Raw genomic sequence first — 54113 nt, 5'->3', positions numbered from 1 at the left:
TAAAAGGCATGAGCCCGGTAGATTACCGGGTTCATGCCCTCAAGGCTGCCTAAGTAAATAAAGTGTCTAACTTTTTGGGTTCACTTCATTTTCCATGGCTCCTTTTTTATGGTTTCAAGCCCGTCGAACAATATTGTTTTTCTTTAAGATCTTGCTAGGTGTGATTGGCTTGCCCCTGATAAAAGTTGCACAACCAAACAAGGGAAAAAAATATATAACACTTCTTTTCACCGCCTGCACCCATTCATTCTATTTGATAATCCAGATATTATTATCTATAAACTCCCAATTCTGTGGGAATTCCAAACCAATCTGCCAATAAGTTGCTCCTATCAGTTCATATGCATCAATCATTCCATATTTTGCGCTTATCGATCGAATATCTTCAAACCAAACGACATGATTCGAATTCTCTATTCGATAAGAATAGGTAGGTGAAGCCGCTGAGGTGTCGAAAGTTATTTCAGTGCCAGTTGCAATGGCAAGATTTTGGGCATTTTGAGCTGATAAAGCTTTCGTCCCGTGGCTTGGTACTACCCAATCGTATCCATACATAGGAAATGCCGACTGCAATTTATATTCAGGAATATTCGTCAAAGCATAACGAAGAACCTCGCCCATCCACCAAAGTGGGGAAATGGGTTCAGGCGGGCCAGTAGGATATCCATAATCAATGGTCATCACGGCAACAAGGTCGGCTGCCTCTCCGATCCCCCGATAATCATGGCCGCCTACAATTCGATTTTCAGGATTATCCGCTGTTTTTGCGTGTACGTTCACATGAAGGATCAGTTCGTTCAACCCCTCCTTTAATTCTTTTAAAAAAAGCACATAATCGGAACGCCGAGCAGGTGGGATGAATTCGATGTCCATACTGACACCCCCATACCCTTTCTCCTTAACGAAATTCAGCATACTATTGATTAAATTCGCTCTGTATACTGTACTAGCAAGGACATCACCCGCCAAATCAGCATCAAAATCACCATCTTGAAAGTTCCGGATCATAAGTAAAGGCGTCACCCCTGTCTGCTCGCATTTAGCGATAAGGGGGAGATCATCACCATCAACATATGCATTTCCTTCCCTTGTAAACGAATAAGCTACAATGGCTAAATAGGATAATTTATCACCATTCTGCTCAAGTGTTTCAAATACTACTCCACCTGAAGTCGGGAAGGCAAAACCCAGCGTAATCAATTGATTTTTGTAAGGAGACGGAATCAAAATTTCCGTACCGACTTTTAGCGAGTTTGCAACGATTCCTGGATTTGCCTCCATGATTGCCGCTGCACTCGTTCCAAAACGACTGCCGATTCTAGTAAGGGTATCCTGACTTTTAATTATATACCTTCGATTCACCGTTTTTTCATCAGGTATATATAGTGCCAGGCCAGGAACCAAAGCTGTTGATTCCAAACCGTTGACTTCAATTAACCTCGATGGTTGAATTTTATTTTTTCTGGCAATTTCCCAAAGGCTGTCACCTTTTTTCACAATAATGATCGTCATTCATAACCCTCCAAACTCCCTCCAAAAAAGTTTATGTTATTCAGGTAATTGGATAGAACGAATTATCATATTTCCTAATGATAATATCCTGGTTTTTTGGAGGTTTTTTAAATGGAATAAAGGATCACTAAAAAAAGAGGCTGCCCAAAGGGACAACCCCACGCTATAAGTCATCAGTTGATTTTTTGTTTCACATACTCTCATACATTAAAGTAAATTCTTAATATCGTAGAACTTCCCATTCTCCAAATCTTCCGCTTCAAGAAGCTGCAAAAGTTTATCTGCCACAAATTCGGGGCTTCTTAACATGCCCTTCTCTTTATATTCATGAAATTTGTCTCTATCGGAAAAGTCCCGTTCGTCTGCTGACCGGATTGTGCCTTGCATCTCCGTATCCATTACACCTGGTGAAAAAGATATGAGAGACGTAGGGAAAGACGTTTTATCCTGTTCCAACCCCGCAACCCGAGTGAACATTTCTAGCCCCGCTTTAGTACTGCAATAGGCTGACCAGCCATGATATGGGTTTTTTGCTGCTCCTGAAGATATGTTGACCATTACCTTCTTTCTGTTCCAGTCCTTTGTCTGTTTAACGAACTCATCAGCCAATACGATGGGTGCCATGAAATTCACCCGCATGCTTGTTTCCAAATTTACCATACCAAGCTTTCCTACCGGCTTTATCGGTTCAATAACGCCTGCATTATTAATGAAGTAAATGTCACTTGTATCATCGACAGCAGCAAGAATCTCATTGACTAAGGAAGGTAACTTTTCAGTTTCATTCAAGTCCATCGAAATAAATGTAAGTTTCTTCCCTGATCGGTCAGCCAGCCGCTGCATTTCAGGATTGGCTGTACGGGAAACTAAAATGCAATGATCACTCGTCTGCAAACATCCTTTGGCGATGGCAGCACCTAAACCTTTTGAAGCTCCTGTGATTATAAACGTTTTCACGGCTTTTCCCCCTTTTATGGATATAAACTATTGTACCAAAAGGGCGTTCCGAATGGTCTCATCCCGAACCATGATATTAAAGCAAGACTAGTGATTCTTAATGTTTTTTCTGGTTTTATGAATGGATTGAAGAAATTACACTCCTCCTGAATAAATGGCTAGCCGAGACGCCACAGGCGCTTGCTTTGATGATGCTTGGCTGACAGTCGGCTGAAAGGGAGCGGATTTCTGAAATCAAGCTCCGTACTTGTTTTAAAATTGTAGACAGCCTCAATTTTTGAGTTTGTAGACTAAAGAAGTTCCAACTAAATTAAAGCAAAGTTGCTTGGAGCGGGTGTGCGAGACTCCTGCGGGAAAAGCGAGTCCAGGGGAGACCCCGCAGGCGCAAAGGCGCCGAGGAGGCTCCCGGACCGCCCGCGGAAAGCGAGTGCCTGGAGAGGAAATCAACGATTTTTGCAAACTCAATTAATAACAATTTTGTCTACAACTGAAAGGGAGCGGATTTCTGAACAACTGGAACATTTCATAAAGAAAAAAACTGCAGGCAAACTCCATTTCTCGAATTTGTCTACAGCCTGAGCAGACCATGTAGTAATGGTCCGTTTAGTTTAAAAATTATAATATCGGTGATACCAGCCTTGCAATGGACTCTTTAAAACGAATCCACTTTGAACGCTTTTCAAACTCTTCAATTGTAAGCTGCCTGCATACTTCGACATCCTTATAAAAAATCCTTGTCAGTGTTTCGGCCATTCCTTCATCATAAATGAAGGCATTGACTTCAAAGTTCAATTTAAAACTACGGACATCAATGTTAGCTGTCCCCACCGAGGAGACCTCTTCGTCCACCACGATCATCTTCGCATGAATAAAACCGTTATCATAGATGTATATCTTAGCTCCCGCTCTTAATAACTGCCCTGCATTGAAAGTTGTTGCCCAATAAACGAAAAGGTGATCAGGTTTATTCGGAATCATGATTTTCACATCTAACCCTGATAAGCTGGCAATCCTGAGTGCATCCAATAAACTTGCATCCGGTATGAAGTAAGGTGTTTGAATGAGAATCGATTTTTTTGCTGAAGAAATTAATTTAATATAGCCATTTTTAATTTGTTCCCATTCAGAATCCGGCCCACTTGTCACTATTTGCAAATCTATATTTCCTTGAGGCTTTACAATAGGGAAATAATGAGGCTGATACGTTATATCATGGTGCTTTGATGCCTGATTCCAATCCAGGATGAAACGGGTTTGAATGGCTTTGACAGCCGATCCCTTTATTCGAAGGTGTGTATCACGCCAAAAACCGAATTTTGGATTAAGCCCTAAATACTCATCTCCAACATTAAAGCCTCCAACATACCCAATTTTCCCATCTATGATGACGAGCTTTCGATGGTTACGGAAATTCAGGCGTAAATTTATAAATTTTAATTTGGATGGAAAGAATGCCTCCACTCGTCCTCCAGCCTGCCTAAATTCCCTGAAGAAACGTTTAGTCATCCCTCTGGAACCCAGCTCGTCATAAAGCAACCGAACTTTGACGCCCTCATTCGCTTTTTTAGTCAAAGCTTCAATGAATCGTTTACCCAGGCCGTCCCTTTGAATGATGTAATATTGTATATGTATATGGTTTTCGGCCGCTTCAATATCTTTAAAAAGCTGGTCAAACTTATTTTTCCCTTCCGTAAAAATATCGACTTGATTATCTTCAGTAAGCACGGCATCATTATTCCGGAGATGCATATAAATCAAATCACGATAATTACTTGAAGAAGCATTTCGAAAAGGGAAATGATCCGTTGAAAGCTCTTCCATCTGTTTATCAAGGATTTCTTCAATCCCGATCTTCTTCTTGTCCTCCCATTGGAATAAGTGTGCGTGCCTTAAACTTGTTCCAAAAAGGAGATATAAAATAAAACCGACTACAGGCAGAAAATATAACACCAATAACCAAGCCCAGGTCGTGCTCGCTTCCCTTCTTTCAAAAAATATGACAATCGTGGCAAATAAAATATTTAGAATAATGACGAGGCCGAGCAAAACCGATGTAACATGCGTAAATTCCATAGCATACCCTCACTCAATTTTTATCCCTTTAAGGATACCATGCAAATTCTTTATATCAAAGGATTTGCTTATCAGAAATGAAAACAGAGAATTCACAAAAATGGACCTCTTCCTGTAGAGGCCCATTTAAAAAAATACATCCACCCCGGACACTGAAATTTCTCAGATTGGTCAGGTTGTCTTATAATCATTGTCCTAAAAATTCCAATTAACAATAATATTATTGCTTACCGGCTTTTCACTAATAAATTCACAGCTTCTTTAACTAGCTCTTCGGGATTCTTTTCTCCGGATTCATTAGCCTCCCGGACGCATTCTACAAGATTGGAACTTACTATTACCCCAATTGTCCTATCGATTGCAGATCTAGTGGCAGATAACTGCGTTACTACATCTCTGCAATCTTTGTTTTCCTCCATCATCTTCAATATCCCACGAAGCTGTCCTTCAATTCGCTTCACTCTATTTTTAACCTGCTTATCATACTCCATGTGAGGCCTCCTACCCTGCCTATTACTTACGAATCGTATCCAGACATCCATTACAAAACCCATTCAGTTGAATAAAGGCATTATAAAGAATATTACAATTTATAATACATACCACTAAGGTATAATTGTCAAGTGCCAATATCCAATAATGACAGCTCCAATATGTAATTTCTATTTTTGTACAAGGAGACTTTGTGCAACTGCCTCAGAAAACTCGATCGTCATTTGGGGAACGTATGTTTTTAACAAAGCATTGACGATAGGGGCTTTGGCCCCTTTTGCCGTAATCGCAAGGCAGCCAGTCATTTTAGTCTGTCCAATTCCGCACTGTTCCGCTAAAAAATAGCCATGCCCATCAAATTTTTCATTTAATCCCTTAAGATTAAATGTTACCTTATCAGGTTCAATCCATTCCATTATATTCACTTCAAGTTTAATTTTCTTCTTCATTAATCCCAAATCGCTTTTAAACTCCCAAATAAGTGTCTCCTCATTTATCATCTCATGATTGATATATCCTGGGACAAGAGGTGCCCAACGATCTATGACACTGACAAATCCCCATACTGTTTTTATTGAAACAGGTAAAATGATACTATGCACACCTTCTGACAAAGCAAATCCCCCCTTAATCATTCTACTTACATCTTTTTAATGTATGGCTGAACAATATTGAATAGAACGGTAAGATTAGATTCTTAAACAAAATTCTCCCGGTGGTAGCAAAGAATCGCCCCTCTGCAATAAAGGGACGATCCTTTTTTGACTTATTAATCTGACGCAAATTCAACCGTATACATATTCAATCTTGGATCTGGGTTAATCCAGGCGCTTTCAAATACGAAGACCACTTTATAATTTGCGTAATCGGTATAAGTGACATAGTACATCCCTTCTTGCTCCACTTCACTTACAGGTTCACCGATCAATTCCTTCAGCATGGATAAATGGATGGTTTGCAATTCCGGATCAAAATCATCAATGGCGGTAATCGTCTTTCTGCCTGTTGAACCGTCATAGAGGAATCGGACATTATGGCTCCAATAATTGGCTGCAACGGTACTTAAATCTTCCGGTGCACCCCAGGCATTTTCCACTTTCTTCAACGAATCACCTACAGAAAATGGTCCACTGCTAATGGATTGTTGGGATTCGTAGGCTAAACCCATGATCTGCCTAATTAAAAGGTCTGGCGTGGATTGCGATGATATTGAATCTGATGAAGCAAATGCAGCCTGCCCACTAACCATGAAAAATGCGAGCATTAGAAATGTAACGCTTCGGATAAAACGATTCACTTGTTTCAAAGTTATCCTCCTTTTCCACCTGGAAATGACTTATTACATTATATTAAATATCTTGAAAAAACTGAAAAATTGCGTATGCCACTTCATTTGGTTTTACCTTTACCATTAATATTCAACGGAACTTTGGACACATACCATTCGTTCAAAAAAAATCTTTAAAAGAAATATTAATACGGAATAAGCTTCTTCTTCAATTATTTCTATATTTATCCTGATTTTAAAACTGGTCCTAAAAAAGACTTAGGCAGTTAACTTGATGGTGCCTTCTTTGTCCGAACGGGCACAAAAAAATGTTGACAGCGTTTTCTTATGAAGATAGTATAATTATTACAAGTTAACGATGGTGGAGATTTGGAGACTCATGCTTTAATAGGACCTTTTAAACATAAAGGGTTGCTATTTTGGTATGAGTTTTTTTTATGTTTCATCATCAATACTTTACTTAATTAGGTTCAAAAATATCATATTAAGGAGGAATTGGATGCTCAAATTTTTTAAGCCAGCTCTACCGGTTGAAAGATTACCTGAAGGAAAAATTGATTCTGAATATAAGAAACTAAGATTACAAGTTTTCATCGGTATCTTCATTGGTTATGCAGCGTATTATCTAATTCGTAAAAACTTTTCCATGGCAATGCCATATTTAAAGGAGGAAGGCTTTTCAACTGGAGAGCTGGGTCTTGCATTATCAGCCATTTCGATTTCATATGGGATAAGTAAGTTTGTAATGGGAACTGTGTCAGACCGAAGCAATGCAAGGTATTTCTTGCCAGTAGGTTTGATACTTGCCGGAATCGTCAGCTTACTTATGGGTCTTGTTCCATTTTTCACATCATCCGTTACGATTATGTTTATCATGTTATTCATTAATGGATGGTTTCAAGGGATGGGCTGGCCTCCATCAGGCAGAGTGCTCGTTCACTGGTTTAGTGTGAGTGAAAGAGGAGGGAAAACGGCAATATGGAATGTTGCCCACAACGTGGGTGGTGGCTTAATGGCACCATTGGCGATTGCAGGTGTTTCCATCTTTGCAACAATAATGGGTCCTTCATATGCAGGTTATGAAGGGATTTTTATACTACCTGCTCTAGTTGCCATTTTAATAGCAATCATTTCATTTATCTTAATACGTGATACACCACAATCAGTTGGATTACCACCGATTGAAGAGTATCGTAATGATTTTCCAAATAAAATGAAAAAAACGTTTGAAACAGAATTGACAACAAAAGAGATATTATTTAAATATGTATTGAATAACAAATGGGTCTGGGCGATTGCGATTGCAAACATCTTTGTTTATTTCGTCCGTTATGGGGTACTTGATTGGGCACCAACCTATTTAAGCGAAGAAAAAGGCTTTAACATGGACGAGTCCAGTACGGCTTATTTCTTATACGAATGGGCAGGCATTCCGGGAACTTTATTATGCGGTTATATCTCGGATAAGGTTTTTAAAGGACGTCGTGGACCGGCGGGGGTTGTCTTTATGCTAGGAGTATTAATCGCAGTCCTTGTATACTGGTTTAACCCTGCAGGCAACCCAATGATCGATATTATTTCCCTAATTGCGATTGGGTTCTTAATTTATGGACCTGTAATGTTAATAGGTCTGCAAGCACTGGATTTAGTTCCTAAAAAAGCTGCAGGCACTGCAGCAGGACTGACTGGCTTATTTGGATATTTAGGTGGATCTGTAGCGGCTAATGCTGTTATGGGATATATAGTTGACTTTGCAGGCTGGAATGCAGGTTTCACATTAATAACGATTTCTTGTGTTCTGGCAGTAGTGGTATTTGCATTTACATGGAATGTTCGTGGACAGGAAGTAGTAAAGGGCTAATACAGGCATATTATTGAGCTAAAACTTCCCCATCCCCCTTAGATATTCTAAGGGAGATGGGTTTTTATGAATAGTTAAACACCTATAAGATTAGATCGACGATCAAAAATAACCAAATATTCAGTTTTTAGATACCCACAAGCAGTTGACAAACTGTTGGGTAACATTTCATATGTATATAATTAATGACTATGCCTTAAAAACCAACGGTCCTAAAGGCATAGTCATTACATCAAAAATCAGATAGATTAATGCTTTCTACTAATATACTGGTTATTGCCGATCAAAAAGAGAAGCTCCCGCTATGCCGGGCTTTGTCATCTCATAAGGATTTAGAATCAGATCCAATTCTTCCTCTGTCAGTACATCATATTGTAAACAAAGTTCGCGAACTGATTTGCCTTTTAATATCGCTTCCCGCGCAATACGTGAAACCACTTCGTATCCAAGGTGCGGATTGACTGCTGTAATCACTCCAACACTTTGTTCGACATAATCTTTTAAATGTTGCTCATTTGCTTCAATGCCTTCTAAACAATAATCTGTAAAGACATTGAAAGCATTGTTCATAATGCTGATTGACTGTAATAAGTTGAATACAAGCACTGGCTCCATTACGTTCAATTCTAGTTGTCCTGCTTCTGATGCTAAGCAAATCGTATTATCGTTCCCGATCACTTGGAAAGCGACTTGGTTAATCAATTCTGGCATTACTGGATTTACTTTTCCTGGCATGATGGATGAACCTGGTTGACGAGCTGGAAGTGTGATTTCCCCTAATCCCGCTCTTGGTCCTGAAGCCATCAAACGTAAATCATTTGCAATTTTAGACATATTCATCATACATACTTTCAATGAAGCTGACACTTCAGTATAAGCATCCGTATTTTGAGTTGCATCTACTAAATGTTCTGCTCCTACAAGCGGCAAGTTACTGATTTCAGCTAAATATGTAACAACATTTTCAATGTAACGCGGATCTGCGTTCAATCCCGTTCCCACTGCTGTTGCTCCCATATTCACTTCATATAAATGTTGACGTGATTGACTGATTCGTTTTATATCGCGATCCAACACACGACTGTAAGCCTCAAATTCTTGACCGAGGCGAATTGGCACTGCGTCCTGAAGATGTGTACGTCCCATTTTGATAACATGATCAAATTGTTTTGCTTTATTCTTTAAGACCGTACTCATCTTGGTCATTGTTTGCAACAATTGCTCTAAAAGTCGTAGTGTTGATAAATGAATGGCAGTAGGGAATACGTCATTAGTTGATTGCGACATGTTAACATGGCTATTTGGACTAACATGTACATAATCACCTTTATTGTGTCCCATAAGTTCTAACGCACGGTTGGCAACGATTTCATTAATGTTCATATTCATCGATGTCCCCGCACCGCCTTGAATTGGGTCAACGATGAAATATTCATGCCACTTTCCATCAATCACTTCTTCAGAAGCTTTGACGATAGCGCTTCCAATACCATCATATAACCGTTTGGTATCCATATTTGCTAAAGCGGCCGCCTTTTTAATCATCGCTAGTGCACGAATCATTTCTTCATTGACTTTGTAACCGGTAATCGGAAAATTCTCTACAGCGCGTAGAGTTTGTATTCCATAATAAACATCTGCCGGAATTTCCTTTTCCCCAAGAAAGTCTTTCTCGATTCGGTATGTTCTCTCTTCTATCAACATTTCCTCTTGCCCCTTTGTTTGTTCTAGAATGTGATGTCCTCTGCAATCGGTGTTTCCATCATTTCCTTCACTTTTTTAGGATCCCGTGTCTTGGCTAAAATCCACATCAACTTAGGAATGATGGCTTCTGTATTCATATTTCTGGAACGAATGATGACATTCTTGTTCACTTTTCGTCCCACTTCGTAAATATCCATATCTTCCCCTTCTTCTAAACATTGGGTAGTAATGACTACGGATATTCCACATTGTACTAACTCATTCAATTTCTCTAAAATATTTCTTCCTTGAAAGGGAATACCACCGCTTCCATAACTTTCAATTACGATTCCCCGACATTGATTTTTCAGGAAATCAAAGAATTCAGGCTTAATACCGGGATACAGCTTGACCAAAGCAACATCAGTACATAGGGAAGCATCTAACTTAGCTTCCTTATTCTTTGGTGAATGAACTGGCTTAAGATACTCAATTTTATCTTTGAATATGGTAGCAATATAAGGATAGTTAATACTTTCAAACGAATCATAGCTTTTCGTTCGCAATTTAATGGCCCTCGTACCCTGGATGACTCTACCATCAAAAACAACATATACTCCTCCAATATCTTCACAAGCAAAACGAATCGCATCAGAGATATTTCTTTTGGCATCTGTCTTTTTAAAGGCAATTGGGATCTGAGAACCTGTAATGACGATTGGTTTCCCTAAATCTTGTAACATATATGAGAGCGCAGCTGAAGTGTAAGCCATTGTATCTGTTCCATGGGTAATCACAAAGCCATCGTAATCATGGTAGTGCTCATGGATGGATTGTGCCATTTCTGTCCAATCTTCCGGCTGCATATTTGTACTATCAATATTCATCAAAGGCTTACTATCAATCTTGCATAGTAAATCCAATCCCGGTAGGTGACCTAAAATTTCGTCAGCTTTCATCTCTGGAACCAGTCCATTTTTTCCTTCTAACGATGCAATTGTACCACCTGTAGTAATCAACATCAACTTCTTGATTTTTGACTTCAACTTCTCCATTATACTACCCCCTATATAGCCTCCCTGTGTCACAATCATTCTTATCATTTCAAAAAAGGATGTTTCGCTGCAAATGTACATGTTACGCGTACACCACATGTTATTATAGTCATGTTTCATAGTGAAATCAAGCTAAAATTATTCATTACGCGTACACTTATTTCAATTTGATGTTATAATGGATTTATATAAAAGGAGAGTAATAAGAATGATTTTAAATAGATTGACTACATTAAGGAAGGCCAAGAGATGGTCTTTGCAATATACCGCTGACAGACTTGGAATCGCCAAGAGTACCTATGCAGGTTATGAATCGGGCCACCGCCGCCCTTCATTAGAAACGATTAATTTATTGGCAGGCTTATATGATACATCCACTGATTACATTCTAGGTCGAGTAGATCATCCAGCTAAAGATATTACCACAGAGTCACCGCAAGTCATTGAATTAACGGATTTACCAAATATGGAGCTAGCCGTTGATGGAATCTCTCTTTCTGAAGAGGAGACGATTCAATTTATCGCTTTTATTAGAGCAAAACGAGAAGTGGAAATAAATCGCGATAAACAAAATGAAACATAGCAGAAATTGGGCTCAAGACTTGTATATGGGGAACAACCGTACTTCATCAGGTTCTTATACCTGGCATGATTTATTTCTAAAGCTGTAAAAATTCCAGGGTTATAACCAGTTAGGATAAGCCGGTTCTGATTAATTATGTTGCCCTTAATTATTTCTGGATGACAATGCAGATTATACTTACTAACCCGTCTTAGTGACTTAAGACTAATGATGCCCCGAGCTGAAAAATTTAAGTTTTATTATCTTTAATAGAAGAAAGTCGGCCTACTACAACAAGGTATGATAGATATCTGTTCCCCTCTTGATTTATTAGTAATGAAAGAAAAAACCATAGCAAAAGCTCATGGTTTTCCCCCCATATATACATGAAATATCAATATATTAAGGCATCTCGTCTTCTTTTTCCCGATTTTTAAAAGCTTCATGTGTGACAATATCCTCGATTTGTTCATACTGCCGGCTGTGTTCCTTCTCTTCGCTAATTCTATTATTAGGTAAATTTCCTGGATGGCCTTTTTCTTTGTGATTAAAATTTTTACCACGGCTCATACTCATTTCTCTCCTTTCTATTCATTGTTTGTTTAGTTTTCCCAAGCACACAAATATTATGATTTAATTTCCCCTATTACTGTTTTTGCACCGGTTTCTTTTTCAGCCTAAGAGATAAGATAACTCGAGTTTGAATAATGAGCTCAAAAAGAACAGGAACCGCCTGATTATGACGCTTCCTGTTCCTTTTAGTTAGGGTCTATATACTACCTACATACCTTATAACAGTACAAGGGCTAGGAGGATACCACCACGGAAGGTCGCCACTTTCTTGAAATGTCTTCAATATGATGTGGTGCCGTTCTGCAGCACCCTCCAATTAAACGCGCCCCTGCATGGTGCCATTCTTCAGATTTCAGGTCGAGCCTGTTACATGATTCTTGACCATGCCATGTTTTAGTTTCTGGATTATATGTTTCACCTGAATTCGGATAAACAATGATTGGTTTATCCGTGTTTGCACGCAACACCTGGATGGCTTCCGTGATACATGATACTGGCGCACAGTTGATGCCGATTGCTGCAATTTGCTCACTGTCCCCAAACAATCTTGTACACTCCTCGAGTAATGTACCGTCACTTATCGCTTTTTCATTTTTCAATGAAAAGGATAGCCAAGCATACACTTCTGGATAATCCTTCAATAATGAATATAATACTTTTGCTTCTTGCAGGGAAGGAATCGTTTCAAATGCTAAAAGGTCAGCTCCTGCTTCAATCAACGCTGATATTCGTGAGCGATGAAATGACGTTAAAGTTTCATCCGAAACACCATAGTTTCCTACATACTCTGAACCATCTGCAAGATAAGCCCCATAAGGGCCAACAGATGCAGCAACCAATGGCTTAGGCCTATGCGTTTGATTTTCTTCCTTCCAAAAATTATCTCTTGCTTTTCTTGCGAGTAAAACCGTTTTCCGGATTAGCTCCAAAGCCTCTTTTTCTTGTATTCCGCGGAGGGCGAAACCTTCAACAGTGGCTTGGTAGCTAGCCGTAATCGCACAGTCCGCTCCAGCACGAAAATAGTCAGAATGCACTTGATAAATCACTTCTGGATTTTCAAGTAATACACGTGCAGACCAGAGCGGGTCGTCCAAATCACATCCATGCCTCTCTAGCTCTGTAGCTAAAGCTCCGTCCAAAATCATGACTGAATGATCTCGTAAAATAGCGTCAATTGGGTTAGTTTTATTGTTCATGATCTACTCCTCTTTTCTTTATGGTTTTGTGTCATATAATAACTTCCATAGCAAAACAAAATAAATGGAATGCCACAATATAGTGCAATTCGTTGTGTAGGATCAAATGCAATTCCTATGCAAGAAGCCAGGCATAGCATAAAAGAAACGATTGGTACGAGTGGATATAATGGCGTTCGATAAGCCAAGTCATTTACTGAATTTCCTTCTTTTATATATCGTCTGCGAAATAGAAACTGTGACACGCTAATACTCATCCAAACTACAACCACGGCTAGTCCAGAAATGGATACAAGCACTATGTAAACAGTATCCGGTGCAATAATACTCGAGAACAGGGCTAAACAGCCGCCCAACATACTGAAAAGGACTGCATTTATCGGAACTCCCCGTTTTGTCAATTTTGCAAATATTGGTGATATAGTTTCCTTATCTGAAAGTGACCAAAGCATTCTGGATGATGCATACAATCCTGAGTTTGCAGCAGACAAAATGGCAGTTAATATAACAAAGTTCATAATATCCGCTGCATATGGCACACCAATCCGTTCAAGAACTGCCACAAAGGGGCTTTCTAATACGCTTGCATCCGAAATAGGCAATAATGCGGATAATACAACGATGGTTCCTACAAAAAAGATAATCAATCTCCATAATGTCATACGGATTGCCTTTGGTATCGTTTTTTCTGGATTCACAGTCTCTCCAGCTGCAATTCCGATTAATTCCGTTCCAGAGAATGCGAAATTCACCGCAAGCATCGTCATTATAATGGCAAAAGCACCATTCGGAAATAAACCTTCACTTGTAAAATTGGAGAATAACGGAGCGGATTGTGAATGAATTATTGGAATAAAACCTAGCATTGCCGCTGCTCCCAAAATAATAAAAATCACAATGGCAAATACCTTTATAGACGCAAACCAAAATTCGGATTCAGCGAAAAATTTAACGGTCCACGCATTTAATGCCAAGACCAATATGGCAAATAGTGCACTCCATATCCAGACATTGATTGATGGAAACCATCTCTGCATCAACAAACCTGCAGCCGTGAATTCCGAACCTAGTGCAACAGTCCAAGTTAGCCAATACAACCAAGCTACTGTATACCCTGTCCCAGGACCTATGTATTTAGCTGAGTAGCTATGAAACGCACCTGTCTCGGGCATATGTACTGCCAGTTCACCTAGACATAGCATGACTAGATAAACCACTAATGCCCCAATCAGATACGAAAGGATGGTGCCGAATGGGCCAGCCTGTTGAATCGTATAACCCGAACTTAAGAATAAACCTGTTCCAATCACCCCGCCAAGCGATAGCATTATTATATGCCTTGCCTGCATTTCCCTTTGAAAATCATGCTTCCTTTTGTTCTCCATTCTTACTCTCCTTTATCTTGCATCCAGAAAAAACGAAAACGCACTCTAAAAAAGAGTGCGTTACTGACAAATAAACACGTACGGTCTTATCTATCAAGGTTTCACCCCCTGGAATTAGCACAGTATCATTGCAGACCTGTTGCTGAGGTTTCATGGGGCCAGTCCCTCCACCTCTCTGGATAAGAAATTATTTTTTTATAACTTTATCAATCTATGAATAAATTGTCAAGTTTTGTTTCGGTTTGTAAAGACTTCCTTTAAAATCCAAACGATCATCGACCTTTAGCATAGATATGAACTTGTTTTTGGAAAGTCGCTTACAGTATTAGAATTGCAGATAATGCTAACCGGGAATAATTAAAAAAAATGACGACACCTTAAAAGATGACGCCATTTTTCTTTCTTATTCCTTAAGGTCGTTCTATTTCAAATAATTCCCCTAGTTTTGTATAAGTATGACCCGCTAATCTTGCTACAGGTTTTAGCCCATTCTGGTCAATTCGGCCATTATGGTAAATATCCTGCTCTATATGATAGCAGACTATTTTCCCTATCAATAAATCACAACCAGGTTTATTCTTGGAACCTGCCAATGGTATCGCATGCTCTAATGTACATTCAAAGCGTACCTTCGCTTCTTGCAATCCTGGTACCGATACATTATCACTAACCGCCTGAGTGAAATTGGTAAGACCCAATTCACTTTCGTCAGACGGAAGTTCCTTGGCCGTTCGATTTGCATCAGCAACATTATCTTCATCAGTGATATGAACAACGAATTCACCTGTTTGAATTGCATTTCGGGCCGTGTCCTTTGAAACTCCTTCTTTCCGTTGAACAGAAATGGAAATCATCGGAGGATTGGAACTGACTATGTTAAAAAAACTGAACGGCGCTATATTGATTGTACCGGTTTCGGATTGTGTCGTAACCAGGGCTATTGGTCTCGGTATAATGCTTCCAGTCAAAAACTTATAATTTTCCCTTTCAGTAAGACTTTCAGGATTAACTGAAATCATCTTCATCCCTCTCATTCTTATAAAAAGATCTTTTGAAACCATGAACTTGCTGCATCAACCTCTGAACGTGTTAACTGATGACCGTAATTTTCCCAGTGAACATCCACCGCAGCACCAGCTTGGAGTAAAAGTTGATTAAGTTCATCAGTTTCTGCTGCCGGGCAAATCGGATCGTTTTTACCTGCAGCAATGAATACAGGTATATCCGATAGGGCCGGCAAAGCAATCCCGCGTCTAGGCACCATTGGATGATGAAGAATCGCTCCTTTTAAAGCCCCTTCGAAATGGAACATCAAACTTGCTGCTATGTTTGCACCATTAGAATAACCTAATGCCACCACTCTGTCACGATCGAAGTCATATTGTCCGGATGCTGATTCCAAGAAGTCATAAAGCTCCTTCGTACGGAAAATCAAATCTTCTTCATCAAAAACTCCTTCAGCCAGCCGGCGGAAATAACGAGGCATTCCGTTTTCAAGTACATTTCCCCGTACGCTGAGTACGGATGATCCCGGTGAAACCATTTCCGATAATGGCAAAAGATCCGTTTCCGTTCCTCCAGTGCCATGTAAAAGCAAAAGCAACGGTGCATCTGGATTACTTCCTTTTTGAAAAATATGCTTCATCATTTATCCTCCTCTAGTACCCTCGGCACTGCCGGCAGTAACGTTTTCTCCATGATCTCCCTTTTTTCTTCAAGCCATGGCGGCAGCATTAATTTACTACCCATCGTTTCCTTCGTTTCATCATGAGCAAAGCCAGGTGGATCTGTGGCAACTTCAAAGAGTATGCCTCCATCTTCCCTGAAATAAATGGCATCGAAGTATTGGCGGTCTTTAAAGGGTGTCACGCCATAGCCATGGTTTGCGATATGCTCCCTCCATTCTTTATGATCTTCATTATCGCCTGCACGCCATGCAAGATGATGGACAGTTCCCACTCCGATTTTCCCATTTGGCAAAACCGTTTTTTTAACATCTATCAAATTTCCGATGTCCGATGTGGATTTAAAGCGGATGAAATCGCCCTCTTCCCCAATCTTTTGCAGGCCCATCACTTCCTCTAATAGCTCCATCGTTTTTATCGGTTTCGACGTCAATAATACAGCACCGCCGAATCCCTTGATCGCCTTGTCAGCTGGTACACCGCCGAATGACCACTCGCTATTTTTACCTTCTTTACGCTCAACCAGTTCAAGTTGCAATCCATGTGGGTCCTGAAATCCCAGATAATCCTCGCCGAAGCGTGAGATCTTTTCAAAGTCAATATTAAATTTACCCAAGCGCGTTTCCCAGAAGCCCATTGAACCTTCCGGAACGGCATATGTTGTAATCCCCACTTGTCCGGAGCCAATTGTCCCTCGGTATGCCCCAGGCCAAGGAAAGAAAGTAATGATAGTGCCCGGTGAACCTGAATCATCTCCGAAATATAAATGATAGGTGCCTGGATCATCAAAATTAACGGTTTTCTTCACCATACGCATCCCCAGCACTCCAGCATAAAAATCCACATTCTCTTGAGGATTGCCTACAATTGCGGTTATATGATGTATTCCTGCATTTTGCTTTTGCATGCCGATTACTTCCTTTCCCGTTGATTAATTTGTTGATTTTGTATTCAGTGGTTTTAAATTCGATTCAATATCCTTTCTTTTTGATTCTAAAAATGGCGGCAGGGCAAGGTTCTCACCTAGGTGCTGCTCTGCTTCATCCACTGCAAAACCAGGTCCATCAGTAGCTAGTTCAAATAATATGCCATTCGGCTCCCTAAAATAAAGTGAACGAAAATAAAAGCGGTCCACATATCCAGAGTTCACGAATTTTGATTCACTAATTTTTTCTATCCATTTTCTCAGTTCTTCTTCATTATCCACCCGAAAGGCAACATGGTGTACACCACCCCTCCCCAACCTTTCCCGAGGAATGTCATTCCTTTCTTCAATATGAAGTTCCGCTCCTGTTCCTCCCTCACCTGTCTCGTAAACGACAATTGGATTTTGCCCCCTAATTAAAGATGGACATGTGCCTGATTTCCTGAACCCCAATACCTCGGAAAGAACACTTTCTGTTTGTTCACTATTGGGTACAGTAAGTTTTACCGGTCCTAATCCAAGGATGGAAAACTCTTGCGGTACCGGGCTTCCATCCCATGGTGATCCTCCTTGAACACCGTTATTATCCTGATCGGAAACCAGAAGTAGCCTCTGCCCTTCAGGATCTTTAAAAGAAAGCACCTTCCTTTCAAAACGGCTCGATATTTCATCATGCTCAACATTGAATTCCACAAACCGTTTTTTCCAATATCCTAGAGCTTCATCATCTCTCACCCTTAAAGAAATTTCTGAAATGCTATTGTTTCCCTCATGAGTGCGGGCAGCATTGGGAATTTCAAAAAAAGTCAATTCCGTACCCGGAGAACCGATTTGATCTCCATAAAATAAGTGATACACACGAACATCATCTTGATTCACCGTTTTTTTGATTAATCGCATCCCTAAGACTTTTGTGTAGAAATCAAAGTTATTTCCCGCTTTAGCTGTAATCGCCGAAACATGATGTAATCCTTTTAATTCCATCCTTACCACTCCTATCTTTATAAATCTCCCCTTACGGAGATGAATTAATCCGTAAATAATATCTCGAATTCGAGGTATTTAACCAAACATATAATACTTTTAATACAAATATCTTGATTTAAAGATAAATGACAGCGATAAATTTGTCAACCATTTTCATTCAAATAATTTCACCCGTATACACTTTTCATAAAATAATAAAATCAGGTCAAAATAAGTCGGTATAATGAATGGAGGTATGATATATGGCTAAAGATTTTTTTAGCGCAATTGAAGATAGACGCTCTTATTATTCCCTTAGCAAGGAACGTGTTGTCCCTAATAAAAGGATTAAAGAAGTTATCGATCATGCCGTTCAATATTCCCCTTCCGCTTTCAATTCCCAAAGTGCAAGAGTGATTGTTTTAACTGGTCAAAGCCACGACCAATTATGGGATATCACGAAGAACACATTAAGAAAAGCTGTCGGTGACAAAGATTTTGAAAAGACGGAAGAAAAAATGAAGTCATTTATAAATGGTTATGGTACGGTTTTATTCTTTGAAGACCAGGCCATTATAACAAGGCTTCAAGAACAATTCAAAACGTATGCCGAAAACTTTCCGATTTGGTCGAACCAATCGTCTGCCATTTTACAATTTGTCGTATGGACTTCCTTGGAAATTGAGGGGTTTGGTGCAAGCCTTCAGCATTATAATCCTTTAATCGATGACGAAGTGAGAAAGACATGGGATATATCACGCGATTGGAAACTCATCGCACAGATGCCCTTTGGAAAACCCACTGCAGAGCCTGGCGATAAAGACTTCTCACCACTTGAAGAACGAGTGAAATATTATCAATGATACAATAGGGGCTGGCTCTACATACCGAGCCAGCCCTTTCATTTATTTCGCTTTTAGTAATCTGGAAATGTTGCAAAAAATTTTGAAAATATCAATGACGCAAAGCCTATATATTCTACAACCGGCATGATTTTGATATCCACACTGGCGTTCAACACGTACATTTCACATCCCCCTAGTAACCTTTATTGAATTGGTGAAGAACGCCCTGGTAGCCATTCCTTCAAATAATATGGGAGTTCACCGGAATATTGTTTAGCAGCATGTCCACTTTTCAGTAGGCTATATGTCTTATCCTTACATGTTAGATGCTTCATTACCGGATAAATCATTTCCTGTGGGACCAATCGATCATACTTACCCGCTATTACCAAAACACTAGCATCAATTTTCGATAGCTTCGCTTTTTTTCCCCTTACCTTAAAACCACCATTAACCAAGCTATTTTTTATCAATAAATCCTTGGTTATTTGTTTTGCGGCTGCTCCGGATAATGGTACATGCCCATTAGTCCAAGCATTGAAGCGGCGCCAATTTTGAACGTATTCCTCATCATCCGCTTGATTCAATAAAGATAAATAGGGTGATATATAGATGGGAGATGTCATTAACCGGATTCCATATTTAACTGCACTGGCTGGAATCGTTTGATAAATATCTATTGTCTCGTCAAAATCCGCTGTCCCTTCTTTTAACGCTACCTGCCATTGATCAAAAAATTCTGAGGCACTGAAATCCACCGGGGTAGCGGAAAGAATCAAATTCTTGATCGGCTCGTCTGCAATGGCAGCATATATTGCGGCTATTGTACCGCCGAGGCAAAACCCCATAACTGTAATTTCTGATGCTCCAGAGTGGCGTAATGCACGCTGCACTCCTTTTTGAATATAATCGACGATATAATCTTCGATCGATATTTCACCATCTTCAAAGCCCGGGCTTCCAAAATCAAGCAAATATACATCAAAACCTTCATTTACAAAAGATTCTATTAAACTATTCCCTGGGGACAAATCAAGAATCAAAGGAGTATTGATTAGTGAATATATAAGAAAAACCGGTACATCATATTTTTTTTGTGTTGACGGATAATACCAAAGCGTTGATTTGTTTTTTTTCCACACCGCTATTTTCGGCGTCAGTCCCATTTCAGGCATTGGCTGATTGTGAATATCCATTAAATGTTTCCATTTAGTTTTGGATTCGGATTGATTTTTCGGCACTTTCCTCTTAGACATTTGACTTCCCCTGTCCAAGTGAATCGAACTCAGGCAACTGTGAGCTTAACAATAAGGAGTTATTTATAAAATCCGATATCCTTTTTTTACTCCCTTCCATTTCATTGGATTCCAATCTTGATTTTTTTTTCATACTGCGGGATGATTTGGCATTACGAATTGAAGAATTACCTCTGACATTCCCGCCCCTATCCTCGACAAGTATAGAGACCAGCTCTTCTAACCTATCAATTTTTTCTTCGAGCTGGATGACTAATTTCGCTAAACTCGCCACATCTCTTTTTGTTGGGTAATTCATGATGATGGACATTCTTTCTGAGGCTTCCTGCAGACTATTTATTCTTGGAACCTGCATTTGTGCATTATCGCTTACTGTTTCTATTAATTCGCGATTATTCAGCAGATTTTGAATTTTACTATTGAGCTGCTGCTCTTTTTGTGTGCCTAGTAATTTAAGCCCTTTATAAAAATTTGATTTTTCCGTCATATATTTCTTCCTTCCTTTCTCCTCCGTTTACACTAATGCCGATATTCCACCGTCAATGATCAAAACATGTCCAACCATATAGTCAGAAGCCTGTGAGGCTAAAAATACGGCGGCACCCTTTAAATCATCTTCATCGCCAAACCTCCCGGCCGGAGTTTTACCTAATATGTCATAATTAGACTTTTCAAGAATTTTCTTAGTGATTTTAGTCGGGAAAAATCCAGGTGCAATTGCATTGACTTGGATGCCGTATCTAGCAAGTTTAACTCCCAAATCCTTGGTCATTGTAATGATGGCACCCTTACTGGTGTTATAAGCTATCGTATCCAATAGCTCAGGAAACGTCCCGCCAAGACCTGTCACCGATGCAATATTTATGATTTTTCCGGAATTTTGCTGCTTCATGACCTTCGCTACAGCCTGTGAAAACAGGAATGTACCTGTAACGTTAACGCTCAATACTTTTTCCCATTTATCCTTGGGAAGATCCAAAAGCGGACCTGACCAGGACGTACCGCTATTATTGACAAGAATATCAATCGTGCCGAATTGAGCAACTGTTTCCTGGACGACATGGTCAATGGCATTCTCATCCGTGATATCACATTCAAAGGCAACGGCATTTACACCCATCGATTGCAATTCTTCACATACCTCCATACATAGAGGTAGATTTCGTGAAGCAATGACTATATTTGCACCTGCCTCCCCCAACGCCATGGCGATCTGTTTGCCCAGTCCTCTGCCTCCGCCGGTAATGATAGCCGTTTTATTAGTCAAATCGAACATATTACTCAATGTAGTCAACTTTTCAGCCCTTCCTTAATGAAGTATCATTTATATAAAACCGTCTATATCATTATAGAAAAGCCTATCCAATATTGTGCTTAAAATAGCCTGATGCCTCTGCCTTTGTTTCATCAACAGTATCCTTTATATCAATATTGCCTATCCGTTCGACCGCTAAGGTCGGCTTTGAATTGGCATACTGAAAACTTAATTTGACCCACTGCTGTATGATTACTCCCCGAGTGAGCAAAATCGGATACTTAACCGGTTTAATCGTTTACACTATAGAAAAGTAAGGAGGTTAAAAAAATGACGATACATCACTTTCATTTAACCGCGGAATGGCCCGGCGGCAGAAATGATATCGGCACGATTCATTCAGGGAATCTTCAAACACAGATAAGTATTCCTACTGGAATGGAAGGACCAGGGATCGGGACTAATCCCGATGAAATGCTTCTTGGGGCGGCATCGACCTGCTATATCATTACCTTTGCTGCCATGTTAGAGCGAGCCCATTTAGAAAAGGTGAGCTTGACCATGCAATCGGAAGCGTTAGTGGATGTTACGAATGGTGTATTCACCTACAAGAAAATCATTCATCGACCTGCACTTATATTAGTACCGGGTACTTCTGAAAAAGTGGTTGAAAAAGCGAGGAAACTTGCTGAAAAAGCTGAAACTTCATGTATGATTTCTAGAGCGCTCAAAGGTAATGTAGCGGTGGAATTGATTGCGACAATTTCCATTGCACAGTAACCTAAAACAGAAAAAGTGCCTAATCCTATATCGGTTTAGGCACTTTTCGAACTATTGAATGGTGTTCACTTTATTTTCAACTTCGCGGCACACTTCATCAGCCGTTAAACCATTTGCCTCAATGATAGACGCTTTTATTGAAGTATCGCTTATACCCATCATATTACTTTCCAAACCTGTTACCACACAACAATCCACGTTTTTTGCGTCAGCTTCTTGTTTAATTTCCACAACATCAAAACCTTTTTCACGAAGTGCTTCCTGAATATTCGTTAATGATTCTTCAACACCGATTTTTGACATCAACACACACCTCCTCTACCTTCTAACCTGTCCTTTTCACCCTCAATATATGTATAGGATGCAAAGGAATTAGGGAAAGTAATATCGAGGTGATAAACATGAATGGAAAAAACAAGAAAGATGCTTCACAAACTCGTTTAGGTTCTTCTCAGGTAGAGGGGCAAGGTACAACTACGAAAGAAACCGGGTCCTTCACTCAACCCTCTTCACTCAAAAAGCAAAAGCGTTCCTGATAAAAGAGTCTATATCAACCATGGAATTCCGTCTTCATGATACGCAAAAAAAAAACGCTTGGTTTATCCGCCAAGCGTTTTCCACTGCATGATCCTGTGTTGCTTTACTTTGACGTTCAGGGACTTCTCTTACATATTTTGCTTTCTGATTTCCTCTTGGATCTTTAGATCATTCAATTGATCTCCATCTATTGTTTTTGAATCCATTTTACCTTTATCGCCTCCATCTGGATTTAAATCACTTGCCCTTAAATTATTATTGGTAGCTGCTTGCTCGTTCCATTTTGCCATCATGATCTCCTCCTCAGTCCTTTATCCTTCCCAAACCTAAGAATATTCATGAATACACCCCATCCTTTATTGCAAAGATAAAAATGGAGGTGGTTTTATTGGAACCAAACAAACCCGGCAATAAGAATGTACCGGACTTTAAAGAGTTGAACGATCGTATCATCAGAGAAGCATCACAGAGTCCCCGTTTAGTGATTAAAACAAATTTGGATGCAAAGAATGTAAAAGATGAGAACCCTTATTCCGATCGAATTAACAGTGAAGGATTTGCTGATTTTTTTGAGGAATAAAACAAAACCTGCTTGGCAGCCTCAACCAAATGGTTCGCTGCACCAGTTGATCCTATAGTAATCATTTCAAGTTGAACACGCTTAATAGATGTTTAGAAAGCATCCTTATCACCTCAAGTTTTATTAATTCTATTTTAAAACAATAAAGACTTTAGGCAAAAGGGTTCTATCTAAAAGTTAAAACAAAGTTGATTGGAATGGAAGGTGCGAGACTCCTGCGGGAAATGCGAGTCCAGGGGAGACCCCGCAGGCGCAAAGGCGCCGAGGAGGCTCCCGGACCGCCCGCGGAAAGCGAGTGCCTGGAGTGGAAATCAATGTTCAAATTACACAAACCCCTGTTTCAGACTGTAGACAAACTCGATTTACATCGAGTTTGTCTACAGTCTGAAACAGGCTTAATAAGCCGGTAAATTTTAAAAATATTTTTTCTTCCAAAAAATGAATGCCGTCGTCCCCGCCAATGTTATGGCAATTAATAATGTAAATATGAATGCAAACCGATTATGTTCAAATGGCAGTTCCACATTCATTCCGTAAAAACTTGCCACCATCGTCGGCAGTGTCAAAATAATAGTCACGGAGGTTAGAAACTTCATGGCATTATTGACATTATTGGAAATGATCGAAGCGAACGCATCCATCATACCGCTAAGAATGGATAGATACACTTCTGCCATTTCAATTGCCTGAGCATTTTCGATGATTACATCCTCAAGCAATTCTTTATCTTCTTCATACATTTTCAAATAATTAAAACGAAGGATCTTATCAAGTACTACACGATTAGATTTCAATGATGTCGTAAAATAAACCAGGCTTTTTTCCAAAGCAAGGAAAGTGTATAATTCTTTATTTTTCATGGACTGATGCAATTCACGTTCGGCTTCATTAGTCATCTTGTTAATCTGTTTCAGGTAACGTAAATAATAGGATGAAATTTCAAATAATAATTGTAAAGCAAACCTTGTTTTCTTATTGGTGAAAAATCCTTTGATCTTATTGTTTTTGAAATTCGCCAATATCGGTGTTTCTTTCAAAGATACCGTAATGAAACAGTCTTTGGTAAAGATCATACCTATAGGAATCGTTTCAAAGATCGGTAAGTCTGCTTCGTCCCTGGTCAAATATGGAAAGTCGACAATAATTAAAACATTATCATCCTCTTTTTCGATACGGGGCCTTTCCTCATCATCAAGTGGATCTTTCATGAAATTGATCGGTAACTTCAAAGTCGTGCATATATAATCTATTTCAGCTTCTGTGGGCGCGACAATGTTCACCCAGGAACCTTTTGTCATTTCCTCGATATTGTTTAGGTGACGGTTTTCATCCGTCTTGTAGATTTCAATCATTTCTTGACCTCCTCTTCTATAGAGAAAGCCTTATTTTACCTTCTTCGAGCAGATACTCAGAGAGAATAACAGTCTCGACTTCTAGCATCATATTGGCTTCCTCTTGCTTTCTGGGTTCAGGATCATAAGAACTGCTGCTCACTCGTATCCACTTCCTTTCGATTCTTTAATCTTAATCCTTATTCATTTAAAGCACAATAAAGAATTTAATACCTTGGTTCCCTGTTTAGAATTCGCAATTATCAGTTTTTAACGCTTGAGAAATATAATAAAAACTACCACAAAAAAACACTTGGGTTTCCCCAAGCGTCTGATAACTTTATCCATGCTTAGCATTATTATAATAGTGAACACCATACATGGCGCCTTCATCTACCATTTTATTGTCGTCATGATCATATGGATCAGGGTGACCTGCCTTTTCAATTACAGGATCCAGCTCTGATGCCGTCCTATTCCAAAAGCCTACTGTTTTTGCTTTTGCATTGGACCATATATCCTTCACTTTTCCTCTGTTCGTTTTATTCGATAAAAATGAGACTCCGGCAACTCCGACTCCTAGTAATACCACGTTTCTTCCTAATGCCATCATTACCTTCCCCCTTATTTATTGGCTTGCTATATATATACCCAACGCCAATTAATGTAAACCTTTATTTATATGGAGGAATTTGATAAAAGAAATTAGGTTTCATTATTTCATTATTATATGGCTGATGAAAAACGTGGGTCGTGGCTGGAGAAACCGGCGGAATTAACCAGGTCCAGTCCCCAGTAACTTTCCGGTTACAAGTGGATTCTTTTTCTTCGAATTTCTTGAATTGTTTAGCTGCTGTATGGTGATCAACAATGCTGACTCCGTGTTTTTTATACGAATGAAGGACTGCTTCATTGAGTTCGATAAGGGCTCGATCTTTCCATAAACTTGAATCACGTTTAATATCCAAGCCCATCCTCTCCCCGATTGCCGGCAGCATATTGTAGCGTTCTTCATCAGCAAGGTTCCTGGCACCGATTTCCGTTCCCATGTACCACCCATTAAATGGTGCAGCTGAATACGTAATACCGCCAATTTCCAGCCTCATGCCAGATATGATTGGAACTGCATACCATTTGATTTGAAGATCTTTGAACCATGTCAGTTCAGGGTGGGTGATTTGAACTTCTTTAACGAGGCTTTCAGGTATATCATATAAACTAGGGGTTTTCCCGTCCAATTGGACTACAAGGGGTAAAATATCGAAACGTCCGAATTTCCCTTCCCATCCCAATGCCATACATTGCTTGGTGAATGCTATTGAACTTGAATCGCCGATTACGCCATGTTCCGTCTCATACCCTGCATATCGAATAAGCTGATGATTCCATATATCCACTTTTCGATCATGATCTTTTTGTTTGAAAATTGTAATCACAGGTCTGATGCTCCCATTATTCGTTGCATATTCGATATGCTCGAAGAGAGCCGATACAATTTCTTCTTCGCTTTGAATCATCCTTTTATCAATCACCCTCAGCGACTCCCAAAAAAAGCGTCCTATGCAACGATTGCTATTACGCCAAGCTAATTTAGCACCATAAGACAATTCTTCATATGTATGTTCATATCTGCCTGTTTCATCTATTTCCTTTTTGATTTGTTCAATCCTGCCATCCATGTCCTCTTCCGTTTTCGATAATTCCGGATAACTTGTCCTGATAAAGGATACGGCCTCTTGCAGTAAATCACTCATCTTTCCCACGAACCCTTCCATTTATAAAACTTTGACTTCAATATTAAAATAACATATTTTTCACGGTATCCCTAAAGAACACATTTTTTAAAAGCTTTTTTTTAAAAATGTGGCAATTACGGGGCGAATTTCTTTTCATGATACTTAAAGTAAGCTCATAAATTTCTTATACTTTAACATCTCTAGTAACTAAATTATTATCGGTAAAGTTGTTACATATGAGGTAAATGCATTATAATATATTAATAATGAGGTGATAAGATGAATAATACGACACTTTGTCCACGATTTGAAAAAGGAATGCAAATCTTGAGTAAACGCTGGACTGGATTGATTGTCAATCAATTACTTAATGGCCCTCAACGGTTTTGTAATATTGAATCTGCATTCCCGATAAGCGGCAGGATTCTTTCCGAACGTTTAAAGGACTTGGAAATTGAAGGTATTGTTAAAAGGGACGTATATCCAGAGACACCGGTCAGGATTGAATATTCTTTAACTGAAAAAGGCAAGGCTCTTGCACCGGTAATGAACGAAATTCAAAATTGGGCACAAGAATGGCTCGAACCAATACAAGAACAATGATACAGGCATTAACAAAAAAGGAGGAAGGTCCGCCAGCTGGCGGACTTCCTCCTTTTTTGTTTAAGAGCCAGCGACTAGTGGTATATTTTTTACAGATAGAATAACACTAGGTTTATTCCAAATTTATGGGCGGTGAATTCATGAAACAAGCAGATTGCATTATTATTGGTGGAGGTATAGCCGGTATTCAGGCAGCTATACAGCTCGGAAGATATAAACATAATATTATCGTCATTGACTCTGCTCAAGGCCGCTCTTCCATTGCCAAGGCTTACCATAACATTCTTGGATGGCCGGATGGGGTAAGCGGTAAACAATTAAGGACGCTTGGCAAACAGCACGCTGAAAAATTCGGTGTCGAATTCTTGGATGATACAGTGACATCTCTTGAAAAAAAACAGGACAAGTTTTTTATCCAAACAAAGAATGACAGGGAATATCAAGCAAAAATGATTTTTCTCGGTACCGGCATTACCGATAACATTCCTCCAATCAAAAACATCTATCCAACTCTTGGGACATCCACATATATATGCCCTGACTGTGATGGGTATGAGATCATGGACAAGCAAACCGTTGTTCTTGGAGGCGGAAATACGGGTGCGGGCATGGCCCTTACACTTTTATATTGGTCAAAAGATATCATTTACGTAAATCATTTGAAATCAAAAATTGATGATGATTATAGGGAAAAATTAAAGGAAAATCAGATTCCCGTAATCGAAGAAGAAGTTTGTGAGGTTCATGTCGACGACAAACAGCAGCTAACGGGCATACAATTAGTCTCCGGTAAAATAATCGAGGCTGAAAAAGCATTCACGGCGTTTAAAGGGAACAAACTAAATAATGACCTAGCCCTAAAATTAGGTGTGGAAGTCAATGAAAACAAACATGTCGTGATTCATCCCCGGACTAAAGAAACGAATATTAAAGGAGTCTGGGCAGGCGGTGACCTCGTTGCCCATTCAGAACAAGTCACTATTTCAATGGGGGATGGCACCCAAGCAGCGATATGGATTCATAAGAGGCTGTTAGGCCAGCCACTTCCTTACGATTGACAGCATAACGGAAAATTAAAAGGCGGCCTGTTCACCAGGCCGCCTTTTACATTGGTATTTATAAGCTTTTCCACGTCAGACATTCGATACACATCTACATTCGATTCCTTCCCTTAAAAACTTTAACCAAAATGAGAATGACCGCGATGATAAGCAAGATATGTATAAAGCCTGCAGCCACTTTAAAGACTAAACCAAGAACCCATAATAATATTATTACACCAATAATCGTCCAAATCATGATACTCCCCCATTCTTCCCATTCTTTAAGGATTTTTATTAATAAGAAGTTACATCAAAATATTTGCTTACATTTAAATTACCCATATCTTCCTTTAACAAACCCTTACCTATTTTTTTACATAAAACTGTAAATGCTGTAAATGATAATAAAGAAATAAGGAATCTTCCATAAAGAAAAACATTTACACGGAAGAGACTTTCAGGTTTTAAATGTTCTACAGTTCTTCATGAGGCAAAAAAACAAAAGAAGGAGTCGTTCATTCATGAAAAAGTTTTTAGTCATCTGTTTAACAGCCTGTTCCCTATTCATAGTCAACCTGAATCACCCAGCTGCAGAGGAAAATAAAGCACAAACGGAACGTGTACAATTCACTGATGCTCAAAAATCTGAAATCGCCAAGATCCAAAAGCAAATACTCGCTGACAAAAAGATATTGATCGAAAAATATGTCGAATATGGCGCGCTTTCGAAAGAAGAAGCCGATAAAATGGTTTCACATTTTGAAAAACATTATAAAATGATGGAAGAACATAATTTCCAAATACCGCCGCACCGCCCACATACACGACACATGCATAAGTAATTGTAAGTTTTTTGCCTTTATATCCTGATGATCCGACCTGATGAAAAGGCCGGATTTTTTTCATTTCTTTCGTCCTTGATAAATAAACCTTACGCGTTTACCATTTACTAAAGGATTTATATTTCTCTTTAGCGAAATACATACCTATGAGAAATGAAAGGGTGAAAAGGATGAACAAAATAGGTATAACAGCAAGAGACTTATTTCACTTGAAATCAGTGACCGATCCAAAGCTATCACCGGATGGCAGTATGGCGGTTTATGTCCAAACCAGAATCGATGAAAAAACGGAAAAATACATTTCCAATCTGTTTATGTACAGCCTGATTACGAATGAAACAAAGCAATGGACGTTTGGGGATAATCGTGATACATCACCAGCCTGGTCCCCCGACGGCAAGCATATCGCCTTTATATCAGACAGATCAGGGAAAAAACAAGTCCACATTATTGGGAGCATTGGTGGGGAAGCTCGCCAGTTGACCCATTTCGTTAACGGCGCATCAAAACCTATTTGGTCTCCTTGTTCCACCAAGTTGCTGCTTTCTACCGGGTTAAAGGAAGACGAAAACCTTAATACGGTTAAGGGAAATGATTTGACCAAAGAAGTTAATAGGTATGAACGGATTAAGTATAAATGGGATGGAAGAGGCTATTTTGATCAATTATATCAGCAGCTGGTTATAGTGGACATTTTTAAGGGAGAATCAACATTGCTAACGGAAAACAATGTTGATCATCAACCGAATGCATGGTCCCCAGACGGACAGCGTATTGCATTCATAAGCGGGGATGCAGAAAGAAGTGATGATGAACTTTTTTCCGATATTTTCATCATGGACCTTGAAACGAAATCTTTAGAGAAGATAACGGATAGTACAGGTTTCTTTAGAGATCCGAAATGGTCTCCAAATGGCGAATATCTATCTTTCATTGGCCATAATAAAGAATTTGCCGGTGCCACCTTTTCAAATATCTGGTTATATTCCATTTTCGATCAAACGACTCAGTGTTTGACCGATGGATGGGACGTCCAAATAGGCGATTCCGCAATTGGGGATTTCCAAATCGGAGCCGGAGACCCAGGTATTTTGTGGACAAACGATAGCCAAGGTTTTTACTTTTTAATAAGTGATTACGGAAATACTGGAGTATATTATGGTTCGATTGAAGGAGCCATGTATCCATCAATCCTTGACCCGCAGCATATATACGGCCTGACTATAGATCCCGAAAGCCACCGTGCTGTCGTGGCCATCAGTACACCTGTTCATCCCGGCGATCTTTTTGCTTATAACCTTACCAATGGCGATAAGGAACAAATCAGTTTTGTTAATGAGGATTTTTTGAAGGATAAACATTTGTCCACGGCTGAACCAATTACATTCCGATCCGTTGATGGACTTACCATCCACGGCTGGATCATGAGACCGACCGATTTTGATGGTAATCAAAAATATCCGCTCATTTTAGAAATCCACGGCGGTCCGCATATGATGTATGCCAATACCTATGTTCATGAATTCCAGACCTTGGCTAATGAAGGGTATACTGTATTGTTCACTAACCCGCGCGGGAGTGTAGGATATGGCCAAGACTTCGTAAATGCCTGCCGGGGCGATTATGGTGGCATGGATTATAAAGACTTAATGGCTGGAGTTGATCACGTTTTAGCTTCGTATGATTTTATAGACCATGAAGATTTAGGGGTATCCGGAGGAAGTTATGGAGGGTTCATGACAAATTGGATCATCGGACATACCAACCGCTTCAAGGCCGCTGTTACTCAGCGTTGCATTAGTAACTGGCTAAGTTTTTATGGGGTCAGCGACATCGGCTATTATTTTACAGAGTGGGAAGTTGGCGGCGATATCGTTAACTCTGCTGAGAAATTATGGCAGCACTCTCCATTAAAATATGTTTCCGATGTGAATACCCCTTTACTTTTACTTCACGGTGATAAGGACTTCCGCTGTCCCATTGAACAGAGCGAACAATTTTTTGTCGCCTTAAAACGTCAAAATAAAGAAGCGGTACTTGTTTCTTTCCCAGATGAAACTCATGAAGTATCCCGAAGCGGATCTCCAAAAATGCGCTTGCAACATGTTGAGGAAATCAAAGGATGGTTCAATAAATATCTTTAAAAATAAAAACTCTGTTAGCAAAAGCTAACAGAGTTTTTGTTTTTAGTGTTGAATTTGGTCTCTGTCTTCGGAAATTGAACTTAAAGCATTTCCCGCCATTGAATTTGTCTGTTGGTGTACAGCAAGATCACCTAATGCCACGACTCCGACCAACTTGTCATTCTCAAGGATAGGGAGCCTTCTGATTTGTTCGGTAGCCATTAACTCCTCAGCTGCCTCCACTGACATATCAGGCGTACCTGTTACAAGATTGGTGGAAATGACATCGGTAATTCTAGTCGAATTCGGCTTTTTCTCGGCAACACAGCGAATGACGATATCCCTGTCTGTAATAACACCAATTAAATGGTTATTCTCCAATACAGGAATGACACCAACATCATCATTCTTCATTTTGACTGCTGCTTCATATATGTTATCTTCCGCAGTGCAACAGTCCACGTCTGTTGTCATGATATCTCTTAAATTAGTCACGGAAATCCCTCCATTTTTCATAAGTTGCTTGTTTATTTTTGACTTCTGAAGAGAAATTATTCATGAAAATCGTTCATGCTTCATTCCACATATTTCCCGTGATCCGGTTTAGCTAATGAATCGAATTCCTTTGCAAGCTTCGCTAAACCCATTTCAAGTTCTTTCCCTTCAACAGGATAACCATGTCCCGTTATGGCAACAGTCGGCTTCAGACTTTCCAATAACCTTACCGATTCTTTGGCAGCCACCCAATCGGTTGTCAAATACCGCGGTGGGCCTGCTATTTCTTTCTCCTGAGTGATAACCTTGTATAGGGAATCTTGCCTGACATTCACAAAAGCATCTCCAGCAATCAAACTTCGGTCACTTTCACGGAAGAGTGATATATGTCCTTTCGAATGGCCAGGGGTGTGAACCCATTTCCAATCGTGAAGCCCGGGAACACTATGATCATCAGGCAATGGCTGAACTTTTTCATCAAGGTTTATTCCCTCATTCGGAAATACCCATGAAATTTTAGCGACCATTCCCCCTTCAACAGTAGGATCGGGTTCGGGGTAATTTTCCTGTCCCGTTAAATAAGGCATTTCTTTAATGTGGGCATAGACAGGAGCATCCCAATACTCCATTAACTCAATCAGCGCACCAACATGATCGAAATGTCCATGTGTCAAAATAATCGCGGCAGGTGGATTTTGCGGTCCGTATATTTCTTCAGCAGTTTTCTTTATTACCTCTGCTGAACGCGGCATCCCTGCATCTATCAATACCCATTTATCATCTTTGGGTGACCCTATAAAAATTACATTAACGATTTGGACAGACAGACAATATATATCCTCATTAATGATCTGTACATCTCCACTAGAAACTGAAGTCATTGGCATGAATTTTTTATTCAAATGATTATCATCCATTTATAATCCTCCTAATTTGAACATACTGTTTTTTAAAGGATACCCTGTACGAGAAAATAAAAAACAACCTATAATTTATATAGGCTGTTTCAGACAGTAAGAAAGATTCGAAAGCGAGTTTGCCTACAGTTCTTTAAAAAAGTTGCAGATGATTTCAAATCCACTCCCTTTCCGCCCCACCTTTTGTAGGCGTTGATTTCCACTCCAGGCACTCGCTTTCCGCGGGCGGTCCGGAAGCCTCCTCGGCGTCTTTACGCCTGTGGGGTCTCCCTTGGACGCGCTTTTCCCGCAGGAGTCTCGCACCTTCCGTTCCAATCAACTTAGCTTTAAAATCCCTTTCCGCCGACTGTCTGCCAAACCTCCTCTCCGCATGCATATTGCGGGTCTCGACTAGCCAGTTATTCGGCAGGAATGTCGCAAATTTCTTCAATCCAATGAGTTTTCAGTTCATATAAACAGTAAAAATACTTGAGGATAACCAGGTCTTGTTTTAAATTCATGGTAATCTTCCTTTGATTAAATCGTGAAAAGGATTCGAAATGAGACCATTCCGAACACCATTAGATCGACAAACTCGAAGAAGAGCAAGTTTGCCTACAGTTTTTTTATTTAAAAAAAGTTGCAGTTGATTCCAGCCGGACTTTTTTCGTCAGTCACGGCACCTTTTTTCGGCCTTCACTTCATTATTCGGACTCCGGAGCTGTTATTTTGCGGTCCCCGCTTTAAACCCGCTCCCTTTCCGCCGACTGTCTGCCAAGCATCTATCGGGGTCTCGGCTAGCCAGTTAAACCGAGTCTTCTTTTAAAATTATGGTTCAGGGTGTGACACTCCCGAACCATCTATGTCAACAAACTGAAACAACCTATAATTCATTAGGCTGTTTCTCAGTATACATCCCGCCGGGTAAATACTGTAAAAGATACGATTAAAGCAAGCGCCCACCAAACAAGCAGAGTGATGACGGAGGATAATAAAGTCATCCCTTCAATCGGTGGAGCCGTCCCGCTAATGTAAGCGGTCAATTTCAAATTCACCATAAAGAAATATTTCGCTGATTCCCATGATGAAACCATATTGTTCAATATAGCCCCGGAAATCAATGCAGCCAGCATGATGCCCATGCCTGCTGGGGTGCTTCTCACTAAAACCGAAAGCATGAAAGAAAGGGTACCTACAACAACCGCCACCAGCCAGACAAGTCCCAAATCCATCAATAGGAATTTCCATTGTTCCACTAACCTTACTTGACTGACATCCACGTCAGCCCCATTCAATTCGAATCCGGTTATTACAGGGGCCCCCCATCCTTGATATCCGAAAACGATACCTGATAATAGGTAAGATAATAAGGCTGTCATCGCCACGATAATCGAAACCGATAATATTAATGTTACATATTTGCTCAATAAGATTTTCCAGCGCTCCACTGGCCTGGTCAACAAAAGCTTGATTGTCCCTTGACTGCTTTCGGAGGAAACTATATCACTAGCCACAATCATGATCAACAGCGGAATGAACAGATCGATTGCATTTTCCAAAAACATGCGTGTAAAGGTGGCTGCGCCTGGTTCTGAGGGGTTGATATCATGATCTAGATAATATTGCTGCTGCTTCAGACTTACTTGCAGCTGTTCACGCCACTCATCGAGCATCCTATTCGAGCCCAATCGATTTTGAGTATCAATGATTTGCTGCTGAAGAGCTGCACGCCAATCATCGGTTCCCAACTTCTCCCGCTGCTCTTCCACTTGTTTGTATTGGGCATATGTAAACATCAGCACTAAAATCCCCACGATGATACCGATTATGATTAACCGTTTCTTTGCCAACAACTTCATCATTTCATTTTGGATCAAGTTATTCAATGCCTGCACCTCCGACACCGGTAACTTGCAAAAACAATTCTTCCAATCCCGGGAGCTTACGATTCATTTCATGCACCCTCACCCCTGCTTGGTTAAGTGCAGCATTCCATTCGGGTGTTTTGAGTTCATCATAGGCTGTAATGATATATTTTTGATCTATGGTAATTTCGGTGAAGCCGCTAAGAATTTCTGCTCCCTTTTGTATAGGTTCCACCCGCCAAAATATCCGCTCCTGCGTGGATAATAAGCTTTCCACCGTATCCGTTTTGATAATTTCCCCCCCTTTAATAATTGCGACCCGGTCACAAAGTTGCTGTATTTCACCTAATAAGTGTGAAGAAACCAGAACGCTCATACCTTCTTCTTCAGCCAACTTTCTGATGAATTGCCGCATTTCACGGATTCCGGCAGGATCTAGACCGTTGGTCGGTTCATCCAAAATCAACAGCTTAGGGCTGTTCAGCATTGCCTGCGCGATTCCTAAGCGTTGCCTCATACCTAACGAATAAGTCTTCACTTTATCGTGAATTCTCGCTTGCAGACCGACGAGTTCAACAACCTCGATCATTCTTGTTTCATCAACTTCAGGTAACATTCTTGCAAAGTGGAGCAAATTATTCCACCCGCTCAAAAAAGGATACAACTCTGGATTTTCAACGATGCAGCCCATTTGCTTCATAGCCTTCGTAAATTCCTGACGAACATCATACCCGCATATATGGATGGAACCTGAGGATGGCTTAATCAAACCGACCAACATGCGGATCGTCGTCGTCTTGCCTGCTCCATTCGGTCCTAAAAAGCCGAAAACCTCACCTTCATTCAGCTCAAAATCTATTCCTTTAATAATTTCCCTTGTGCCAATCCTTTTTCTCAAGTCCCTGACAGACAATGTCACCTGTTTCATCGTTCCACATCCTCCCATTTTATTAAAGGAGCAACTCTATCAGCAATTAAACGGTACCCCTTCTTATTAGGGTGAAATTTATCCGAATACAAATACTCATTTACCGACAATTGAAATAAATCAAATGTTGGAACGAAAATTGCATTTTGATAAAGAGCCACGACTTCTGCCGTTTCATTATTCCAGTCACGAACAATGCGGTTCGTATCAAAGTCTTCATCCAAATCTATAAACGGATTATACAGCCCAAGCAATAAAATGGTAGCTGTATCATTGACTTTATTGATATCTTTAAAAATTTCATGTAAATTTCCCAAGAAATTCTTTTGTGATACAGATATAGCTTCACGATCATATTCAAGCAGGGTCTGGCCTTTTTGAAATAAATCGTTACCCCCGATTGTAACTAAAATAACATCAGCTGCCTGGATTTGGCGCTTCACTTCCGGTTGTTTCACTTGCTGCACCAATTCTTTAGACACTTGTCCATTAATTCCGAGGTTATGAATGATTGGTTTTCTATTGTACTCACTCTTCAAATCTTCAACAACAAGTCCAACGTAGCCTTTTCCTGTTTCATCACCTGTGCCACGTGTCAATGAATCGCCTAATGCCACTACCGTAAAATCATCAGGAAGATCATTTTTAATGGGGGTTTCTTCAATTACTTCTCTATCGGAAGTTCCTTTTCCGTAATGGTCAGTAATCGCCCATCCAAGGCAAAATAAAAAAAACATGCCGATAAGAGCTGATACGATGGTAGCAGCCAACACTTTTGGTTTGCTCAAAACACTCACCCTTCCATTCATTCTCTACCTTCCATTAAATCATATTATTTCCAAAAACAAAAAACTGATTGTTCTGGTTAAAAATTCCAATTAATAAAAGCATTTCCTTTTTAAAATTACCAATAAAAAAAGGCGGAAAGGGATTACAAAAGGGGTTCTATCTAATTTTTTATAACAAAGTTGATTGGAGCAAGTGCCCTACGTTCCAATCAACGTTTAAATTGTACAAACCCTTAAAAATCTTTTAATCGAGTTTATCTACAGTCTGAGGGATTAAATGAATCCCATCGTCTTTTCTGCTTGATCATTTAGCAGGCCTTCTCTAAAACTTGTATAGAGACAAGTAAAAAAGACCTCTTCACCATGAAAGGTTAAGAGGTCTCTCGCTATATTTTCCATCATTTTTCTATTGTACCTATGGGTTTTCCCAATACTTTTAATTTTATATCTAACCTCATGAGCCATATTGTAAGCAGCATCCCGATCAGCGTGAGTAAACCATAAAATAAATAGACAGCATATATTCCTGATTTCTCCAAGATTATCCCGCCGCTGAAGGTACTGAACCAGTTACCCAATCCATTGCCAATGGCGGAATAAAGCGTTATTGCTGTTACTGTTATTCGTGCAGGGACAACTTCCCTGATATATTGTAAAGCTGCAGGAATGAATAAGCCAAGTGAAAACCCTTGAATGATCGAAGTCACATATACGGTAGCCAAACTGGGTTCGGTGAAGTACAAAACCCAGCGGACCAATGAGGCCGTTCCAGCCAATAAGGTAATTGGCAGCAGGCCTATTTTATGGATCCAGGTACCTGCGATTCTCATAAAGGGGATTTCCGATAATACAGCTAAAAGGAACGCAATGCCAATTCCTGTATATGTCCCTCCCCTTGCCTCTACAAACAAACCATAGTATACATTATTTGCAAGATTAGGACCAAATAGCAGGAACGTTATGGCAAGAAAGATAAGAAATCGTTTCATGGTCATCAATTCTTTCATTCCACCGAAAAGCTTCACCTTTTCACCAGGTGGCTCTTCAGGCAAACGAAGAGCCAGACTAGCCGCAATCAAAAGACCGAAGAAAAAGGCATAAAATATCACTGAAGGACCCATGAAGGATTCAGATAACCTTCCCATTACAAAAACGGCCACACCGTAACCAAGTGATCCGAATAAACGGATTTTCCCATAATTTGATTTGATTTTTGTTGTATATTGAAGGGTGATGCTATCTGAAACCGGTATTATCGCACTTTGAAAGATAGCCAAAGCGATTGCGACGGATACTATAAGTAAATAGTGCTCGAACAGTAGGTAGCCTAAACCGAATACACCAGCAAGCAACGATGTCATTGCCAGTATTTTTGCTGGTCTCCCGCTCCAATCACAGACAATTCCCCAAAAAGGTTGAAAAACGATCATCACTATCGGTCCAACAGACATGATCGTACCTATTTCAATACCGGACAAACCAGCCTCATTGGCCAAGTAAACGCTTAATAGCGGTGTTAAACTTCCTACTGCAAAAAAAGAAAATAGGTAAAATACCTTCAAGCTAATAATATTGACATGCTTTTGTTTATCCAAATCCAGTTCCCCCACGCAGACAGCTTCTATAAAGTTGTTGATTTAATTCATTGCTTCCTAGTATGGATATTAAATAGGGAGCACGATATTAAAGACTGTGCCTTTATTGACCTCGCTCTCGACAAAGACATTTCCGAAATGGCTTTCTATGATTTTAAAGCTGATCATGAGACCTAACCCATTACCAGTTTTTTTCGTTGTGAAAAATGGTTCTCCCAGTCTCTTAAGCTGCTCTGGAGGCATCCCAATTCCTGTGTCGGTAATGGATATATGCACTTTATCCTCTCTAAGTTCAGTCATGACTTTTATGAACCCACCGTCAGGCATAGCTTCCATACCATTTTTAATGAAGTTCAAAATGACTTGTTTTAATCGATTCTCATCACAACGAACGAGGATCTCTTCTTCATTGAAATCCGAAATCAGCGTGATGTTCTTCTTCCTGGCTTCAAAATCCGTCAAAGATACGACGTTTTGAATGATCGGCACAAGATTCTTCGATTCCAATATCAAGGCCTGTGGTTTGGCCAATTGCAAGAACTCTTCAACTATCTCATTCACACGATTGATTTCGTCCATGATTATTTCCAGATATTCTTGTTTATTTTCGTCCGTTTCATCTAATTGCAAAAATTCCGTATACCCTTTCATGGAGGTCAGCGGATTCCGTATTTCATGTGCCACTCCAGCAGCAAGCTGACCGACAGCGGCTAATTTATCCTGCCGATGGAGCATCTCTTCCGATTGTTTACGCTCAGTTATATCATATCTAAGTGCCAGAAACTGAAATGGCTTTCCTACTTCGCTGAAAAATGGAACAATCGTTGTATCGACCCAATAAAAACTGCCGTCTTTCGCCTTGTTTCTAATTTCACCCTTCCAAACTTTCCGTTCATGGACGGTCTTCCACATATGTTCAAAGAATTCCTTTGAGTGGTACCCAGAATTAACTATCTTATGTGTATGGCCTATCAATTCACCTCTCCCATAACCAGAAACCTCGGAGAACTTATCATTCACCTCGATAATGACTCCTTTATCATCGGTAATCGCCACAATCAAGGATTGGTTGATTGCATATTGCATATCCTCCAGTTCCTTGATTGACCCCTTTAGTGCATTTTCTGCTTTTTTACGACTGGAAATATCTGAACGGATGGAAATATATTGATATGGCTTACCTTTTTTCATAAATGGAACGATAGTTGTATCCACCCAATAAACATTACCATCTTTAGCCCGGTTGCATATTTCACCATGCCATGTTTTCCCTTGGCTGATCGTTAGCCATAGGTCAGCGAAAAATTCTTTTGTATGATAACCAGAATTGATGATGGAATGATTTTTCCCTATTAGTTCATGTTTTTCATATTGTGATATTTCCAGGAATTTTTCGTTAACATATGTAATGATTCCTTTTGCATCCGTGATGGCGACGATCGCCGATTGATCTAAAGCATAACGGATATCGCTCACAGTATTGTCGCTTTTTGCCAACCGCCGGCCTACGATCGTACTTGAAGCGATCAAGCTGGCAAGGATGAATAATGAAACGAAGCATGTAAGATAAAGCATAAATGGGGTGAGTGGAACAAATTCACCCGTTTCATTTTTCGCGTTCATCGGTAACACTCTTAAAAAAAGATAATAGCCTTCAATGATTGCCCCGCTCATCATGAGAGTACTGATTGGCTTTAGCGAGGATTGACTTAATTTATTAAAATAAAATAATATTGCAAGTGCTGCTACAAATAAACTAAAGATACTGAAAAGCGTACTGAAGACCGACAATGGGCTAAAGTGCAAAGAATGGTTTAAAGAAGATGTTCCCATTATATAATTGGATAAAATGGCCATCGTAAACATGAAGCCGCAAAAAACGATTTGCAACACTTGTGTTTTATACGATATGGCCAATAACCCAACTCCTGCGAGAGCTATCGCCAATGCTAACGAAAAAATTATTGTAGCAATGTTGTATGCTGCCATTCCTGAATTATCAAGGGTGAATATGACCACAAAATTAAGCGTCCAAATAGCCACTCCCATAGAGCAGCTGCTCCCAATATACACCAGGCGTTTATATTTCTCTATCGTCAGTAATGTTGTCAGTAAATCCAAGGCCGTATAACACGCCATTATTATCAAAAGTACTGCAATCATAAAGAGGATAGGATTTGATGCCACAATTGATTGTTCCATTTTTTTACTTGACCACCTCAAACGTTCTATTCTCCTATATTGTAATGGAAATCCATAGTACCTCAAAGGTTTTTTATTTCCTTACACTATATATTTACACACTGATTCTTTCGGTGCACCCCATATCTCAAGAAAATGCTGGATTCCTTCATAAAATCATAAAAATTAGAAATACTATTGTTTTGTAAGGAGTAGAATAGGAATACATGGTATTGACAAGCATTATCAACCCTGCTTCTTCATTGCAGGACATTATCAATAACAAAAATAATTATTCCTGAATATATTAATCAAGAATCTTAATTTCTTTATTTAATTATACCTATAGGTTTATAATTAAATAGAACCTATATAGAGAGAAGGAGTGGGGGGCATGATTATGTCAGACCTGGCAGGTGCAAGTACAACAGAAATTATGCAAAAGAAGACCCAGCATAAAAAATTAACACTGAGACAAATTTTACAGAGAGGTCTACTAATTACAATCGGTGCGGTTTTGATGGCTGTCGGCCTCGAGATTTTTTTAGTGCCGAATAACGTAATCGACGGGGGCATAACGGGTATATCGATTATGTTATCTTACATTACTGGATGGAAGCTCGGAATCTTTCTATTCATTTTGAATCTTCCTTTCTTTTTTATCGGTTATAAACAAATCGGCAAAACCTTCGCATTATCTACCCTTTATGGAATTTTAGTCCTTTCCATTACCACTACATTGCTTCATCATGTACCAGCTTTCACTCAAGATATCCTCCTAGCGTCCGCTTTCGGCGGAATGATTCTTGGCATTGGTGTTGGAATGGTCATTCGATATGGCGGCTCATTGGATGGGACAGAAATACTTGCCATACTCGCTAGCAAGAAGATCCCTTTTTCCGTTGGGGAGATCGTCATGTTTTTTAATTTATTCATCCTTGGCAGCGCGGGCTTCGTATTCTCGTGGGATCGTGCCATGTATTCGATCATAGCTTACTTCGTGGCATATAAAACGATGGATATCGTCATAGCAGGTTTGGACGAATCCAAGTTTGTTTGGATTATCAGTGATGAATTTAATGATATCGGTGATGCCATCATGAATCGCCTTGGACGGGGCGTAACCTTTTTAGCTGGTGAAGGTGCTTATTCTGGTGATGATAAAAAAGTCATCTTCTGTGTAATAAACAGGCTTGAGGAAGCTAAACTTAAAGAGATAGTCAAAAGTTTCGATCCATCTGCATTTCTTGCCGTTGGGGATATCGCGGAAGTTCGAGGCGGTCGATTCAAGAAAAAAGATATCCACTAATCATTCACCTGCTTTTTGCTTGATCCAATTGGTAAAAAGATAAAAAAAGCTGAAGGGAGAATCCCCTTCAGCTTTTTTTATGACCTTAATAGTTTCTTGGATTGTTGATTGCTTGAAGCATTCTGGTGCCGGGTTTCATCTCGCTGCTACATAACGGACAAACATGTTCATCATTACTTGTAAAGTTATCGCGAATCCAACCTTTGCAATCTTCTGATGTACATTCCCACACCTTTGTTTCTTCAGGAATGATTTCTTCCGTATTATTTCTTCTATACATGTATCTCACTCCTTAGAATTGAATTGACTCCGTGCTGCATAACAGATCACAAGCCATAAAGATAAAAGAAGAATAGATGGCGTTTAATCTAAATAGTGAGTAAATACCCATTCGCAAATCTAAGTATGATCATTGTTCTTTCAACCAAACTTTTTGAATGGTAAGAACTTGAGATTACGACATGAATTTTTCATATCTCAGTAACCATTATATCATATATATGCTTTATATATTTGAGGAAAGATTCTAAAAAAGAAAGTAGTCCCCAAAATGAAACACAGTCCCTGACTTACCCTTCAAGATAATCGAGACTGCGCTGTTTAAGAATCCATTCCATATGGTTCTTCCTGCTCGTTCGATGGAACATCGAGCATGAGAGTAATTTTTAATGCCAAAACCTAAAACAATGAAAGCCCTGCCTCTCTCCCATCCATACGGTTCCTAGACCGTGCCTGCGAGAATCAGATAAAAGCTTGTAAGTACATGTTTATTAATTAAAACCGTCCGTAATTCCAATTGGGTAGATTAAATTCCAAAAGACAAATGGTACATAGAAGTAAGTTAATGAAGAACAGAAATGGATCGAGGAAAATACTTGGTGATTACATGTATTTCTTTTTTCTAGATATGTTTAACTTGATTCTACTTCATCATGAAAATGATGAAAAATTATTTTATTAATAAAAATGTTACTTTAAATTACCCTCCAGTGCTTTCTTTTCATAACACTGAAATTTAATGATACCACACATATTTTTATATGTAAAGCATTAATCCAGAATAAAACCACTCCGCCCTACTTCATTTTAAAATAAAAAATAAAGAGGCTAAGATTCACCTCTTTTATTTAAACGCATTATACTCATTTTCAATTTTAGGAAGTTCCCTGACTTCCTCAACTAATTGACTTCCACACATTGGGCAATCATAGTTTTCCGAGGCAAAATCTTTTCTCATCCAACCATTACAATCTGCTGATCCGCACGCATATACTATCGTATCTTCCATAACGATTTCTGGTTCCTCTGAATTCTTTTTACCAAAATACATGAGCAACCTCCTCTTTTTTATATAAAGACTCTGATTAAAGGCGCGAAATTCCACCTTTTTATCATTCCTAGTATACGCATTAAACCATATTCTTATTTATTCAATGAAGAAATTATCCAAAAAACCTTAACACCTTTCGTTTTCCAGTCCTGCTTTAACCAAGATCGCTTTAATCATAAAGTAGGAAATATGCTCAGGCAGGGCTTCTTTTAGTGGTTTCAATTTTTCAGAATCCAATTGTTTCGCAGTTTCCAAAACAAGATCAAATTCTTTCTCCAAGAAAATCTCATGCCATTTGATATCCAAGTGTTCTTCTGCACACTTTAATAAATGATTTTCAATTGAAATGGCAGACAGTCCTCTCAATGTCCCTATTTCCTTTATTGATTTGCCTTCCTGATATAAGCGATAGCTTTCTAAGTGAGATGGTTTAGTAGCTCGCTTTACCGTTCCCTTTGTAACCATAGTATTCGTTTCTAATTCAGGATGTGCCTGTACATACTGGGAAATCCCTTGTAAAAACACGGCTCCGAAGCGTTCGAATTTCTGCATCCCCACCCCTTTAACTTCCAGGAATTCCTCTTCCGTCCTCGGCAGTTTGACGGCCATATCTTTCAAGGATGCATCGGAAAAAATAATGAATGGAGGTACATTTTCCTTACTTGCCAATTCTTTTCTTAACTGTCTCAACTCTTCAAACAACCCATGATCCGCACTGATGCTGCTTACTTTTTTTATTTCCTTACGCAGTACTTTTTTCTGTCCCAATAGCACTTCCCTGCCAGCATTGGTAACTTTAAGTACCGGAAACTGGCCGCCCGTCATTTCGATATACTGTTTTGCTGTCAGGAAATCAATGAAATCACCTACATCCTTCGCTGATTGATCATTGATGATTCCATAGGTTGAGAGCTTCTGGAATCCGAACTCTTCAATTTTCTTATTGCGTGATCCCGTAAGCACTTGGGAAATCATCGTTTTACCGAATCGCTCACCCATTCTCAACATGCATGAAAGGACCATCTGTGCCTGTGTAGTTACATCAACAGAGTCACGTTTATCTGTACAATTTTCGCAATGACCGCAATCTTCAGGGTTTTCTTCTCCAAAGTATTGCAGAATGAAGGCTTGCAAGCACCCTTCGGTAAAACAATAATCCTTCATTCTGTTCAATTTCTTCAATTCCTGGGCTTGCCACTCCTGCGAGGGATTTGATTGATCAATCAAGAAACGCTGTATCTGCATATCCTGAGGGGAATATAAAAGGATACATTCACTATCCAAACCATCCCTCCCTGCACGTCCCGCTTCCTGGTAATAACTCTCCATGTTCTTTGGAGTTTGGTAATGGATGACGTATCTAACATTCGATTTATCGATTCCCATACCAAAGGCAGATGTCGCTACCATCAAGGGTATGTCATCACGAATGAATTGATCTTGCTGTTCCGAACGGTCTTGTTCATTCATGCCAGCATGGTATCGACCTGTTTTGAATCCCGCTTTTATAAGCTTCGCATACAAGGAATCGACTTCTTTCCTAGTGGCTGCATAGATGATACCCGATTCATTTTTGTTTTTCTCTAAATAACGCATTAAAAACCGGCCGCGATTTTCTTCTTTCACTACGGAAAAGAACAGGTTATCTCTGGAAAATCCCGTTGATATTGTATGCTGCTCTGATATTCCGAGCGACTGACATATATCGTCCGTCACATGCGGTGTGGCTGTTGCGGTTAATGCCAGTACTGTCGGGGCTGATGGAATGTTTTTCAATAAGGTTTTGATTTTTAAATAGCTTGGTCTGAAGTCATGACCCCATTGAGATATACAGTGGGCCTCATCGATGGCTACCAATGAAATATCCACATTAAATAGATCCTGTTGAAATGCAGGGTTTTCCAATCGTTCTGGCGCCAAATAAACCAACTTATATCTTCCGTGTTTAATATCGTTCATTCTATTGGATGATTCCAACCCAGAAATGGAGCTATTAAGAAATGTGGCATCAATCCCAGTTTGTTCGAGGGCATCTACTTGGTCCTTCATCAAGGAAATTAGTGGGGATATAACGAGTGTTACACCTGGTAACAGAAGGGCTGGAATTTGGTAACATATTGATTTACCTCCGCCGGTAGGCATGATTCCCGCCGTGTTTATTCCTCCCAACACCTGTTCGATAATCTGTTCCTGACCTTTTCGGAATGACTCATAACCAAAGTATTCTTGTAAATATCCACGTGCTTTTTCCATCAATTTACTATTCCTCCTATTTACCTTCTAAGGATTTATAAGGATCTATTTCTTCCATTGTACCTGCTTTTCACGACAACCTAAAGGACAAAAAAAGCAGACACATCATGTCTGTGTCTGCTTTTTCAATATATAAACATGTTTTGCATGGTTAAATTAATTCAGGATTTGCACTTTAACGTTTTTAACGCCCCAATTCACGGCATCCTGTTCGTTTGGAACAAATATGTCCACTCTATTCCCTTTGATGGCACTGCCTGTATCGGCTGCCGTTGCGTAGCCATAACCTTCAACATAAACCTTTGATCCTAGTGGAATGACTGAAGGGTCCACGGCAATCACCTTTGCATCAGGATTAGCTTTCAAGTCCACTCCTGTGGCTGTTGTTCCGCTGCAGCCTTGACAATCAGCCGTATAGGCTGTTGCACTAACAGTAATCTCTTTTCCAGATTCTGCTTGATCTTGGGATTCATTGTTTGTGTCTGCTGGTTCCGATTGTTCAACCGGCTTTGTTTGTTCTGCTGGCTTGGATTGTCCTGCTGGTTCGGATTGCTCTGCTTGTGCAGCTTGCTCTGATTTCTGTGCAGGCTCTACACTTGCAGCTTCGACTTTGTTAGCTGCCGGTTTAATGACCAGTTCTTGACCAGGATGGATTGTATCTGAATTTAAACCGTTCCAAGATTTAATATCATTTACCGCTACATCATATTTGTGTGCAATTCCCGATAATGTGTCCCCTGACTTTACTTTATAATGCTCTTCTTGAGAAATATGTATGGTTTCTCCGGCATAAATCGTGTCTGAAGACAAATCGTTCCAAGACTTAATATCTTCTATTGATACTTTATATGTTTGAGATATCCCCCATAATGTGTCTCCATCTTTCACTTTGACATCCTCTGCTTGTACCGGAATTGTAAATGCACCGGATATTGCAGCGGCTGCCGCTAACGATAAGATTGATTTTTTCATATGTTGTTACCTCCTTGTGAGCTGCTTTATAAGCTACGAGTTAAATCTTAACATAGTTTTTTTCTATACAAAGAACAAACAGATAAAGAATAGATGACAAACATCACAGTAAGATAACGGGACCATAACAAGATTTTATAATATTCTGAAAAAACATCATTTTCCAGATAATTTCCTTTCCAGACCAAAGGAGTCATATTATGCATTACCCAGGCATAAAAATTAAAGGCTATATCTTTACAAAGGAGGTATTTTTTTGACTCGCGAAAAGACTTTTACCTTAGTTAAGTCATATAAACCTTTCCATAGTAAATTCGATCCGTGCCCGCCTATTGGGAGAAAGTACTACAGAACACCTCCTAATTTGTATATTAATTTTCAACCGCCGAATTTGGAGCAGTTCACACCGGAGGAAGCTTTGAAATACGGTACACTTTGGAAATTCTTTTATGATTTTTATGATAATCCATATCGGGAAAGGGAGACATAAATGAATAAGAAACTGGATGATGAATATTATCAGTTGCTTGAACAAATACAGGCTGCCGATTTCGTACTTGTCGAGTTGACTCTTTATTTGGATACACATCCTAACGATCAGCAAGCATTACAGCAATTCAATCAATTTCATGAATACTCCAAACAATTGAAATCGGTTTTTGAGCCTAAATATGGTCCATTATTGGGTTTTGGAAACAGTCCAGGCGGTGAAAATAAATGGGAATGGGGCCAAGGCCCTTGGCCATGGCAGGTATAAGGAGAGATATCTATGTGGGTTTATGAAAAGAAGCTGCAATATCCAGTTAAAGTAAGAGACTGTAATCCTCGATTGGCAAAATATTTAATAGAACAATACGGAGGTGCTGATGGCGAGTTGGCTGCAGCACTCCGATACTTAAATCAACGATATACAATACCTGATAAAGTGATTGGCCTGCTGACGGATATCGGAACTGAGGAATTTGCCCATCTGGAAATGATCGCCACGATGATTTATAAGCTAACAAAAGATGCCACACCTCAGCAGATGGTTGAAGCTGGCCTAGGTGACCATTATGCCAATCATGATAGTGCCCTTTTTTATCATGACGCAGCAGGAAATCCATTTACGGCCACATATATCCAAGCAAAAGGCGATCCCATTGCAGATTTATATGAAGACATCGCAGCTGAAGAGAAGGCCAGAGCAACCTATCAGTGGTTGATCGACATCTCGGATGATCCTGATATCAATGATTCACTCAGGTTTTTGCGTGAGAGGGAAATTATTCATTCGATGAGGTTCAGGGAAGCTGTGGAGATTTTAAAAGAAGAAAAAGGTAAAAAGAAGTTTTTTTAATGAAATTCACAAGAAAAAAGACAGCGGAGAAAATTTAAAGATATATTAGATACAGGAGTAAGGATAGTAAGGAATGATATTCCTACTGTCCTTTTTTTATGTATACATAAAGATTAGTTATACATAGTAATTTAAGTTAATATACGATATTATTAGAACGTTAGTTCTATATTGAATGTTATTTCTTTTGGAGGAGAGTGTAGCCTCGTTCCGAGGTAGGACTCCACAAAACGATAGTTCGAGGGCATTACCTAAAAATGAATGCTTAGCTTAATAAAAGGGCGTAGATTTTTGAAACAGTCTTAGTACTAGCCTTTTAGTGGTAATTGTTTTATTTAGATTATCATATATCATAAGAAACCCTCCCTAATTTTGGATAATTATTCTTGCATATATTTACTATAATTATCCAAAAGTTCTTATTCAACTAAACTCCCTCAATAAATTAAACACAATCTCACGATTGCTCTAGAATTCTTAGGATTTCATAGCCATATCATTACCCACTATCTTTGTAAGATCAGCATTACTCTTCAAGTATAGGGATTTATCGAAAAAAGTGTATGCTAAACTAGCCAATTATAGGAAAAATTTGGTTTAAGTAATGCTATGATCGCACTTTAGGATATCCACATGTCTTATGGAGGCCAACCCTCCCATGTCTCACAGAGTCGTTGCTCCTACATTCCTTCGTTCAACCTTTCCATGAGGTGGATGTCGGTCATGCTGCCCCACAGGATCTAAGTCCTCACGTTAGTTGCTTTGCCGACTAATCCGTGCTTCACTTTTAAATGAGTGTTAATTAAATGACGGTGTAACCTTAAAATTCAATGAACTATGCGACTGTTTGATGTACTACAAATGTTGCCATATGAGGGATATCCTTTAACATCTTGTCTTCTTGAAACGTAAATTGTTTTTTACCGATTGAAATCAGAATTCGAATAAGCTTGTTACATAAGGCTATCAGAGATTGCATTTTCCTTAAGGGATTGTGAGAACGTGTTGTGTAATATATATGAAGAGCTTTAAAAGCCTTGTTCTTTGCCACCAGTATCATGGCTGCCCGGAATAAGAGAGCCATCAATTTCTTTCGTCCCCGTTTGGTAATCTTGGTCTGACCTTTGTGCTTTCCGGATGTGTTTTCTTTTAAACTTAAACCTGCTAATTTTACGATTTGGCGAGGATGTTGATAGTCTCTGAGGTCGCCGACCTCTGCGAAAAACCCTGCTACTGTATCTCGACCGATTCCTGACACCTCTAACATCTGTGTGACACCTGGGATATGGTCTAATAACTGATCTAATTGATGATCTAATTCTTCGAATTTCATTTGAATAAAATCATACTTCTCTAGTAAAGCTCTCAACTCTAATTTCGCCATAGCTGCCCCTTGACGAATACCAATCGAACGATTGGCTGCTTCTTTGAGTGCTCGTATCTTCTTTAAACCTATACTGCGTTTTACCACTTGTCTTAAGGAAAGCAAGAGCTCTTCATCCGTATACTTTACAAGTTCATGTGGCAAGGCTTCTAGCTTTAGAAAATGAATAGCTGCCTTGCCTTCCCAACTTTTGAACACCGTCAAAAATTCGGGAAAGTAACGATCAAGCCAGTTATGAACTTGTCCCTGAACGACCTGTAAGTCAACGTTGAGAAGATCGCGAAGTTTTTTGGCCACTCGGAGTTCTGCATAAATTCCTCGTGGAATTGTTGGTTCGGCGTATCTTCCGTCTTTGACTAACTGTGCGATGACTTTTGCATCTTTCACGTCATTCTTTGTAGGTGAATTATCGTCTAATTCTTTACTTCGTTTAACATGTGTGGATTGACTGATACGAACTTAATATTATTCTCTTTTAGAAGATGAGCTAGATTTAACCAGTAGTGACCGGTTGGCTCCATGCCTACAATCACTTGATTTAACTTACACCCTTTAACAAGTTGGGTAATCCAATCTAGAAACGAATGAAATCCTGCTTTCGTATTTTCAAAGAAACACGTTTTACCTAGTTCCAATCCTCTAAAATCTTGTGCTCTCGCGACATGATTGTGCTTGGCTATATCTACTCCGACAATTAAGGTTTCAGAAGTAATTTGAGAGATTTTATGATTTTGGTTATAATTCATTGTGAGACCTCCAAATAGATGTATTGTCCTTTTTAGCTGGCCAGCTCAGGACACATTCATCTTATCAAGAGGTCTTTTTTCGTTCAAACCTCATTTTCAGTTATTACAGGAATGCTGCCCCGTTAGTTGCATAAAGAAAAAGCTGCCTTAAAGACAGCTCCGATCTTCAGCTAAAGCACCCGTTAGTTGCATTAATCGAGTAATCTTCTATTGATAAATACGTACGTAATTGTTAATAAAACCAACATAGCAATTATAAGAACCGTTCCTTCATAAGGATAGTCAATGAAACTATTGATAACTGCTAACAATCCAAAAGGAAGAAAAAAAACTCCACCTGTTACTGTACCTAACAAAGACTTATTTTTAATCATTTTTTCATTAAATCCAGCTAACAACCAGGTTTGTTTTTTCACAGCTACTAAGTAAGACACAAGTAAAAGAGCTATACCAATAACCAATAATCCGTAATCCACCTTTACACCTCCCAAGGACAACTTTGTTTCTTGTTATTTTTTATACGAATAGTAAAGGAAAAAGTTTCCTTTACTTCAACTATCCTGCCCCGATAGTTCCATAAGAAAAGAGCTGCCAAAGCAACTCTAAAGATAAAACCCCTTTTTTATAATTAACCAATCGTCTTTAGAACATTTTTAAATTGTACGATATGGTTCTGTTCGCCGTCGTTCATCTTATAAACGAAAACGGTATTAATGACATTGTTAAAGCTTAATTTGTAATAGTGAATGTTTGTATAGTTATATAAATCTATAAGCTTAGTATTCAATACTGCAATGGTATTGCTGATTTGCAAAAAATCTTGGATACTGCTGATTGATTTTATTTCCTTTAATTTATGTGGTATTTGATTATTCATAAGCCATTCGGTCACAGCTCTTGTATACATACAACCTATACTCAATACGAGCAATGTAATAGGTGTTTCCCAATCAAAATTGATGATATGGTCCTTACTTGAAATGACCTCGAATGTTTCAGTTGCAACGATGTCATAAGTTAAGTCGGGATATTTCTTAATAGGTTCACTAATGAGTGCACAATCTAATTCGGAATTGTGCACTTTTTGGTTTATGGCATTACTGGAATCTACGGCGAAATCCACATCCATTTGAATGTCGTTCATATTCAAAGTATTCGCGATATGGGCACCATAGATTTTCAAGGTTGTATGTGATGTGCCAAAATCCACTTTAGAGTTAGTTTGAAAGGCACCAATGTTTTGTAAAAATTCTTCGTACTCTTGTGAAATAAGTTGAAGATAGTTTTTATACTGTATTCCTACGCTAGTGATTTTCAATCCTTGGGGCGTGCGTTTAAAAACAAGTTTTCCAATTTCCGACTCTATTTTTTTCACTTTAGCCGTAAGGGCGGATTGAGTATAGTTCGTGATTTCTGCAGACTTACTTAAATTTTGACGGTTTAATATTTCAATTTTCAATGCTATTTCTTTGATGTTCATATAGTTGGCACACCCTATAAAAAAAATTTATGAACCCTATCATTTTCCTCCATTTTACGCTTCTGGGCAGTCAGAGTAAACTCTAGTTAGCTTAATAAGTAAGGGAGACTAGATAATGCTAGAAGCTAAAAATAAGAATTTATCCCACCTAATTATTATTGAACGATACATCAAGCATAGGGGGAGAATTTCTTAATGCATACATATTATAAATGGTTAATCGTATTGGTGGCCACGTTATCCCAAACTGCAGCAACCTTTGTGACATATGGCATGGGACCCATCGCTTCATTTTATCAAATTGAATGGAATTTAACACCACTTCAAACAGGCTTCATTGTTTCAGCGGTCAATATTGGTCCGATGTTTTCAATGCTGGCGTTCGGTTACTTGATGGATAAAAAAGGGGAAAAACACATTACCGGGTGGGGGAACATTTTATTGGGCCTCTCAGCTTTAACGCTAGTTTTTGTTAATGATTATATTGTATTGCTGCTTTTATTATTGTTGGTCGGTATATGGTACGGAAGTGCTCAAACCGGTGGAAGCACGGCCATCGTAAAATGGTTTCCAAACGAACATAGAGGTCTGGCTCTAGGGATAAGACAGACGGGAATACCGATTGGAGGATCTCTAGCCTCTGCAGTTTTATCCTATACATATTATCATTTCAATTTGTCATCAGTACATGTAGTACAAGGAATCGTAGCAATAATGGGAGGGCTAATCTTCTTATTATTATATAACGAACCAGAAAGAACGAGTGGAACGAGATCAACCTCGGTCGGGTTCAAGGAGAAAATGAATGTCATCAAAAATAATAAGGAGTTATATCCGATGTATATAGTGGGTGTTGTGATGATGTCATTACAGATGATTATCATTGCGCATTTTATGAGTTATTTGCATAACGAAGGGAGCTATTCATTAACAGAGGCAGGAACATATTTAAGCGTCGTTTTAATAGGTGGTATGGTTGGACGGGTAGTCATCGCATGGGCGAGTGATCAATTCTTTGAAGGTATAAGGGAAAGATTATTGCTTATTGTGATGGCTGTTACCGTAATTCTTACAGTGATGCTGCCACTCATCATGACTGTTGAAATGGAAATCTTGATGCTATTATTTTGTTTTCTTTTGGGTTTTGTAGCCATTGGTTGGTATTCCATTTTTATTGCTTGTATCACAGAGCAATCGGATTCACGTTTTATAGGTTTAACGGTGAGTTCAGCATTGACATTAAATCAATTATTCATTGTCATAGCACCCTCTTTATTCGGTTTAGTCGTTAATCTATTGAACAGTTATCAACAAGCCCTATATTTGGCCGGAATATCTGTAGCTTTGGGAGCGATTAATTTATACAGAGTAAAAATAAAAAAAAGAATGGATCATGGGATCACCACAAAGTTTGATCAAATTAATACAAACAACCTTGATAAATGAATAAATAGAAAGGGCATGTTTTGAAAAAAGATTAATCAAAACATGCCCTTATAATATTTAATTGGATCATTCTTTTATAAAAAAGATTGATTATTTTTGTGTTCCTTAATGAACTAAACCAGCTAATAGGATGTCAATATCTTTCTCTAAAATTTTCATTTCCCTTATGATATACTATTTTTGTCCATGCCAAATAACCCTCCAAAACCCTTTTGGAAGGATTTTTCTCTGTTTCACAAAAAAGTTAATTAGGTTAAATCTAGGAACATTTCTTTTCTCGTTAATAGAGCGTAAATCCAATGAAGCAACTTATTCATACAGGAAACGATTGACACTTTGGCAGGTTTTCCTTCTGATTTTTTCTTATCATAGAATGCTTTAAGCATTTTGTTCCTTGAACTTCTTATGCCGCATAGTACGGCAAGATACAGAGAATGACTTGAACCTCTTTTAGTAATACGATTAATGGTTGCCGTAAACTTACCAGATGAGTGAACACTTGGATCTACTCCAGCGAAGGCAACCAGTTTTTTCGGATGATTAAATCGATCGATTTCACCAATTTCAGAGATAATCGTGGCTGCGATTTTTTCTCCTATACCGGGAATCGATTGGATAATCTTGTATTCTTCCAGTTCATTTGCCAGGGCCACTATACGATCTTCCAAATCAGAGAGGTGTCCCTGGTAATGAAAAAGCAACTCAATATACATACGAAGATTGATTACGTGACTTTGATACACGTTTTTTTGGAATGGATTTCGAGATGCGGAGCCCATTATTTTTTTTGCTTTTTCCCTTGCCCATTCACCCGATCGGCTTGAACAGAACTCTATAACACTCTCTGCTAGTCTACTTTCTCCGGCCGTTAATACCGCCTCTGAAGTAGGATATTCCTTTAACATCAATAAAGAAACCTTCGAATATAGATCCCCAAAAACCTTCCGGTATTCAGGAAACACCTGATCTAAAATGGTGTGAAACTGAAGTTTAGCCTCCACATACATATTCGTTACGATTTCCTGTTGTCTTGACAAATTACGAAGGTCTAAAAGCTGAATTCCTCTAATTTTATGAGGTTCAAAATCCTCCTTGTAATACAGCACACACAACTGGTACGCATCGATTGCGTCCGTTTTTACCTTCCGTAAACTGGACTTCTTTGCCTGATAAGAAATAATCGGATTTAGTAAGATATATAGAATCCCTTGTTCCTCCAAGTATTGAATAACGGGAGAATGGTAATGCCCTGTAGATTCTAAAATGACCATAGGCATCTGCCCTGTCACCTCTTCAATTTCTTTTAGAAAGTCTAAAAATTGATCCAATTCCTCCTTGGTTTGCTTCATTGAAAAGATCTTCCCATACGGTTTAGATTTGTCTAAAAATGCCTGTACTTGGCTCTCTTCTTTTGCCACATCCAGACCAACAACTGGATTCATTGTTTTTTCCTCCTCTACTTACTAACCAGTACCCCTAGTCCTCCATGTAGTGTCATAGCTTCGCTTGTTATACGAGATCTACGTCCCAACCAGCCTCAAACATGTTTCTACAAGTAGGGGGCGGACAGTTTAGTTCACGGGATCAAGTCCCACGCACCCGTACGTCCTACCCTGGCTACTGTATAATAGATTCTATTAAAAAAAGGTCAACCAGTAATTTTGAACTGCACCCCAATTGTTAGACACAACTAACAATTGGAGGTGCAGTTTTTTTATGGCGAGATTTTCTTCAGAAGAAAAAATACAGGCAGTAAGACAATATATAGATGGTAATGAGGGAGGAAAAACAATTGCTAAATCTACTGGTGTTCATCCGAGTTTACTCCATCAGTGGATTAAACAATTTGAACTTTTTGGTGATGATGCTTTTGAAAAACGCTATACACCCTACCCCGCACAGTTTAAACTAGATGTACTCAATTATATGAACGAACACGGGACGTCTATCAGGGAAACAGCG

General features: G+C 39.2%; 54 protein-coding genes, 1 pseudogene and 1 riboswitch. Of the genes and pseudogenes, 16 read left to right on the top strand and 39 right to left on the bottom strand.

Going from position 1 to position 54113, the window contains the following annotated elements; genetic code table 11:
- Positions 1 to 249: 249 nt before the first annotated feature.
- The 6 genes from V3595_RS25895 to V3595_RS25870 all read right to left on the bottom strand — a co-directional run bounded on the left by V3595_RS25895 (position 250) and on the right by V3595_RS25870 (position 6331).
- Positions 250 to 1512 (bottom strand): LysM peptidoglycan-binding domain-containing protein, encoded by a 1263-nt coding sequence (locus tag V3595_RS25895; RefSeq protein ID WP_485910575.1) that lies wholly within the window; start codon positions 1510 to 1512, stop codon positions 250 to 252.
- A gap of 207 nt (positions 1513 to 1719) precedes the next feature.
- Positions 1720 to 2469 carry a (S)-benzoin forming benzil reductase gene (locus tag V3595_RS25890; protein WP_485910573.1) on the bottom strand — a complete coding sequence of 250 codons (750 nt, stop codon included), beginning with the start codon at positions 2467 to 2469 and terminating at the stop codon, positions 1720 to 1722.
- A 615-nt stretch (positions 2470 to 3084) separates the two neighbouring features.
- Positions 3085 to 4542 (bottom strand): cardiolipin synthase, encoded by a 1458-nt coding sequence (gene cls / locus V3595_RS25885; protein ID WP_485910571.1) that lies wholly within the window; start codon positions 4540 to 4542, stop codon positions 3085 to 3087.
- A gap of 227 nt (positions 4543 to 4769) precedes the next feature.
- Positions 4770 to 5033 (bottom strand): metal-sensitive transcriptional regulator, encoded by a 264-nt coding sequence (locus V3595_RS25880; protein WP_054395644.1) that lies wholly within the window; start codon positions 5031 to 5033, stop codon positions 4770 to 4772.
- 171 nt (positions 5034 to 5204) lie between these two features.
- On the bottom strand, positions 5205 to 5648 hold the full coding sequence (locus tag V3595_RS25875) for an SRPBCC family protein (RefSeq protein WP_485910568.1): 444 nt from the start codon (positions 5646 to 5648) through the stop codon (positions 5205 to 5207).
- Positions 5649 to 5803: 155 nt separating this feature from the next.
- Entirely contained in the window at positions 5804 to 6331 is a 528-nt protein-coding gene (locus V3595_RS25870) for a DUF4309 domain-containing protein (protein WP_485910582.1), read from the bottom strand.
- 490 nt (positions 6332 to 6821) lie between these two features.
- Between V3595_RS25870 and glpT the strand changes: the two genes are divergently transcribed.
- On the top strand, positions 6822 to 8183 hold the full coding sequence (glpT, locus tag V3595_RS25865) for a glycerol-3-phosphate transporter (protein WP_485910566.1): 1362 nt from the start codon (positions 6822 to 6824) through the stop codon (positions 8181 to 8183).
- Between the two features lie 273 nt (positions 8184 to 8456).
- Here the strand turns inward: glpT and aspA are convergent, their stop codons facing one another.
- Together aspA and V3595_RS25855 are read right to left on the bottom strand one after the other, a co-directional pair.
- Complete coding sequence (gene aspA / locus V3595_RS25860) at positions 8457 to 9887, bottom strand: aspartate ammonia-lyase (protein ID WP_137017492.1); 1431 nt, start codon at positions 9885 to 9887, stop codon at positions 8457 to 8459.
- 23 nt (positions 9888 to 9910) lie between these two features.
- The gene (locus V3595_RS25855; RefSeq protein WP_485910580.1) at positions 9911 to 10900 is read right to left on the bottom strand and encodes an asparaginase; all 990 of its coding nucleotides are present in this window, start codon (positions 10898 to 10900) and stop codon (positions 9911 to 9913) included.
- Between the two features lie 229 nt (positions 10901 to 11129).
- Here V3595_RS25855 and V3595_RS25850 point away from each other — a divergent pair, with 229 nt between their 5' ends.
- A complete protein-coding gene (locus V3595_RS25850) occupies positions 11130 to 11504 on the top strand; it encodes a helix-turn-helix domain-containing protein (RefSeq protein ID WP_485910564.1) in 375 nt (124 codons plus the stop codon).
- A 381-nt stretch (positions 11505 to 11885) separates the two neighbouring features.
- On the opposite strand, the gene V3595_RS25845 is transcribed toward V3595_RS25850, so the two are convergent.
- The 7 genes from V3595_RS25845 to V3595_RS25815 form a co-directional block, all read right to left on the bottom strand.
- On the bottom strand, positions 11886 to 12053 hold the full coding sequence (locus tag V3595_RS25845) for a hypothetical protein (RefSeq protein WP_162878727.1): 168 nt from the start codon (positions 12051 to 12053) through the stop codon (positions 11886 to 11888).
- 236 nt (positions 12054 to 12289) lie between these two features.
- On the bottom strand, positions 12290 to 13252 hold the full coding sequence (gene mmuM / locus V3595_RS25840) for a homocysteine S-methyltransferase (protein ID WP_485910562.1): 963 nt from the start codon (positions 13250 to 13252) through the stop codon (positions 12290 to 12292).
- Positions 13249 to 14637 (bottom strand): S-methylmethionine permease, encoded by a 1389-nt coding sequence (gene mmuP, locus V3595_RS25835; RefSeq protein WP_485910560.1) that lies wholly within the window; start codon positions 14635 to 14637, stop codon positions 13249 to 13251. The genes mmuM and mmuP overlap by 4 nt, the downstream gene beginning before the upstream one ends.
- Positions 14638 to 14720: 83 nt before the next feature.
- Positions 14721 to 14823: riboswitch (SAM riboswitch) on the bottom strand.
- A 224-nt stretch (positions 14824 to 15047) separates the two neighbouring features.
- Complete coding sequence (locus V3595_RS25830) at positions 15048 to 15656, bottom strand: flavin reductase family protein (RefSeq protein ID WP_485910558.1); 609 nt, start codon at positions 15654 to 15656, stop codon at positions 15048 to 15050.
- 17 nt (positions 15657 to 15673) lie between these two features.
- Complete coding sequence (locus V3595_RS25825; protein ID WP_485910556.1) at positions 15674 to 16282, bottom strand: alpha/beta hydrolase; 609 nt, start codon at positions 16280 to 16282, stop codon at positions 15674 to 15676.
- Positions 16282 to 17229 (bottom strand): ring-cleaving dioxygenase, encoded by a 948-nt coding sequence (locus tag V3595_RS25820; protein ID WP_485910554.1) that lies wholly within the window; start codon positions 17227 to 17229, stop codon positions 16282 to 16284. The genes V3595_RS25825 and V3595_RS25820 overlap by 1 nt, the downstream gene beginning before the upstream one ends.
- Before the next feature lie 24 nt (positions 17230 to 17253).
- Positions 17254 to 18231, bottom strand: coding sequence for a ring-cleaving dioxygenase (locus V3595_RS25815; protein WP_485910552.1), 978 nt, complete (start codon positions 18229 to 18231; stop codon positions 17254 to 17256).
- 245 nt (positions 18232 to 18476) lie between these two features.
- On the opposite strand from V3595_RS25815, the gene V3595_RS25810 reads away from it, so the two are divergent.
- Positions 18477 to 19076 (top strand): nitroreductase family protein, encoded by a 600-nt coding sequence (locus V3595_RS25810; RefSeq protein ID WP_402905140.1) that lies wholly within the window; start codon positions 18477 to 18479, stop codon positions 19074 to 19076.
- Positions 19077 to 19261: 185 nt separating this feature from the next.
- Here the strand turns inward: V3595_RS25810 and V3595_RS25805 are convergent, their stop codons facing one another.
- The 3 genes from V3595_RS25805 to V3595_RS25795 are packed head-to-tail and all read right to left on the bottom strand — an operon-like array spanning position 19262 to position 21590.
- Positions 19262 to 20314 (bottom strand): alpha/beta fold hydrolase, encoded by a 1053-nt coding sequence (locus tag V3595_RS25805; RefSeq protein ID WP_485910550.1) that lies wholly within the window; start codon positions 20312 to 20314, stop codon positions 19262 to 19264.
- Entirely contained in the window at positions 20307 to 20801 is a 495-nt protein-coding gene (locus V3595_RS25800; RefSeq protein WP_485910548.1) for a hypothetical protein, read from the bottom strand. Before V3595_RS25800 ends, V3595_RS25805 begins: the two co-directional genes overlap by 8 nt.
- 27 nt (positions 20802 to 20828) lie before the next feature.
- A complete protein-coding gene (locus V3595_RS25795) occupies positions 20829 to 21590 on the bottom strand; it encodes an SDR family oxidoreductase (protein ID WP_485910578.1) in 762 nt (253 codons plus the stop codon).
- 309 nt (positions 21591 to 21899) lie between these two features.
- Between V3595_RS25795 and V3595_RS25790 the strand changes: the two genes are divergently transcribed.
- Positions 21900 to 22349 carry an OsmC family protein gene (locus tag V3595_RS25790; protein ID WP_485910546.1) on the top strand — a complete coding sequence of 150 codons (450 nt, stop codon included), beginning with the start codon at positions 21900 to 21902 and terminating at the stop codon, positions 22347 to 22349.
- Between the two features lie 51 nt (positions 22350 to 22400).
- On the opposite strand, the gene V3595_RS25785 is transcribed toward V3595_RS25790, so the two are convergent.
- Entirely contained in the window at positions 22401 to 22652 is a 252-nt protein-coding gene (locus V3595_RS25785; protein WP_485910544.1) for a YkuS family protein, read from the bottom strand.
- A 98-nt stretch (positions 22653 to 22750) separates the two neighbouring features.
- On the opposite strand from V3595_RS25785, the gene V3595_RS25780 reads away from it, so the two are divergent.
- A complete protein-coding gene (locus tag V3595_RS25780; RefSeq protein ID WP_101225105.1) occupies positions 22751 to 22885 on the top strand; it encodes a YuzL family protein in 135 nt (44 codons plus the stop codon).
- A 129-nt stretch (positions 22886 to 23014) separates the two neighbouring features.
- Here V3595_RS25780 and V3595_RS25775 read toward each other — a convergent pair whose 3' ends face one another.
- Entirely contained in the window at positions 23015 to 23176 is a 162-nt protein-coding gene (locus V3595_RS25775; protein ID WP_485910542.1) for a hypothetical protein, read from the bottom strand.
- Between the two features lie 98 nt (positions 23177 to 23274).
- Between V3595_RS25775 and V3595_RS25770 the strand changes: the two genes are divergently transcribed.
- Positions 23275 to 23466 (top strand): hypothetical protein, encoded by a 192-nt coding sequence (locus V3595_RS25770; protein WP_485910540.1) that lies wholly within the window; start codon positions 23275 to 23277, stop codon positions 23464 to 23466.
- 413 nt (positions 23467 to 23879) lie between these two features.
- Here V3595_RS25770 and V3595_RS25765 read toward each other — a convergent pair whose 3' ends face one another.
- The 3 genes from V3595_RS25765 to V3595_RS25755 all read right to left on the bottom strand — a co-directional run bounded on the left by V3595_RS25765 (position 23880) and on the right by V3595_RS25755 (position 26551).
- Complete coding sequence (locus V3595_RS25765) at positions 23880 to 24818, bottom strand: magnesium transporter CorA family protein (protein WP_485910538.1); 939 nt, start codon at positions 24816 to 24818, stop codon at positions 23880 to 23882.
- Between the two features lie 319 nt (positions 24819 to 25137).
- Positions 25138 to 25407, bottom strand: a complete 270-nt coding sequence (locus tag V3595_RS25760; protein WP_309518866.1) for a hypothetical protein — start codon at positions 25405 to 25407, stop codon at positions 25138 to 25140.
- Between the two features lie 64 nt (positions 25408 to 25471).
- The gene (locus tag V3595_RS25755) at positions 25472 to 26551 is read right to left on the bottom strand and encodes a nitric oxide synthase oxygenase (RefSeq protein WP_485910535.1); all 1080 of its coding nucleotides are present in this window, start codon (positions 26549 to 26551) and stop codon (positions 25472 to 25474) included.
- Positions 26552 to 26812: 261 nt separating this feature from the next.
- Between V3595_RS25755 and catR the strand changes: the two genes are divergently transcribed.
- Both catR and V3595_RS25745 read left to right on the top strand, forming a co-directional pair.
- Positions 26813 to 27136, top strand: coding sequence for a catDE operon transcriptional regulator CatR (gene catR, locus V3595_RS25750; RefSeq protein ID WP_101225109.1), 324 nt, complete (start codon positions 26813 to 26815; stop codon positions 27134 to 27136).
- 140 nt (positions 27137 to 27276) lie between these two features.
- Positions 27277 to 28194, top strand: coding sequence for an NAD(P)/FAD-dependent oxidoreductase (locus V3595_RS25745; protein ID WP_485910533.1), 918 nt, complete (start codon positions 27277 to 27279; stop codon positions 28192 to 28194).
- 94 nt (positions 28195 to 28288) lie between these two features.
- On the opposite strand, the gene V3595_RS25740 is transcribed toward V3595_RS25745, so the two are convergent.
- Positions 28289 to 28435 (bottom strand): lmo0937 family membrane protein, encoded by a 147-nt coding sequence (locus V3595_RS25740; RefSeq protein ID WP_106027466.1) that lies wholly within the window; start codon positions 28433 to 28435, stop codon positions 28289 to 28291.
- Positions 28436 to 28700: 265 nt separating this feature from the next.
- On the opposite strand from V3595_RS25740, the gene V3595_RS25735 reads away from it, so the two are divergent.
- Together V3595_RS25735 and V3595_RS25730 are read left to right on the top strand one after the other, a co-directional pair.
- Positions 28701 to 29021, top strand: coding sequence for a YckD family protein (locus tag V3595_RS25735; RefSeq protein ID WP_485910531.1), 321 nt, complete (start codon positions 28701 to 28703; stop codon positions 29019 to 29021).
- A gap of 170 nt (positions 29022 to 29191) precedes the next feature.
- Positions 29192 to 31165, top strand: a complete 1974-nt coding sequence (locus V3595_RS25730) for a S9 family peptidase (RefSeq protein ID WP_485910529.1) — start codon at positions 29192 to 29194, stop codon at positions 31163 to 31165.
- 42 nt (positions 31166 to 31207) lie between these two features.
- Here the strand turns inward: V3595_RS25730 and V3595_RS25725 are convergent, their stop codons facing one another.
- From V3595_RS25725 to V3595_RS25695, 7 genes are all read right to left on the bottom strand, one after another.
- Positions 31208 to 31639 carry a CBS domain-containing protein gene (locus V3595_RS25725; protein ID WP_485910527.1) on the bottom strand — a complete coding sequence of 144 codons (432 nt, stop codon included), beginning with the start codon at positions 31637 to 31639 and terminating at the stop codon, positions 31208 to 31210.
- A gap of 80 nt (positions 31640 to 31719) precedes the next feature.
- A complete protein-coding gene (locus tag V3595_RS25720) occupies positions 31720 to 32556 on the bottom strand; it encodes an MBL fold metallo-hydrolase (protein ID WP_402905115.1) in 837 nt (278 codons plus the stop codon).
- 884 nt (positions 32557 to 33440) lie between these two features.
- On the bottom strand, positions 33441 to 34421 hold the full coding sequence (locus V3595_RS25715) for an ABC transporter permease (protein ID WP_485910524.1): 981 nt from the start codon (positions 34419 to 34421) through the stop codon (positions 33441 to 33443).
- Complete coding sequence (locus V3595_RS25710; protein WP_485910522.1) at positions 34414 to 35328, bottom strand: ABC transporter ATP-binding protein; 915 nt, start codon at positions 35326 to 35328, stop codon at positions 34414 to 34416. Before V3595_RS25710 ends, V3595_RS25715 begins: the two co-directional genes overlap by 8 nt.
- Positions 35325 to 36116, bottom strand: coding sequence for an SGNH/GDSL hydrolase family protein (locus V3595_RS25705; RefSeq protein ID WP_485910520.1), 792 nt, complete (start codon positions 36114 to 36116; stop codon positions 35325 to 35327). Before V3595_RS25705 ends, V3595_RS25710 begins: the two co-directional genes overlap by 4 nt.
- A gap of 398 nt (positions 36117 to 36514) precedes the next feature.
- Entirely contained in the window at positions 36515 to 37711 is a 1197-nt protein-coding gene (locus tag V3595_RS25700; protein WP_485910518.1) for an MFS transporter, read from the bottom strand.
- A 69-nt stretch (positions 37712 to 37780) separates the two neighbouring features.
- A complete protein-coding gene (locus tag V3595_RS25695; protein ID WP_485910516.1) occupies positions 37781 to 39913 on the bottom strand; it encodes a PAS domain S-box protein in 2133 nt (710 codons plus the stop codon).
- A gap of 373 nt (positions 39914 to 40286) precedes the next feature.
- Between V3595_RS25695 and V3595_RS25690 the strand changes: the two genes are divergently transcribed.
- Positions 40287 to 41201, top strand: a complete 915-nt coding sequence (locus V3595_RS25690) for a YitT family protein (RefSeq protein ID WP_485910514.1) — start codon at positions 40287 to 40289, stop codon at positions 41199 to 41201.
- 85 nt (positions 41202 to 41286) lie between these two features.
- Here the strand turns inward: V3595_RS25690 and V3595_RS25685 are convergent, their stop codons facing one another.
- The 4 genes from V3595_RS25685 to V3595_RS25670 form a co-directional block, all read right to left on the bottom strand.
- Positions 41287 to 41481 carry a cold-shock protein gene (locus V3595_RS25685; RefSeq protein ID WP_034307294.1) on the bottom strand — a complete coding sequence of 65 codons (195 nt, stop codon included), beginning with the start codon at positions 41479 to 41481 and terminating at the stop codon, positions 41287 to 41289.
- Positions 41482 to 42324: 843 nt separating this feature from the next.
- Positions 42325 to 42531, bottom strand: a complete 207-nt coding sequence (locus tag V3595_RS25680; RefSeq protein WP_061463486.1) for a cold-inducible protein YdjO-related protein — start codon at positions 42529 to 42531, stop codon at positions 42325 to 42327.
- A 126-nt stretch (positions 42532 to 42657) separates the two neighbouring features.
- Positions 42658 to 44784 carry a DNA helicase RecQ gene (gene recQ, locus V3595_RS25675; protein WP_485910512.1) on the bottom strand — a complete coding sequence of 709 codons (2127 nt, stop codon included), beginning with the start codon at positions 44782 to 44784 and terminating at the stop codon, positions 42658 to 42660.
- A 156-nt stretch (positions 44785 to 44940) separates the two neighbouring features.
- A complete protein-coding gene (locus V3595_RS25670) occupies positions 44941 to 45756 on the bottom strand; it encodes a LysM peptidoglycan-binding domain-containing protein (protein WP_485910510.1) in 816 nt (271 codons plus the stop codon).
- Between the two features lie 256 nt (positions 45757 to 46012).
- On the opposite strand from V3595_RS25670, the gene V3595_RS25665 reads away from it, so the two are divergent.
- The 3 genes from V3595_RS25665 to cotJC are packed head-to-tail and all read left to right on the top strand — an operon-like array spanning position 46013 to position 47095.
- Positions 46013 to 46246 carry a spore coat associated protein CotJA gene (locus tag V3595_RS25665; protein ID WP_063234475.1) on the top strand — a complete coding sequence of 78 codons (234 nt, stop codon included), beginning with the start codon at positions 46013 to 46015 and terminating at the stop codon, positions 46244 to 46246.
- The gene (locus tag V3595_RS25660; protein ID WP_063234474.1) at positions 46247 to 46513 is read left to right on the top strand and encodes a spore coat protein CotJB; all 267 of its coding nucleotides are present in this window, start codon (positions 46247 to 46249) and stop codon (positions 46511 to 46513) included.
- A gap of 12 nt (positions 46514 to 46525) precedes the next feature.
- Positions 46526 to 47095 carry a spore coat protein CotJC gene (gene cotJC / locus V3595_RS25655; RefSeq protein WP_063593768.1) on the top strand — a complete coding sequence of 190 codons (570 nt, stop codon included), beginning with the start codon at positions 46526 to 46528 and terminating at the stop codon, positions 47093 to 47095.
- Between the two features lie 835 nt (positions 47096 to 47930).
- On the opposite strand, the pseudogene V3595_RS25650 reads toward cotJC, so the two are convergent.
- The 3 genes and pseudogenes from V3595_RS25650 to V3595_RS25640 form a co-directional block, all read right to left on the bottom strand.
- A pseudogene (locus tag V3595_RS25650) lies at positions 47931 to 49225 on the bottom strand (IS110 family RNA-guided transposase).
- 191 nt (positions 49226 to 49416) lie between these two features.
- Positions 49417 to 49701, bottom strand: coding sequence for a DUF3784 domain-containing protein (locus tag V3595_RS25645; RefSeq protein WP_251542872.1), 285 nt, complete (start codon positions 49699 to 49701; stop codon positions 49417 to 49419).
- A gap of 152 nt (positions 49702 to 49853) precedes the next feature.
- Positions 49854 to 50705 carry a LysR family transcriptional regulator gene (locus tag V3595_RS25640; protein WP_485910507.1) on the bottom strand — a complete coding sequence of 284 codons (852 nt, stop codon included), beginning with the start codon at positions 50703 to 50705 and terminating at the stop codon, positions 49854 to 49856.
- Between the two features lie 195 nt (positions 50706 to 50900).
- Here V3595_RS25640 and V3595_RS25635 point away from each other — a divergent pair, with 195 nt between their 5' ends.
- Positions 50901 to 52151, top strand: coding sequence for an MFS transporter (locus V3595_RS25635; RefSeq protein WP_485910505.1), 1251 nt, complete (start codon positions 50901 to 50903; stop codon positions 52149 to 52151).
- Between the two features lie 248 nt (positions 52152 to 52399).
- Here the strand turns inward: V3595_RS25635 and V3595_RS25630 are convergent, their stop codons facing one another.
- Positions 52400 to 53593, bottom strand: a complete 1194-nt coding sequence (locus V3595_RS25630) for an IS110 family RNA-guided transposase (protein WP_485910503.1) — start codon at positions 53591 to 53593, stop codon at positions 52400 to 52402.
- A gap of 274 nt (positions 53594 to 53867) precedes the next feature.
- Here V3595_RS25630 and V3595_RS25625 point away from each other — a divergent pair.
- Positions 53868 to 54113 (top strand): transposase (locus tag V3595_RS25625; protein WP_485910501.1); only part of this gene is annotated, 246 nt, incomplete at its 3' end.

The organism is Bacillus sp. CFBP9009, assembly GCF_036541465.1.
Lineage (GTDB): Bacteria > Bacillota > Bacilli > Bacillales > DSM-1321 > Peribacillus.
The sequence above is the reverse complement of the archived record's forward strand: the minus strand, read 5'-3'. Positions and strand labels throughout refer to the sequence as shown.

Coding starts and splice junctions, on each gene's coding strand:
- catR (WP_101225109.1), top strand. CDS start 26,813: ATGAATAATACGACACTTTGTCCACGATTTGAAAAAGGAATGCAAATC.
- V3595_RS25635 (WP_485910505.1), top strand. CDS start 50,901: ATGCATACATATTATAAATGGTTAATCGTATTGGTGGCCACGTTATCC.
- V3595_RS25695 (WP_485910516.1), bottom strand. CDS start 39,913: ATGGAACAATCAATTGTGGCATCAAATCCTATCCTCTTTATGATTGCA.
- V3595_RS25640 (WP_485910507.1), bottom strand. CDS start 50,705: ATGAACATCAAAGAAATAGCATTGAAAATTGAAATATTAAACCGTCAA.
- V3595_RS25710 (WP_485910522.1), bottom strand. CDS start 35,328: ATGAAACAGGTGACATTGTCTGTCAGGGACTTGAGAAAAAGGATTGGC.
- V3595_RS25690 (WP_485910514.1), top strand. CDS start 40,287: ATGATTATGTCAGACCTGGCAGGTGCAAGTACAACAGAAATTATGCAA.
- cotJC (WP_063593768.1), top strand. CDS start 46,526: ATGTGGGTTTATGAAAAGAAGCTGCAATATCCAGTTAAAGTAAGAGAC.
- V3595_RS25670 (WP_485910510.1), bottom strand. CDS start 45,756: ATGAAAAAATCAATCTTATCGTTAGCGGCAGCCGCTGCAATATCCGGT.
- V3595_RS25830 (WP_485910558.1), bottom strand. CDS start 15,656: ATGATTTCAGTTAATCCTGAAAGTCTTACTGAAAGGGAAAATTATAAG.
- V3595_RS25775 (WP_485910542.1), bottom strand. CDS start 23,176: ATGGCAAAATGGAACGAGCAAGCAGCTACCAATAATAATTTAAGGGCA.
- V3595_RS25825 (WP_485910556.1), bottom strand. CDS start 16,282: ATGAAGCATATTTTTCAAAAAGGAAGTAATCCAGATGCACCGTTGCTT.
- V3595_RS25755 (WP_485910535.1), bottom strand. CDS start 26,551: ATGAGTGATTTACTGCAAGAGGCCGTATCCTTTATCAGGACAAGTTAT.
- V3595_RS25740 (WP_106027466.1), bottom strand. CDS start 28,435: ATGATTTGGACGATTATTGGTGTAATAATATTATTATGGGTTCTTGGT.
- V3595_RS25800 (WP_485910548.1), bottom strand. CDS start 20,801: ATGACGGAAAAATCAAATTTTTATAAAGGGCTTAAATTACTAGGCACA.
- V3595_RS25685 (WP_034307294.1), bottom strand. CDS start 41,481: ATGTATAGAAGAAATAATACGGAAGAAATCATTCCTGAAGAAACAAAG.
- V3595_RS25735 (WP_485910531.1), top strand. CDS start 28,701: ATGAAAAAGTTTTTAGTCATCTGTTTAACAGCCTGTTCCCTATTCATA.
- V3595_RS25760 (WP_309518866.1), bottom strand. CDS start 25,407: ATGGCATTAGGAAGAAACGTGGTATTACTAGGAGTCGGAGTTGCCGGA.
- V3595_RS25680 (WP_061463486.1), bottom strand. CDS start 42,531: ATGTATTTTGGTAAAAAGAATTCAGAGGAACCAGAAATCGTTATGGAA.
- V3595_RS25785 (WP_485910544.1), bottom strand. CDS start 22,652: ATGTCAAAAATCGGTGTTGAAGAATCATTAACGAATATTCAGGAAGCA.
- V3595_RS25795 (WP_485910578.1), bottom strand. CDS start 21,590: ATGTTCGATTTGACTAATAAAACGGCTATCATTACCGGCGGAGGCAGA.
- cls (WP_485910571.1), bottom strand. CDS start 4,542: ATGGAATTTACGCATGTTACATCGGTTTTGCTCGGCCTCGTCATTATT.
- V3595_RS25790 (WP_485910546.1), top strand. CDS start 21,900: ATGACGATACATCACTTTCATTTAACCGCGGAATGGCCCGGCGGCAGA.
- V3595_RS25850 (WP_485910564.1), top strand. CDS start 11,130: ATGATTTTAAATAGATTGACTACATTAAGGAAGGCCAAGAGATGGTCT.
- V3595_RS25810 (WP_402905140.1), top strand. CDS start 18,477: ATGGCTAAAGATTTTTTTAGCGCAATTGAAGATAGACGCTCTTATTAT.
- V3595_RS25880 (WP_054395644.1), bottom strand. CDS start 5,033: ATGGAGTATGATAAGCAGGTTAAAAATAGAGTGAAGCGAATTGAAGGA.
- V3595_RS25780 (WP_101225105.1), top strand. CDS start 22,751: ATGAATGGAAAAAACAAGAAAGATGCTTCACAAACTCGTTTAGGTTCT.
- V3595_RS25660 (WP_063234474.1), top strand. CDS start 46,247: ATGAATAAGAAACTGGATGATGAATATTATCAGTTGCTTGAACAAATA.
- V3595_RS25745 (WP_485910533.1), top strand. CDS start 27,277: ATGAAACAAGCAGATTGCATTATTATTGGTGGAGGTATAGCCGGTATT.
- glpT (WP_485910566.1), top strand. CDS start 6,822: ATGCTCAAATTTTTTAAGCCAGCTCTACCGGTTGAAAGATTACCTGAA.
- V3595_RS25845 (WP_162878727.1), bottom strand. CDS start 12,053: ATGAGCCGTGGTAAAAATTTTAATCACAAAGAAAAAGGCCATCCAGGA.
- V3595_RS25730 (WP_485910529.1), top strand. CDS start 29,192: ATGAACAAAATAGGTATAACAGCAAGAGACTTATTTCACTTGAAATCA.
- mmuM (WP_485910562.1), bottom strand. CDS start 13,252: ATGAACAATAAAACTAACCCAATTGACGCTATTTTACGAGATCATTCA.
- V3595_RS25895 (WP_485910575.1), bottom strand. CDS start 1,512: ATGACGATCATTATTGTGAAAAAAGGTGACAGCCTTTGGGAAATTGCC.
- V3595_RS25815 (WP_485910552.1), bottom strand. CDS start 18,231: ATGGAATTAAAAGGATTACATCATGTTTCGGCGATTACAGCTAAAGCG.
- V3595_RS25630 (WP_485910503.1), bottom strand. CDS start 53,593: ATGAATCCAGTTGTTGGTCTGGATGTGGCAAAAGAAGAGAGCCAAGTA.
- V3595_RS25720 (WP_402905115.1), bottom strand. CDS start 32,556: ATGGATGATAATCATTTGAATAAAAAATTCATGCCAATGACTTCAGTT.
- mmuP (WP_485910560.1), bottom strand. CDS start 14,637: ATGGAGAACAAAAGGAAGCATGATTTTCAAAGGGAAATGCAGGCAAGG.
- V3595_RS25805 (WP_485910550.1), bottom strand. CDS start 20,314: ATGTCTAAGAGGAAAGTGCCGAAAAATCAATCCGAATCCAAAACTAAA.
- recQ (WP_485910512.1), bottom strand. CDS start 44,784: ATGGAAAAAGCACGTGGATATTTACAAGAATACTTTGGTTATGAGTCA.
- V3595_RS25765 (WP_485910538.1), bottom strand. CDS start 24,818: ATGATTGAAATCTACAAGACGGATGAAAACCGTCACCTAAACAATATC.
- V3595_RS25820 (WP_485910554.1), bottom strand. CDS start 17,229: ATGCAAAAGCAAAATGCAGGAATACATCATATAACCGCAATTGTAGGC.
- aspA (WP_137017492.1), bottom strand. CDS start 9,887: ATGTTGATAGAAGAGAGAACATACCGAATCGAGAAAGACTTTCTTGGG.